This is a genomic window from Aequorivita xiaoshiensis (assembly GCF_022008395.1).
Classification (GTDB): Bacteria; Bacteroidota; Bacteroidia; order Flavobacteriales; family Flavobacteriaceae; genus Aequorivita; species Aequorivita xiaoshiensis.
Window position 1 is genome coordinate 57,672 of record NZ_JAIRBB010000008.1, and the last position, 56,422, is coordinate 114,093.

63 protein-coding genes, 1 tRNA gene and 1 pseudogene (1 of these 65 running past the window's edge) are annotated in these 56,422 nt (G+C 34.5%); 25 read left to right on the forward strand and 40 right to left on the reverse strand.

Features of this window, described 5'->3' with window-relative positions:
• The 7 genes from K8344_RS09975 to rlmN all read left to right on the forward strand — a co-directional run.
• Window positions 1-55, forward strand: the final stretch of a protein-coding gene (locus tag K8344_RS09975; RefSeq protein WP_237608547.1) for a transglutaminase domain-containing protein. The gene continues 1,964 nt to the left of window position 1, outside the view; the window shows 55 of its 2,019 coding nt (coding positions 1,965-2,019); its start codon lies beyond the left edge, outside the window; it ends in the stop codon at window positions 53-55.
• Complete coding sequence (locus tag K8344_RS09980; protein WP_185099382.1) at window positions 55-381, forward strand: nucleotide pyrophosphohydrolase; 327 nt, start codon at window positions 55-57, stop codon at window positions 379-381. The genes K8344_RS09975 and K8344_RS09980 overlap by 1 nt, the downstream gene beginning before the upstream one ends.
• Window positions 382-621 (forward strand): hypothetical protein, encoded by a 240-nt coding sequence (locus tag K8344_RS09985; RefSeq protein WP_139855973.1) that lies wholly within the window; start codon window positions 382-384, stop codon window positions 619-621. It abuts the gene before it with no gap.
• Complete coding sequence (locus K8344_RS09990; protein WP_237608548.1) at window positions 621-1,886, forward strand: 3-phosphoshikimate 1-carboxyvinyltransferase; 1,266 nt, start codon at window positions 621-623, stop codon at window positions 1,884-1,886. The genes K8344_RS09985 and K8344_RS09990 overlap by 1 nt, the downstream gene beginning before the upstream one ends.
• Window positions 1,887-2,102: 216 nt before the next feature.
• Window positions 2,103-3,152, forward strand: a complete 1,050-nt coding sequence (gene queA, locus K8344_RS09995; protein ID WP_237608549.1) for a tRNA preQ1(34) S-adenosylmethionine ribosyltransferase-isomerase QueA — start codon at window positions 2,103-2,105, stop codon at window positions 3,150-3,152.
• Window positions 3,153-3,372: 220 nt separating this feature from the next.
• Window positions 3,373-5,031, forward strand: coding sequence for a T9SS type A sorting domain-containing protein (locus tag K8344_RS10000; RefSeq protein ID WP_237608550.1), 1,659 nt, complete (start codon window positions 3,373-3,375; stop codon window positions 5,029-5,031).
• A gap of 85 nt (window positions 5,032-5,116) precedes the next feature.
• Window positions 5,117-6,157 (forward strand): dual-specificity RNA methyltransferase RlmN, encoded by a 1,041-nt coding sequence (rlmN, locus tag K8344_RS10005; RefSeq protein WP_237608551.1) that lies wholly within the window; start codon window positions 5,117-5,119, stop codon window positions 6,155-6,157.
• 51 nt (window positions 6,158-6,208) lie between these two features.
• Here the strand turns inward: rlmN and K8344_RS10010 are convergent, their stop codons facing one another.
• Window positions 6,209-6,373, reverse strand: a complete 165-nt coding sequence (locus tag K8344_RS10010) for a T9SS type A sorting domain-containing protein (RefSeq protein WP_237608552.1) — start codon at window positions 6,371-6,373, stop codon at window positions 6,209-6,211.
• Between K8344_RS10010 and K8344_RS14150 the strand changes: the two genes are divergently transcribed.
• Window positions 6,363-6,491, forward strand: coding sequence for a hypothetical protein (locus K8344_RS14150; protein WP_262913423.1), 129 nt, complete (start codon window positions 6,363-6,365; stop codon window positions 6,489-6,491). The two genes, K8344_RS10010 and K8344_RS14150, sit on opposite strands and share 11 nt — an antisense overlap.
• 38 nt (window positions 6,492-6,529) lie before the next feature.
• Here K8344_RS14150 and K8344_RS10015 read toward each other — a convergent pair.
• Window positions 6,530-7,057: pseudogene (locus K8344_RS10015) on the reverse strand (choice-of-anchor J domain-containing protein); the annotation flags it as partial.
• 280 nt (window positions 7,058-7,337) lie between these two features.
• Here K8344_RS10015 and K8344_RS10020 point away from each other — a divergent pair.
• From K8344_RS10020 to dnaG, 5 genes are all read left to right on the forward strand, one after another.
• A complete protein-coding gene (locus K8344_RS10020; RefSeq protein WP_237608553.1) occupies window positions 7,338-8,315 on the forward strand; it encodes a polyprenyl synthetase family protein in 978 nt (325 codons plus the stop codon).
• Window positions 8,316-8,569: 254 nt separating this feature from the next.
• Window positions 8,570-9,136 carry an RNA polymerase sigma factor gene (locus K8344_RS10025; protein ID WP_237608554.1) on the forward strand — a complete coding sequence of 189 codons (567 nt, stop codon included), beginning with the start codon at window positions 8,570-8,572 and terminating at the stop codon, window positions 9,134-9,136.
• Window positions 9,123-9,902: a hypothetical protein gene (locus K8344_RS10030; protein ID WP_237608555.1), complete on the forward strand. Its 780-nt coding sequence runs from the start codon at window positions 9,123-9,125 to the stop codon at window positions 9,900-9,902. Before K8344_RS10025 ends, K8344_RS10030 begins: the two co-directional genes overlap by 14 nt.
• A gap of 124 nt (window positions 9,903-10,026) precedes the next feature.
• Complete coding sequence (locus tag K8344_RS10035) at window positions 10,027-11,109, forward strand: PorT family protein (RefSeq protein ID WP_237608556.1); 1,083 nt, start codon at window positions 10,027-10,029, stop codon at window positions 11,107-11,109.
• A 182-nt stretch (window positions 11,110-11,291) separates the two neighbouring features.
• Complete coding sequence (gene dnaG, locus K8344_RS10040; protein ID WP_237608557.1) at window positions 11,292-13,250, forward strand: DNA primase; 1,959 nt, start codon at window positions 11,292-11,294, stop codon at window positions 13,248-13,250.
• Between the two features lie 133 nt (window positions 13,251-13,383).
• Here dnaG and nadE read toward each other — a convergent pair whose 3' ends face one another.
• A complete protein-coding gene (nadE, locus tag K8344_RS10045) occupies window positions 13,384-14,172 on the reverse strand; it encodes an NAD(+) synthase (protein WP_237608558.1) in 789 nt (262 codons plus the stop codon).
• A 194-nt stretch (window positions 14,173-14,366) separates the two neighbouring features.
• On the opposite strand from nadE, the gene gldB reads away from it, so the two are divergent.
• Both gldB and gldC read left to right on the forward strand, forming a co-directional pair.
• Complete coding sequence (gene gldB, locus K8344_RS10050) at window positions 14,367-15,323, forward strand: gliding motility lipoprotein GldB (protein ID WP_478236186.1); 957 nt, start codon at window positions 14,367-14,369, stop codon at window positions 15,321-15,323.
• Complete coding sequence (gene gldC / locus K8344_RS10055) at window positions 15,323-15,664, forward strand: gliding motility protein GldC (protein ID WP_237608560.1); 342 nt, start codon at window positions 15,323-15,325, stop codon at window positions 15,662-15,664. The genes gldB and gldC overlap by 1 nt, the downstream gene beginning before the upstream one ends.
• A gap of 22 nt (window positions 15,665-15,686) precedes the next feature.
• Here gldC and K8344_RS10060 read toward each other — a convergent pair whose 3' ends face one another.
• The 18 genes from K8344_RS10060 to K8344_RS10145 all read right to left on the reverse strand — a co-directional run bounded on the left by K8344_RS10060 (window position 15,687) and on the right by K8344_RS10145 (window position 31,123).
• Window positions 15,687-16,568: a sterol desaturase family protein gene (locus K8344_RS10060; protein WP_237608561.1), complete on the reverse strand. Its 882-nt coding sequence runs from the start codon at window positions 16,566-16,568 to the stop codon at window positions 15,687-15,689.
• 54 nt (window positions 16,569-16,622) lie between these two features.
• Window positions 16,623-16,949 carry a hypothetical protein gene (locus K8344_RS10065; protein ID WP_237608562.1) on the reverse strand — a complete coding sequence of 109 codons (327 nt, stop codon included), beginning with the start codon at window positions 16,947-16,949 and terminating at the stop codon, window positions 16,623-16,625.
• Window positions 16,950-17,333: 384 nt separating this feature from the next.
• Window positions 17,334-18,152, reverse strand: coding sequence for a purine-nucleoside phosphorylase (locus K8344_RS10070; RefSeq protein ID WP_237608563.1), 819 nt, complete (start codon window positions 18,150-18,152; stop codon window positions 17,334-17,336).
• Window positions 18,153-18,174: 22 nt separating this feature from the next.
• Complete coding sequence (locus K8344_RS10075) at window positions 18,175-18,867, reverse strand: TIGR04282 family arsenosugar biosynthesis glycosyltransferase (protein WP_237608564.1); 693 nt, start codon at window positions 18,865-18,867, stop codon at window positions 18,175-18,177.
• A gap of 31 nt (window positions 18,868-18,898) precedes the next feature.
• A complete protein-coding gene (locus K8344_RS10080; protein ID WP_237608565.1) occupies window positions 18,899-19,078 on the reverse strand; it encodes a hypothetical protein in 180 nt (59 codons plus the stop codon).
• 40 nt (window positions 19,079-19,118) lie between these two features.
• The gene (locus K8344_RS10085) at window positions 19,119-19,655 is read right to left on the reverse strand and encodes a rhodanese-like domain-containing protein (protein ID WP_237608566.1); all 537 of its coding nucleotides are present in this window, start codon (window positions 19,653-19,655) and stop codon (window positions 19,119-19,121) included.
• Window positions 19,656-19,658: 3 nt separating this feature from the next.
• Window positions 19,659-20,735: an arsenosugar biosynthesis radical SAM (seleno)protein ArsS gene (gene arsS, locus K8344_RS10090; RefSeq protein WP_237608567.1), complete on the reverse strand. Its 1,077-nt coding sequence runs from the start codon at window positions 20,733-20,735 to the stop codon at window positions 19,659-19,661.
• 48 nt (window positions 20,736-20,783) lie between these two features.
• Window positions 20,784-21,122, reverse strand: coding sequence for an arsenosugar biosynthesis-associated peroxidase-like protein (locus K8344_RS10095; protein WP_139855993.1), 339 nt, complete (start codon window positions 21,120-21,122; stop codon window positions 20,784-20,786).
• A gap of 105 nt (window positions 21,123-21,227) precedes the next feature.
• Window positions 21,228-21,983 (reverse strand): DUF481 domain-containing protein, encoded by a 756-nt coding sequence (locus K8344_RS10100; protein WP_237608568.1) that lies wholly within the window; start codon window positions 21,981-21,983, stop codon window positions 21,228-21,230.
• A gap of 24 nt (window positions 21,984-22,007) precedes the next feature.
• Window positions 22,008-22,364 carry a DUF488 domain-containing protein gene (locus K8344_RS10105; RefSeq protein WP_237608569.1) on the reverse strand — a complete coding sequence of 119 codons (357 nt, stop codon included), beginning with the start codon at window positions 22,362-22,364 and terminating at the stop codon, window positions 22,008-22,010.
• Window positions 22,365-22,440: 76 nt separating this feature from the next.
• Window positions 22,441-23,346 (reverse strand): tryptophan 2,3-dioxygenase family protein, encoded by a 906-nt coding sequence (locus K8344_RS10110; RefSeq protein WP_237608570.1) that lies wholly within the window; start codon window positions 23,344-23,346, stop codon window positions 22,441-22,443.
• A 139-nt stretch (window positions 23,347-23,485) separates the two neighbouring features.
• Window positions 23,486-25,600 (reverse strand): peptidylprolyl isomerase, encoded by a 2,115-nt coding sequence (locus tag K8344_RS10115; protein WP_237608571.1) that lies wholly within the window; start codon window positions 25,598-25,600, stop codon window positions 23,486-23,488.
• Between the two features lie 87 nt (window positions 25,601-25,687).
• Complete coding sequence (locus K8344_RS10120) at window positions 25,688-26,941, reverse strand: hemolysin family protein (RefSeq protein ID WP_237608572.1); 1,254 nt, start codon at window positions 26,939-26,941, stop codon at window positions 25,688-25,690.
• A gap of 67 nt (window positions 26,942-27,008) precedes the next feature.
• A complete protein-coding gene (locus tag K8344_RS10125) occupies window positions 27,009-27,203 on the reverse strand; it encodes a hypothetical protein (RefSeq protein WP_237608573.1) in 195 nt (64 codons plus the stop codon).
• Complete coding sequence (gene lptC / locus K8344_RS10130) at window positions 27,193-27,768, reverse strand: LPS export ABC transporter periplasmic protein LptC (protein WP_237608574.1); 576 nt, start codon at window positions 27,766-27,768, stop codon at window positions 27,193-27,195. Before lptC ends, K8344_RS10125 begins: the two co-directional genes overlap by 11 nt.
• A gap of 2 nt (window positions 27,769-27,770) precedes the next feature.
• Window positions 27,771-29,135, reverse strand: a complete 1,365-nt coding sequence (locus K8344_RS10135) for a tetratricopeptide repeat protein (protein WP_237608575.1) — start codon at window positions 29,133-29,135, stop codon at window positions 27,771-27,773.
• 18 nt (window positions 29,136-29,153) lie between these two features.
• Window positions 29,154-30,395 (reverse strand): BamG family beta-barrel-assembly machinery protein, encoded by a 1,242-nt coding sequence (gene bamG, locus K8344_RS10140; protein ID WP_237608576.1) that lies wholly within the window; start codon window positions 30,393-30,395, stop codon window positions 29,154-29,156.
• Window positions 30,380-31,123, reverse strand: a complete 744-nt coding sequence (locus K8344_RS10145; RefSeq protein ID WP_237608577.1) for a type III pantothenate kinase — start codon at window positions 31,121-31,123, stop codon at window positions 30,380-30,382. Before K8344_RS10145 ends, bamG begins: the two co-directional genes overlap by 16 nt.
• A 146-nt stretch (window positions 31,124-31,269) precedes the next feature.
• On the opposite strand from K8344_RS10145, the gene K8344_RS10150 reads away from it, so the two are divergent.
• Window positions 31,270-31,342: transfer RNA gene (locus K8344_RS10150), tRNA-Phe, on the forward strand.
• A gap of 57 nt (window positions 31,343-31,399) precedes the next feature.
• Here K8344_RS10150 and K8344_RS10155 read toward each other — a convergent pair.
• The 12 genes from K8344_RS10155 to K8344_RS10205 form a co-directional block, all read right to left on the reverse strand.
• Window positions 31,400-31,876 carry a hypothetical protein gene (locus tag K8344_RS10155; protein ID WP_237608578.1) on the reverse strand — a complete coding sequence of 159 codons (477 nt, stop codon included), beginning with the start codon at window positions 31,874-31,876 and terminating at the stop codon, window positions 31,400-31,402.
• A gap of 6 nt (window positions 31,877-31,882) precedes the next feature.
• Window positions 31,883-32,788: a GYDIA family GHMP kinase gene (locus K8344_RS10160; RefSeq protein ID WP_237608579.1), complete on the reverse strand. Its 906-nt coding sequence runs from the start codon at window positions 32,786-32,788 to the stop codon at window positions 31,883-31,885.
• Window positions 32,789-32,809: 21 nt separating this feature from the next.
• Window positions 32,810-34,123 carry a hydroxymethylglutaryl-CoA reductase, degradative gene (locus tag K8344_RS10165; protein WP_237608580.1) on the reverse strand — a complete coding sequence of 438 codons (1,314 nt, stop codon included), beginning with the start codon at window positions 34,121-34,123 and terminating at the stop codon, window positions 32,810-32,812.
• Between the two features lie 158 nt (window positions 34,124-34,281).
• Complete coding sequence (locus K8344_RS10170) at window positions 34,282-34,407, reverse strand: 30S ribosomal protein THX (protein WP_237608581.1); 126 nt, start codon at window positions 34,405-34,407, stop codon at window positions 34,282-34,284.
• Between the two features lie 55 nt (window positions 34,408-34,462).
• A complete protein-coding gene (locus K8344_RS14155) occupies window positions 34,463-34,591 on the reverse strand; it encodes a hypothetical protein (protein ID WP_260402650.1) in 129 nt (42 codons plus the stop codon).
• A 77-nt stretch (window positions 34,592-34,668) separates the two neighbouring features.
• Entirely contained in the window at window positions 34,669-35,457 is a 789-nt protein-coding gene (trpA, locus tag K8344_RS10175) for a tryptophan synthase subunit alpha (protein ID WP_237608582.1), read from the reverse strand.
• Window positions 35,458-35,491: 34 nt separating this feature from the next.
• Window positions 35,492-36,673: a tryptophan synthase subunit beta gene (gene trpB / locus K8344_RS10180; RefSeq protein ID WP_237608583.1), complete on the reverse strand. Its 1,182-nt coding sequence runs from the start codon at window positions 36,671-36,673 to the stop codon at window positions 35,492-35,494.
• Entirely contained in the window at window positions 36,663-37,286 is a 624-nt protein-coding gene (locus K8344_RS10185) for a phosphoribosylanthranilate isomerase (protein ID WP_237608584.1), read from the reverse strand. Before K8344_RS10185 ends, trpB begins: the two co-directional genes overlap by 11 nt.
• Before the next feature lie 35 nt (window positions 37,287-37,321).
• Window positions 37,322-38,101, reverse strand: coding sequence for an indole-3-glycerol phosphate synthase TrpC (gene trpC / locus K8344_RS10190; RefSeq protein ID WP_237608585.1), 780 nt, complete (start codon window positions 38,099-38,101; stop codon window positions 37,322-37,324).
• Between the two features lie 92 nt (window positions 38,102-38,193).
• Window positions 38,194-39,186, reverse strand: a complete 993-nt coding sequence (gene trpD / locus K8344_RS10195; protein WP_237608586.1) for an anthranilate phosphoribosyltransferase — start codon at window positions 39,184-39,186, stop codon at window positions 38,194-38,196.
• Between the two features lies 1 nt (window position 39,187).
• Window positions 39,188-39,754, reverse strand: a complete 567-nt coding sequence (locus tag K8344_RS10200) for an anthranilate synthase component II (protein WP_237608587.1) — start codon at window positions 39,752-39,754, stop codon at window positions 39,188-39,190.
• A 62-nt stretch (window positions 39,755-39,816) separates the two neighbouring features.
• Window positions 39,817-41,214 carry an anthranilate synthase component I family protein gene (locus tag K8344_RS10205; protein ID WP_237608588.1) on the reverse strand — a complete coding sequence of 466 codons (1,398 nt, stop codon included), beginning with the start codon at window positions 41,212-41,214 and terminating at the stop codon, window positions 39,817-39,819.
• A gap of 320 nt (window positions 41,215-41,534) precedes the next feature.
• On the opposite strand from K8344_RS10205, the gene K8344_RS10210 reads away from it, so the two are divergent.
• The 4 genes from K8344_RS10210 to ctlX all read left to right on the forward strand — a co-directional run bounded on the left by K8344_RS10210 (window position 41,535) and on the right by ctlX (window position 43,847).
• Window positions 41,535-41,846: a rhodanese-like domain-containing protein gene (locus K8344_RS10210; RefSeq protein ID WP_237608589.1), complete on the forward strand. Its 312-nt coding sequence runs from the start codon at window positions 41,535-41,537 to the stop codon at window positions 41,844-41,846.
• Window positions 41,847-41,856: 10 nt separating this feature from the next.
• Window positions 41,857-42,252: a rhodanese-like domain-containing protein gene (locus K8344_RS10215; RefSeq protein WP_237608590.1), complete on the forward strand. Its 396-nt coding sequence runs from the start codon at window positions 41,857-41,859 to the stop codon at window positions 42,250-42,252.
• Between the two features lie 127 nt (window positions 42,253-42,379).
• Entirely contained in the window at window positions 42,380-42,757 is a 378-nt protein-coding gene (locus K8344_RS10220) for a hypothetical protein (protein WP_237608591.1), read from the forward strand.
• A 187-nt stretch (window positions 42,758-42,944) separates the two neighbouring features.
• Window positions 42,945-43,847, forward strand: coding sequence for a citrulline utilization hydrolase CtlX (ctlX, locus tag K8344_RS10225; protein WP_237608608.1), 903 nt, complete (start codon window positions 42,945-42,947; stop codon window positions 43,845-43,847).
• A gap of 1 nt (window position 43,848) precedes the next feature.
• Here ctlX and K8344_RS10230 read toward each other — a convergent pair whose 3' ends face one another.
• Window positions 43,849-45,282 carry an SDR family oxidoreductase gene (locus K8344_RS10230; protein ID WP_237608592.1) on the reverse strand — a complete coding sequence of 478 codons (1,434 nt, stop codon included), beginning with the start codon at window positions 45,280-45,282 and terminating at the stop codon, window positions 43,849-43,851.
• Between the two features lie 123 nt (window positions 45,283-45,405).
• On the opposite strand from K8344_RS10230, the gene K8344_RS10235 reads away from it, so the two are divergent.
• Window positions 45,406-45,612, forward strand: coding sequence for a hypothetical protein (locus tag K8344_RS10235; RefSeq protein WP_237608593.1), 207 nt, complete (start codon window positions 45,406-45,408; stop codon window positions 45,610-45,612).
• 3 nt (window positions 45,613-45,615) lie between these two features.
• On the opposite strand, the gene K8344_RS10240 is transcribed toward K8344_RS10235, so the two are convergent.
• On the reverse strand, window positions 45,616-46,248 hold the full coding sequence (locus tag K8344_RS10240) for a MarC family NAAT transporter (RefSeq protein ID WP_237608594.1): 633 nt from the start codon (window positions 46,246-46,248) through the stop codon (window positions 45,616-45,618).
• 183 nt (window positions 46,249-46,431) lie between these two features.
• Between K8344_RS10240 and argS the strand changes: the two genes are divergently transcribed.
• Entirely contained in the window at window positions 46,432-48,207 is a 1,776-nt protein-coding gene (gene argS / locus K8344_RS10245; protein WP_237608595.1) for an arginine--tRNA ligase, read from the forward strand.
• 87 nt (window positions 48,208-48,294) lie between these two features.
• Here the strand turns inward: argS and K8344_RS10250 are convergent, their stop codons facing one another.
• From K8344_RS10250 to K8344_RS10265, 4 genes are all read right to left on the reverse strand, one after another.
• Window positions 48,295-48,936 carry a carbonic anhydrase gene (locus K8344_RS10250; protein WP_237608596.1) on the reverse strand — a complete coding sequence of 214 codons (642 nt, stop codon included), beginning with the start codon at window positions 48,934-48,936 and terminating at the stop codon, window positions 48,295-48,297.
• Between the two features lie 73 nt (window positions 48,937-49,009).
• On the reverse strand, window positions 49,010-49,609 hold the full coding sequence (locus K8344_RS10255) for a C40 family peptidase (RefSeq protein ID WP_237608597.1): 600 nt from the start codon (window positions 49,607-49,609) through the stop codon (window positions 49,010-49,012).
• A gap of 43 nt (window positions 49,610-49,652) precedes the next feature.
• Window positions 49,653-50,771 carry a lipid-A-disaccharide synthase gene (lpxB, locus tag K8344_RS10260; protein ID WP_237608598.1) on the reverse strand — a complete coding sequence of 373 codons (1,119 nt, stop codon included), beginning with the start codon at window positions 50,769-50,771 and terminating at the stop codon, window positions 49,653-49,655.
• Between the two features lie 73 nt (window positions 50,772-50,844).
• On the reverse strand, window positions 50,845-51,825 hold the full coding sequence (locus K8344_RS10265) for a D-alanine--D-alanine ligase (protein ID WP_237608599.1): 981 nt from the start codon (window positions 51,823-51,825) through the stop codon (window positions 50,845-50,847).
• A 219-nt stretch (window positions 51,826-52,044) separates the two neighbouring features.
• Here K8344_RS10265 and K8344_RS10270 point away from each other — a divergent pair, with 219 nt between their 5' ends.
• Window positions 52,045-52,680, forward strand: coding sequence for a PASTA domain-containing protein (locus tag K8344_RS10270; RefSeq protein WP_237608600.1), 636 nt, complete (start codon window positions 52,045-52,047; stop codon window positions 52,678-52,680).
• Complete coding sequence (locus K8344_RS10275) at window positions 52,667-53,713, forward strand: RluA family pseudouridine synthase (protein ID WP_237608601.1); 1,047 nt, start codon at window positions 52,667-52,669, stop codon at window positions 53,711-53,713. The genes K8344_RS10270 and K8344_RS10275 overlap by 14 nt, the downstream gene beginning before the upstream one ends.
• A 90-nt stretch (window positions 53,714-53,803) precedes the next feature.
• Here K8344_RS10275 and K8344_RS10280 read toward each other — a convergent pair whose 3' ends face one another.
• Window positions 53,804-55,561, reverse strand: a complete 1,758-nt coding sequence (locus tag K8344_RS10280; RefSeq protein WP_237608602.1) for a T9SS type A sorting domain-containing protein — start codon at window positions 55,559-55,561, stop codon at window positions 53,804-53,806.
• A gap of 375 nt (window positions 55,562-55,936) precedes the next feature.
• On the opposite strand from K8344_RS10280, the gene K8344_RS10285 reads away from it, so the two are divergent.
• Window positions 55,937-56,311 carry an endonuclease domain-containing protein gene (locus K8344_RS10285; protein WP_237608603.1) on the forward strand — a complete coding sequence of 125 codons (375 nt, stop codon included), beginning with the start codon at window positions 55,937-55,939 and terminating at the stop codon, window positions 56,309-56,311.
• The last annotated feature ends 111 nt before the right edge of the window (window positions 56,312-56,422 follow it).

Below are 56,422 nucleotides of genomic sequence, written 5' to 3' on the forward strand. Positions count from 1 at the left end.
CTTTGAACTTTTAATAGCAAAAGAAAACGAAAAAGTAGTACTTTCAAAAGCATAATGGATATAAAAAACGCACAAAAAGCAGTAGATGTTTGGATAAAAGAACATGGTGTTCGTTATTTTAACGAGCTTACTAATATGGCTCAACTTACTGAAGAGGTAGGGGAAGTAGCTAGAATTATTGCCCGTCGATATGGGGAGCAAAGCGAAAAGGAAAGCGATAAAAATAAAGATTTGGGCGAGGAGCTAGCAGATGTTATTTTTGTAGTGCTTTGTCTTGCAAATCAAACAGGCGTAGATCTTGAAGAAGCTTTTAATAAAAAACTAGATATTAAGACAAAGCGCGATCACGATAGGCACCACAACAACGAAAAATTAAAGTAAATGTTTAAGAAAGTAATAAACACCAAAGGTTTTTGGAAATCGGTAATATCACTAGCAGTGTCCTTTGCTATTTTGTTTGCTTTAATTAAGTGGGCAATAGAAGGTTTTGACATGGCTTATTTTACCGAAAGAAACCCGTTGGTGTTTATGCTTACACTTCTCGGTGCGGGCTTTGTGTATGGTTTCTTTGTAACCTTCGGAAAATTTAGAGCTAAGATTAAAGAGAAAGAACAAAGATAATGAAGGCTGTCCTAGAATCAGGAAGTTTTCACACTCGCGGCATACAGACGAGTAATAATTCTGTTGAAATTAATATTAGTGGCTCTAAAAGCGAATCGAATAGATTGTTGATTCTTCAAGCGCAGTTTCCTAATATTTCAATTGAAAATCTCTCAGATAGTGACGATACTGAGGTGCTTAAAAAAGGACTTCAAGTTGCTAATGGAGAAGTAGATGTACATCATGCAGGTACGGCAATGAGATTTCTTACAGCTTATTTTGCTGTAAAAGAAGCTGCCGAAATCACACTCACCGGAAGTAAGCGAATGCAAGAACGCCCTATAGCAATTCTTGTAGATGCGCTTAGAAGCATAGGGGCTGAGATAGAATATCTTAAAAATGATGGTTTTCCTCCTTTAAAGATAAAGGGAAGAAATCTTCAGAAAACCAATGTGTCAATTCAATCTAACGTTAGCAGTCAGTATATATCGGCATTAATGCTGGTGGCGCCCATGCTTCAAAATGGATTGAATGTTACATTAGAAGGAAAAACCACTTCACTTCCTTATATAGAAATGACACTTTCATTGTTGACGAGAATAGGTGTAAAGGCCCAATTCAACAAAAATGAAATAACTATTTCTTCAACAAAAAACATTCAAGATATATCTCTAGTTGTAGAATCTGATTGGAGCTCTGCTTCATATTTTTATAGCTTAGTTGCACTTTCGGGGGTAAATGCTACAAATAAGATAGTTTTAAAGAGTTATATACAAGGTAGTATACAAGGCGATGCAGCTTTGGATGAAATTTATCGCGCATTGGGCGTTAAAACCGTATTTAATGATGTAGAGAAATCTATAACAATTTCGAAAATTGAAACTCGATTACAAGATTGTTTAAGCCTCGATTTATCAAACACCCCAGATTTAGCTCAAACAATTTCGGTAAGCTGTTTTGGATTGGGAATTGCTTGTAAACTAACAGGACTACACACCTTAAAAATCAAAGAAACAGATAGACTTTTTGCCTTAAAAACTGAGCTAGAAAAGTTAGGTGCAACAGTAGAAGTAGATGAAAACTCATTAACTCTAAAGCGTGCTACTTCAATAAAAACGAATGCTGTAATAGAAACCTATCAAGACCATAGAATGGCGATGGCATTTGCACCATTATTTTTGAAGACTAATCTCACAATTAATAATGCAGAGGTTGTATCAAAATCTTACCCAAATTTTTGGAATGACTTACAAAAATTTGGAATTGATTTAGCTTTAATTCCATAAATGGCATTTGAAGTTTTCTTGCTAAATAAAAATTTTAGATTTTTTGGCACCCATAATATTGGCAATCATTTAACAAATAAACCTTTTTACGGCTCTCTGCAAGCCTAGCAAACATAGGGTGTAATCAAAATAAAGTGCTAATTACTTGACAACGCCTATCTTGAGGTTGTATATTTGCAACCTTTTAAAAACCTTAAGACAAGACGCATTATGGGAATGAAACTATCACATTACAATTTTGAACTTCCACCAGAATTATTAGCAGAATATCCTGCAGAAAACCGTGACGAATCTAGATTGATGGTACTCGACAGAAAAGCGAGAACTATTGAGCATAAATTATTTAAAGATTTAATCGATTATTTTGAGGAAGACGATGTGTTAGTAACAAATAACACTAAAGTATTCCCAGCGAGATTATTCGGGAATAAAGAAAAAACAGGAGCGCGTATTGAAGTTTTTCTTCTTAGAGAATTAAATTCAGAAACGCGTCTTTGGGATGTTTTAGTAGATCCAGCTAGAAAGATTAGAATTGGAAATAAACTTTATTTCGGTGATGATGAAACTCTTGTAGCTGAAGTTATTGATAATACTACAAGTCGCGGAAGAACACTTCGTTTTCTTTTTGACGGATCTTATGAAGAATTCAGAAATAAATTAACTGAATTAGGGGAAACACCACTTCCAAAATACATAAAGAGAGACGTTGAGCCAGAAGATGCTGAGCGTTACCAAACGATATTCGCAAAAGTTGAGGGTGCTGTTGCTGCTCCAACTGCAGGATTACACTTTTCAAAACACCTTTTAAAGCGTTTAGAAATTAAGGGTGTGAATATGGCTGAAGTTACTTTACACGTTGGTTTAGGTACTTTTAGCTCTGTTGAAGTTGAAGACCTTTCTAAGCACAAAATGGACTCAGAAGAAATGAGTATCAGTCAAGAAACAGCAGATATAGTTAATGCAGGTCTAGAGCGTAAAAAGCGTGTTTGTGCTGTAGGTACTACTGCTATGCGAGCTTTAGAAAGTTCTGTTTCATCAAACTTCCGCTTAAATCCATATAGTGGATGGACAAATAAGTTTATTTTCCCTCCTTATGATTTCAGTATAGCAAATGCGATGATTACGAATTTCCACACTCCAAAATCTACTTTAATGATGATGGCTGCAGCTTTTGCTGGTCACGATTTCCTTAAAGAAGCTTATGCGGAAGCAATTAAAGAAAAATATAACTTCTACTCTTATGGTGATGCAATGTTAATCATCTAATAACTGTTTAAGATATCAGAAAAATCCCGACCTAAAATCGGGATTTTTTTATTCCTAATTTTTAAATAATATCCTAATCCTATCACCATGATTGTGGGATATCTTGAATATTTTGCAAATAATTAAAGTTAGTATAGCGTATTTGTAAGTCTTTGGTTTTCAAATGTGGAAATAAAAAATTACCTTAGTCTCTTCTATTTAAGACTAACCGGATATTTGAATGAAAAAAACTACTCTTTTCTTCATTTTATGCTTCTCCTTTCTTTACGCCTTTTCACAAGGTGATGGAGAACCGCTACCTGTTAGTTGGGGATTGAATATGGAATCCACACCCAGTATAGTCGAGTTACCTGCTATAGATTTAGAAACTATAATTAGAGAAGACAAGTTAAACGATCAAGATAAAAGCATGCCTTGGCGATATGGTATTGAAATTCCTGTTAGATTAGATATGCAAAATAACGGTCTTTGGACTGTATTACCCAATGGAGGTAAAATATGGCAGGCAACGATTCAGTCTTCAGAAGCGGTAAATTTGAGCGTGAATTTCGATAAGTTTTATTTACCTGCAGGTTCTAGATTGCAACTTTTTAATAATGAACATACCGATATAACTTCAACGTTTACTAGTCATCAAAATCGTGATGATGGCCGGATAGGTACTTGGTTTGTTGAAGGAGATATTCTTTGGATAGAATATTACCAACCTCCAAACGTAGAAGGAGAACCAGAACTTCAATTAAGGAGTGTGATTCACGGATACAGAATGACTGCAATAAATACTATGCTCAATAATTCTAGAGGAATAAATGAGTCTGGCGATTGTAATTACGATGTTAATTGTTCAGTTGGTAATGACTTCGATCAGAAAAAAGATTTATTAAAAAAATCTGTTGCCTTACTAAATCTTGGAAATGGATTGTTATGTTCGTCTGCATTAATCAATAACACCCGAAACGATAAAACACCTTATTTGCTTACTGCTAACCATTGTCTTGATAATAGCGACCCTTCCTTTTGGACTGTGCGTTTTAATTGGGTAAGCCCAAACCCTGTTTGTGGAACTGGAGGAGACAGTAGTGATATACAAACAAACTTTACCATAAGTGGTGCAGAATTAAAAGCCAACAATAGCTTAAGCGACTTTGCTCTTGTGAAATTATATGATGATATTCCAAATTCTTGGGACGTTGCTTTTGCAGGTTGGGATAATTTAGATACCGACCCATTATTTGAAGTAGGGATACACCATCCTCAAGGAGATATTATGAAAGTTTGTAGAGACGATTCTGGGGCTCAAAAAATTGATGCCAACGGAACTAAAGCATGGATTATTGGAGGTGGGTCTCAAGGTTCTGGAAATGGTTGGGAAATAGGAACCACGGAAAGCGGCTCTTCAGGTTCACCATTATTTAATGAGAACGGTAAAATTATAGGTCAGCTATACGCTGGGGAATCGGCTTGTTTAGGATTAGAAACAAATAACGGCTACGATTTATATGGTAGATTTGGTGTGTCTTGGAATTCCGGCACAACTCCTGAAACTAGATTGGTTGATTGGTTAGACCCAATTGAATCTGGACAAACAAGTATAGAAACTCTACAAAACAATCTTAATGTACCTGATTTTGAAGATTTGGGGAAACTATTAATCTACCCAAATCCTGCCAGTACTACGTTAACAGTTTTAAACAATCGCTATCCTAATTTAAGATATCAGTTGTTTAATGTAATAGGGCAAGAAATAAACTCAGGATCATTATCGAATACGATGAATACAATAATAGTAGATAATATATCGGAAGGTATTTATTTTCTTTACCTTGTAAACCAGGACAACAACGATTCAATGACAAAAAAGATTGTAGTTAAACACTAACCTCCTCTAATTTCTATATAATCAAAAGCCTCTAATCCAATTTGGAAAAGAGGCTTTTTTGTTTTAAAAACCCTAATTTTGCAGCATGACAGGACAGAAGAAAGATATACGAGCCTTATCAAAAGAAGAACTTAGAGATTTCTTTGTTAGCATTGGCGACAAAGCCTTCCGTGGGACGCAGGTTTATGAATGGTTATGGAGTAAAGGAAGTCATAGTTTTGACGATATGACTAATCTTTCAAAAGAACTGCGAGCACATCTTAACGAGAATTTCGTTATAAATCACATTAAAGTCGATCACTTTCAAAAAAGTAGTGATGGAACTATAAAAAATGCCGTAAAGTTGTTTGACGACTTTGTGGTAGAATCTGTGTTGATACCCACTAAAAACAGAACTACTGCTTGTGTTTCTTCGCAAGTTGGGTGCAGTTTAGATTGTTCGTTTTGTGCAACCGCTAGGTTAAAGCGAATGAGAAATCTAAACCCAGATGAAATTTACGATCAAGTGGTTACTATAGATAGAGAAAGTAGGTTGTATCATAACAAACCGCTTTCCAACATTGTTTTTATGGGAATGGGCGAACCGTTGATGAACTATAAAAACGTGCTAGAATCAATTGAAAAGATCACTAGTGACGAAGGTTTAGGGATGTCGCCTAAGCGTATCACCGTTTCCACCTCTGGAGTACCTAAAATGATTAAAAAGCTCGCTGATGATGAAGTGAAATTCAACCTTGCTGTTTCTTTGCATTCTGCAGTTCAAGAAACTAGAGAGCAAATTATGCCATTTGCTAAAAGCTTTACCTTAGAAGACCTTAGAGAGTCGCTAGAGTATTGGTACAGTAAAACCAATCGTAAAATTACATACGAATACATTGTTTGGAAGGATATAAATGATAAATGGGAAGATATACAGGCGCTTGTGGCTTTCTGTAAATATGTGCCGTGTAAAGTAAATATTATTGAATACAACCCGATTGACGATGGGAATTTCCAACAAGCTTCATCAACCGTTATCGACGATTATATAGAGGCTTTAGAACACAACTATATCCCTGTTACGGTAAGACGAAGTAGAGGAAAAGATATTGATGCTGCCTGCGGACAATTGGCGAACAAACAGTAAATAAAAAGAGCGGCTATAGGCCGCTCTTTTCCATTTATGCTAAAATGTAAATTAGTTCTTTACAATTTTAAATGACTTGCTAGCTCCATCGATAGAAACAGTAGCGATGTAAACACCTGATTGTAATTCAGAAATGTTTACAGATTCATTAGTGTTGTTTAATTTTTGAGAAACAACTTGCTGTCCTAACATATTGTAAAGAGCAATGTTATTCATTTTAGTGCTAGATGAAAGATTTAATGCGTTATTAGCAACTCAATATTGGAATCCTTTAAATTCGTTAGTTCCTACAGCTAAAACTCCAGATACCATTACATCGTCAATAGAGATGTAATCCATATCAGTAACATCGTGATGTCTAAAAGTAACGTAGATAGTTTCACCAGTAAATTCTGAAACATCTAAAGTACGAGTGTATTGAGTTCCAGCATCATTTGGATCATCATAAACTTCAGTAAAAGTAACGTTAGAAGCTCCTAGGTCAGTGATATCACCACTTGTACCAACTTAAACACTGTATTTTTCATTATCCCATGTTGCAGCAGCAGCTGAAACCTTCCAGCTCAATTCAACACTTCCAGAAGCAGTTGATAAGTCGATTGCTGGAGAAACGATCCAGTTGTCTGGAGTTAATGGGTTAGATTGCCAAGATCTTGAAATTAAAGAAATAGGAGTAACAGGGTTTCCATCTGAATCTGTAACTACAAAGATATCCCCCCAATTGTTTCCGTCACCATCTTCATCATAAACTTCCCAATCGGAAACATCTTCATCGTTAAAGTCGTCTTCAAAGAAAACAGTTTGAGCATTCATTGCAAAACCTGCAAATAATTCAGCTAAAAAAGTAATTTTTTTCATTGTAAATATTATTAGTAATAAAATTAATTTCTCCAAATGCATAGATTGATAACAGATTTTACAGGGCTTTTGGAGGTTTTAACACCACGGCTCACATCCTTATTTTTTTATTAATATTGATGTGAAATTGATTTTCTTCACATATGTTTTTTGATGTAAAACTCATTTTTTTATCAATTTAATTAAGATTTGTGTGAAATGTTAGGAGAATGAGATTTAAAAAAGCAGTGTTAAATATTGGATATATGTTTATTTATTTAAATCATTCTCGGCTGATTTCACTTGAAAATCATCATTCATTTTTAACTATCTTTGAAGCTTTATGAAGATAGTCTCGCGCATTAAACTACCGATTGATAAGGAAATGGAGCTTTTTGAAAAAAAGTTCTCACAATCTATGTCTTCAAAAGTTTCTCTGCTAAATCGAATTACACATTATGTAGTAAATCGCAAAGGGAAACAAATGCGACCCATGTTTGTATTCCTTATCGCGAAAATGACCGGGCAAGGTAATGTTAATGAACGCACTTATCGTGGAGCTTCTGTTATCGAACTTATACATACAGCAACCTTAGTGCACGACGATGTAGTAGACGACAGTAATCGCCGCCGTGGATTTTTCTCCATAAATGCGCTTTGGAAAAATAAAATTGCCGTACTAGTTGGGGATTACCTCCTTTCCAAAGGTTTGTTACTTTCTATTGATAACAATGATTTCGATTTACTTAAAATTATCTCTGTCGCTGTTCGTGAAATGAGTGAAGGCGAATTACTTCAAATTGAAAAAGCACGTAAACTCGATATCACAGAAGAAGTTTACTTTGAAATTATCCGTCAGAAAACAGCGACTTTAATCGCCGCCTGTTGTGCAATGGGTGCTCGCTCGGTTATGGCTCCGGATGATGAGGTAGAGAAAATGCGAAAATTTGGGGAACTTATAGGAACCGCGTTTCAGATAAAAGATGATTTATTCGATTACGGAAATGAACATATCGGCAAACCTACAGGGATAGATATTAAGGAACAGAAAATGACACTACCTTTAATTTACGCTCTAAATAATGCTTCACCTAAGGATAAGAAATGGCTTATCAATTCAGTAAAGAATCACAATAAAGACAAAAAGCGCGTAAATGAAGTGATCGCTTTCGTGAAAAACAACGGTGGACTTGAATATGCGGTTACTAGAATGAAAGACTATCAGCAAGAGGCGTTGCAACTTTTAGATTCTTATCCAAACTCTCCTTATAAAGAATCCCTAGAGTTGATGGTTAATTACGTTATTGATAGAAAGAAATAGTATTCCGTATTCAGAAAACAGTAGCCTAACGATTAAACTTTCATATTTATTTTTAAATAAAATCTTTAGTCAAATTAAAGATGATTTTTTAATAATCAAGCTTCAGGCTCGACCAAATTTTTATACTAAGCTCTTTTTTTGCGCTTCTTACAGTTCGCTATTGCTGAAGTTAGAAAACTTTTTCATTCCTCAGACAACCATTTCTCAAAAACTTGCGTCTATATAAATAGAAGCCCTAGTCAGCGAAGCGTATTTTGAAAATTATCTCATTACATAAAAATTATTCAAAGTTAATAGCCAAAGCAGGTAATGGCGATCGCCGAGCTCAAAAAGAGCTGTATGATATGTTTGCCCTTAAAATGTTAGGCGTTTGTAGACAGTATTTAAAAAATATCGAGTTAGCAGAGGAGGTAATGCTTTCAGGTTTTTTTAAAGTCTTTACCCATTTATGTAACTATAATAATGAAGGAAGTTTTGAAGGTTGGATTCGTAGAATTATGGTAAACGAAAGTATTTCTCAACTGCGGAAAGACAAAAAATTACACTTTGTTTCTGAACAGGAAATTGATAATACAACCCAGCATTCAACTTATATCAAAACGGAGTTGGAAACTAATGAAATTCAGAAAATTATAGATAATCTTCCTGATGGCTATAAAACTGTTTTTGTGCTTTATGCAGTTGAAGGATACAAACACGGGGAAATTGCAGAGTTATTGCAAATAAGTGAGAATACATCTAAGTCACAGCTTTTTAAAGCTCGAAAAATGCTTCAAGATTTAGTGAAACAACAAAACAACTTAAGTTATGGCGCCTTATAAATTAGAAGATAATATTCGTGAAAAGTTAGAATCGAGGGAGTTAAAACCTTCTGAAAAGGCTTGGGATAAGCTACAAGTAAAGCTGGATGCAGAACAACCTCAAAAGAAAACTGTATTGTGGTATTACGTTGCGGCAAGCGTTATTGGTATCCTCATTTTAAGTTCAGTTTTCTATACTAATACAATTGAAGTTAAAGATGAAATTGTAACAGAAAGTGTAGATGAAAAAACAATTGATAACGATTTAAAAATCATTCCGCATAGTGAAGATGCTCAAAAATATGTTTCTACACAATATATTTCTGTTGTAAACAAACTTGAAGAAAATAAGGGTAAAGAAAAATTGCAATCAAATTCAAATTCAAATTTAAAGACGTCAAGCCCAGAATCACCTCTGTCAACGGGTACTAAAAAATCTGAAATTGATAAAAAAATTGATAAAACTAAAGTTCTTGCAAATACCGAAAAGGAGAAGTCGTTGGAAGAAGAACTTATTAACGCCAAGGTAGATGAGGTAATTGCATCTGTAAAGGAATTACAGCATAACCATAACGAGGTAAGTATAATTGAAGTTGAAAATCTGCTAAATAAAGCGCGCCGTGAAATTCAAGCCCAAAAAATTCTCAACACATCTAAAGTAGATGCCACCGCCTTGCTACAGGAAGTGGAATGGGAACTAGAAAAGAGTTTCCGCGATAAAGTATTCGATGCTCTAGGCGAAGGTTTTATAAAAATTAGAACTGCGGTAATAGAAAGGAACGACTAGAAAAAATTCAATATTTATTATTCAAATTTTAAAAATTTAGCAAGCTAGATTAGAAAAATAGTGCTCAAAAACTACAAACTTCCGACTAAAAAATCATTCATCAATAATCAAAAATCGAACAATTATGAAATCACTAATTACACTATCAACAGCACTTGCAATTTGGATCTGCTCCACAGGTTTCATTCAAGCACAAAAAAACACTGATTGGACCAAAAATGAAATTGAAAAACTGAACATATTGAAAGAAAACGCTGTGAAAATAGAAAAAGAGGCACTTAAAAGTAAAATCGAAAATATTAATAAGAAAGTTTCAGAAGGCTCTGTTTCAGAAACTGAAGCAGAAAATTTAAAAAAAGCAGCTGCCGAGAAACACGCGCTAAATATTGATAATAGAATTGCAATTTTTGATAACCAATTAGCACTAATAGATAGAAATGGGATGGATTCTACCAAGATTACAGGCACTGCAATTGTCTTCGGTTGGGGTCAAGAAGATGTGGATAACGATTTAATATTTGGGGTAAAAGTTAGAAAAGGATCTCGTGGAACTGTTAAAAAATATGACAGGCGTACTACTTCAGACGGTTATATAGCGGTTGGATTTAACAATGTCGCAACATCAGGAGAGTCCTTAGAAGATTCAGATTTTAAAGTTGCTGGTAGTCGATTTGCCGAATTAGGGTGGACTTGGAAAACTCGTGTTTTCGACAATTCTAATTGGTTGCGAGTTAGGTATGGTCTTGCATTTCAATTTAACGGACTTAAACCAACCGATAACAGACTTTTTGTAGATACTGGGGAACAAACGGAACTTCAAACCTATCCGCTAGATTTAAAAAAGTCAAAATTTAGAATGGACAACCTAGTAATTCCAATACATTTTGAATTTGGACCTTCAAAAAAGATTGAACACGAAAATTATTTTCGATATGCAACTCGTAATCAATTTAAGTTTGGGATTGGAGGTTATGGAGGAATTAATTTAGGCGCTCGTCAAAAACTTAAATTTGAAGAAGATGGTGAAAATCAGAAACAAAAATTGAAAGCTGATTACAACACTAATAATTTTATTTATGGATTAAGTACTTACATAGGTTGGGGAGCCACCTCAATTTATGCTAAATACGACCTTAATACCATCTTTAAAAATAATGCTGTGGACCAACGAAATGTTTCATTGGGCCTAAGGCTTGATTTGGAGTAGCCAGAATCTCTTTATTATTCGTTTGTTTATTAACCTGCAAGGTCTTTCCCATTTTTTAGGGACTTCTTGTAGGTTTCTCTTTATTTTAATTGAAATAGTAAAGGCTTAGGTTTTTCGTTCTTAATATCCCTATTTTTACAAATCCAAAAATAGGTAACAACAAACTATTAATTCAGCATAAATTGATAAGTAGAACTACTATAGATAATGTTTTTGAAGCTGCTCGAGTAGAGGAGGTAATAGGCGATTTTGTACAGCTAAAAAAATCTGGTAGCAACTACAAAGGGCTCAGTCCGTTTACCGATGAGCGTTCACCAAGTTTTATGGTTAGTCCTGTAAAGCAAATATGGAAAGATTTTAGTAGTGGAAAAGGTGGAAACGTGGTGTCATTTTTAATGGAACACGAACACTTTACCTATCCTGAGGCAATTAAATTTCTAGCTAAGAAATACGGAATTGAAATTGAAGAAACCGAGCAATCTAACGAAGAGAAAGAACAAGCCAACGAACGTGAAAGTCTTTACTTGGTTAGTGAATTTGCTAAAAACTATTTCCATAACACCTTATTAAAAACCGAAGAAGGAAAAGCCATCGGACTTTCATACTTTAAAGAAAGAGGATTTACCGATGAAACGATTAAGAAATTTGAATTGGGTTACTCACCAGATTCCTGGGAAGCATTTACCAGTCACGCAATTAAAAAAGGATATAAACTTGAATTTCTTGAGAAAACCGGTTTGTCTATTGTAAAAGGTGAAAAGCAATTCGATCGCTTCAAGGGAAGAGTGATGTTCCCGATTTTAAGCATGAGTGGGCGTACGCTTGGTTTTGGTGGGCGTATTTTAACTTCAGATAAAAAAGCAGCGAAGTATCTCAACTCTCCTGAAAGTGACATTTACCATAAGAGCAAAGTTCTTTATGGAATTTTCAATGCAAAACAAAGCATTTCAAAAGAAGATAATTGCTACTTAGTAGAAGGGTATACCGATGTAATTCAGTTTCATCAAACAGGTATCCACAACGTAGTTTCTTCCTCTGGAACCGCTTTAACGCCAGAGCAAATTAGATTAATTAATAGGCTTACTAAAAATATTACGGTACTATTTGATGGTGATGCAGCGGGACTTCGAGCGTCTTTACGAGGGATAGATTTAATTTTAGAGCAAGGAATGAATGTGAAAATCTGTACCTTTCCAGAAGGGGAAGATCCAGATAGCTTTTCACGAAAAAATTCTCTTGAAGACTTAAGCCTGTACCTAGAAGAAAACTCTAAGGATTTTATCACTTTTAAAGCTTCATTATTAGCAAAAGAAGCTAAAAACGACCCAATTAAAAAATCTGAAACCATACACGATATGGTTAACAGCATTGCTAAAATTCCAGATGTAATTAAACGCGAAATTTACATTAAGGAGTGTTCCCGTATTATGGATATTTCGGAAGAGGTGCTGTTTAATACCTTAGCCCAATTACTTCGAAAAGATAAAAAGGCCTCCTCTAAAAAGGATGAAGTAAAACAGGAGGCACTACAAGTGGTTTCCTCTGAAAAAAAAGCTAAAAAAATAGATGTTCAATTTGAATTGGAGCAAAAAATCATCCAACTTCTTCTACTGTATGGCAATGTTGAAGAAGATTTTGAAGATTTAATTCTTGAAGCCGATGAAAAAGGAGAAATTTCGTTAAAACCTGAAATACATAAAGCTCGAGTGTACGAAAAAATTTATCTTGACTTACAGGATGACGAAATTGAATTCACAAATCCTGAGTTTAAAAAGATATATTATGAAGTAGTAAATCGTTTTAATCAAAACCCTGAAGCCAAAGCAGAAACTTTTATTAACGATTTGGATCCAGAACTTGCAACCGCTGTCACGCATGTATTAATGGAAGAGGAACGCTATGAGCTTCACAATTGGGAACGAATGGAGATCTATGTGAAAGGAAAAGATAAAACCATTGCCCAAATTGTAAGTGAGACCATCTTAAATTTGCGACGTCATTTAGTTTCTCAAAAAATAAATGACTTATCAGAAATGATCAAAGATAATGATAACTCTGAAAAAGAGTCAAGTTTACAAGAAATCGTGGATTACCTTACCCTTAAAAAAGTGCTTTCAAATAAATTGAATAGGGTAGTGTAAGCACATTCAATTTACTGCTTTCATTTCCGAATACAATTCAATTTCTGAGAATTAATAATTTGATATAATGAAGTTGAATATATAGTGTCTTCTGATTATTTCTAAGAATATCGAATGCTATGATAAAGAAACTTTAGAGTAATTCTTTTGGAATTTCACAAACTGGAATCGGAACCATTTTATGTTTATTGGCACGATTTAATCGCGTGTAAATTTCGAATACGGTTTTTTCTCTCCCTTTAAAATCGGAACTAGATTTTCCTGCCTCTGTCATTTTCATTGCCCATTCCAATTCGTCATAACTTGCACCTAGTTGGTCTTCATCGGATCTGCTATCGCCAAACAAACCATCGGTAGGAGCCGCTTTCATTATAGAATCTGGAATATTTAAAGTTTCGCCAAGCTTGTAAACTTCGCTCTTCATCAAATCTGCAATCGGACTTAAATCTACACCACCATCACCGTATTTAGTGTAAAACCCTACGCCAAAATCTTCAATTTTATTTCCCGTGCCGGCAACTAAATAACGATGTAAGCCTGCAAAGTAATATAGGGTAGTCATTCTTAACCTCGCTCTAGTGTTTGCTAAGGAAAGATCGAGAAAACTATCGTCTTCAGTTTGTGGAACTTCTTTTTTGAATTCTTCAAATACTGAAGTTAGATTTACCTCGGTATTCCTAACATTTGAAAAATTATCTTTTAGAAACTGGATGTGCTCTCTCCCACGACTCACTTGATTTGGAGCCTGATGAATAGGTAATTCTACACAAAGTGTCGGCAAACCAGTCTTTGCACATAAAGTTGAAACAACAGCTGAATCAATTCCGCCGCTTATACCTAACACAAAACCATCAGTTTTTGAATTTATGGCATAGTCTTTCAGCCAACTTACGATATATTCGATTACTTTCTCGGTTTGCATTTTTCTGATGTTTATTAAATTTATATTGATTTGGGCTTATTTATTTCCTTAGCAGACGTGTAGCTGAATAAAACTTTTAAACCGTAAACTTTTAAACTCATTCAACAATAAGGTACCTTTGCACGTCAAAAAGTTGATAAAGATAAAATTAAATAAAATCAATGGCGTTAACCAATAGAAACATTTTTAATTCTATGCGAAATATTTTTCTACTTCTTTTTGGAGTTCTTTTGTTTTCGTGTAATAGCGATAGTAAGTTAGAAAAGGAAATTCAACAAATCCCAATAGATGTGCAAATTGTGCGTTTTGACAAGGAGTTTGCCGATGCCTCGCCTGCCGATTTACCAGCATTAAAGCAGCGTTTTCCTGAGTTTTTCCCGGTGCAATATCACGATAGCATTTGGGTGCAAAAATTAGCAGATACCCTTCAAAATCAATTGGAAGATGAGGTTTTTAAGGTTTTTCCAGAAGCTCAAGTTATAGAAGACGATATTATTCCACTATTTCAGCATATAAAATATTATTTCCCACAGTTTTCGACTCCCCTAGTTGTTACAGTAACTTCTGATGTAGACTACAGAAATAAAGTTATTCTTGCCGATAGTATGTTGGTTCTTGCATTAGACAATTATTTAGGTAGTGAGCATGAGTTTTATGGAGGGATTGATAAATATATTAAAAAGGAAATGAAACCTTCACAACTCATTCAAGACGTAGCTGAAGTTTATTCAAGAGAATATATTAAACCACCTTCAAATTCCACATTTTTAGGACAAATTATTTACTATGGAAAAATGCAGTATCTAAAGGATGTATGGCTTCCAAATACTTCAGATGCGGATAAAATGGGGTATTCTGAAGAGGAAATACAATGGTCTGAGGAAAATGAACTCTATATGTGGCGTTATTTTGTAGAAAATGAATTGCTGTATAGTACCGATCAAAAACTAGGTGCACGATTTATTAATCCAGCACCCTTTTCTAAGTTTTATTTAGAAATAGATAATGATTCTCCAGGAATGTTGGGACGATATATCGGCTGGCAAATAGTGCGCGCCTATATGGATAATAATGATACAACTGTTCAGCAATTAATGATTACCGATGCTGACGAAATATTTAATAATTCAAAATACAAACCAAAGAAATAATGGCTGTAAAACACAAATCTGAAATAAGACTAAACGTTGGTTTAGACGAAAATAAAATTCCTGAAACTATACATTGGACCGCTGAGGATGGTGGAATTACAAATGAAGAATCGAAAGCTGTAATGCTGTCGGTTTGGGATCATAAAAACAAAGAGTCTTTGCGTATCGACCTTTGGACAAAAGAGATGCCAATGGATGAGATGAAAATTTTCTTTCATCAAACCTTAACCGCTATGGCTGATACTTTTCAACGTGCTACAAACGATGATAAAATGAGCGATACAATGCGTGACTTTTGCGATTATTTTGCAGAAAAATTAGAGCTTAAGAAAACAAAATAAGATTTGGTTTATAAGGCAAACCTTACTTTGTTTTTGCAGGGTATATGGTTTGCTTTATAAAATCTTTTGGGAATTCTTCATCTCCTTCAAAACCTAATTCAATATCTCTGCCATCGTGAGGTACGTGACTGGTTTTAAATAGGTAGTCCCATAAACTTAAACTGATTCCAAAATTTACTCCGTATTGGTGATTCTTAGGCAGTTCTTTTGCGTGATGCCAAATGTGCATTTTTGGATTGTTGAAAATATACTTTAATACACCGTAATCCCAGCCTAGGTTTGCGTGGTTTAAATGTCCAATAGTAAGGGCAGAAAAGTGTACAATGGCTACAGATTGTACATCAAAACCACCAATTATTGCTAGAGGAATATACAGTAAAGATTTATACACTATGGGTTCCATCCAATGATATCGCAGGTGTCCTGCAAACCCCATTTCTTTTATTGAATGGTGTACTTTATGAAAATTCCAAAGAAAAGGAGAGTAATGAAGTAAACGATGCGTGTTCCACTGAACAAAATCTGTAATTAAAAAGAATATAAGTAGGCCGAGTCCGAATGGGAGTGCATTTAAATCTAGAAGTTGAAAATCTGAAATCTTTAACTCTATTAAACTCAGTAAATCATTAAAAAGCTCAGCGGTTGCATTTGAAAGGAAAATAAGAACAATCAAATTTAATAAGAAAAAGTTGAAGAACATATAAAATGTATCCATCCAAAAATCTTTTCTAAAAATTTTTTGGTCTTTTCTCCAAGGGAAAAGCAGCTCTAAAGCCCAAACTAATAGGGAGACAAGGATAAGTCCGTAGAAATAGTTTTCCCAATGAAAATGAGTGATTTCGTTCCACAAATAGTTAAAGTATCCGTAGTAAGAATTCTTAAATATTTCTAAGTATTTTTCCATTGTTTTTATACGAAAGCTGACAGTTTTCTAAAGCGAAAAAGGTTTGAAATTGGCTTATTCTATTATAAAATCTAAATTTTCGTTTATTGGTTTTCTTTGTCTGTGTATAAGTATGAAATTTTCAATATCATTGAAAAAATCAATTACCTCTGTTCTTTTTATAGCTGTTGGTTTTGGAGAGATTATTGAATTATATGAGCTGAATTTATAATTCTCAAAATTATCAATAATTCTGTGGTTTTCAGGATTTAAATGGATGTATATTATTAATTGCTTTAAATATTTTTCTTCAGAAATTTTTATTCTTTTAAATGGTCGTTGAAATAAACTCCCAACTCTTCCATTTTTTTTATTGAATACTTTTGAATATGCATTAAACATATTTGAAAAAGCTTGAAATGGTTTTTCTGCGTTTTCTTTAATTTGAATTGGTAAGTGAAAATGATTTTTGAGAAGGCAATAGCAATAGATATCTGCAATAGGAAGAATGTATTTTCTAACTAATTTTAAAAAATAATACTAGTTTTCATCTTCTTTAAAAATACCTTGTTTATTATTCAAGCGATTGAAGATGTGATAGAAATATGTTTCTTCTAAAAAATCCATGTTTTACGTGTTGAAACCTGACAGGTCTAGATTGTGATATACAATATTTTGTTGAACTCACTAAATTCATTAATTATATTGGTTCCTGTATTGGGTGTGAATTCAACATGTTTTGCGTGATTGAAACTAACAAGTCTCGAATAGGTATCGCAATTCAACTTACAACTGCTTAATTAATTCAGTGAATAATGTTATCATATCGGGTTCTGCTTTGTTGGCAGCAGCAATAATATCAGGAATGTTAACTGGTTTTAAATTGTCTGGATCACATTCGTCTGTTAAGACTGAAATTGCCGAAACTGGAAGTTGTAAATGGTTTGCAACAATTATTTCTGGCACAGTACTCATTCCAACGGCATCTGCGCCAATAATTTTTAAATAGCGATATTCTGCGCGGGTTTCAAGTTGTGGGCCTACAACGCTTGCGTAAATGCCCTTGTGAAGCGTTATGTTAGAGTCTGTAGCAACTTGTTCAATCATTTTATTCATTTCTACATCGTAAGGTGCGCTCATATCCACAAAACGTTCGCCCATTTTCTCTACACCTCTAAAGGCTAGGGGAGAATCACCTTGTAAATTAATATGATCGTCTATAAGCATTATCTCTCCTTTCTTAAAATTGAGATTAATTGCTCCCGCTGCATTGCTAACTAAAAGGCGCTTAATTCCTAAAAGATGCATAACTCTTACCGGAAATGTTACATCGCGAAGTGTATAGCCTTCATAAACATGAAACCTACCTTGCATCACCACGACTTTTTTCCCTTCTAGTGTGCCGTAAATTAATTTTCCTTTGTGAAACTCCACAGTTGCAGTGGGGAAGTTAGGAATGTGATTGTAGCTTACTTCGGCAATTATATCTATTTTCTCAACTATTTTCCCGAGACCAGTACCTAGTATAATTCCTATTTCTGGTTTTTCAAATCCGCGATTTTGAAGGTATTCTGCCGCTTCTTTTATAAATTTTGATACGCTCATATCGTTGTTTTTTATTGACTGTTTAAATAAAATTACTATCTAAATGAGGTGGTAAAAATTGCTGAAAAGCTTTTACATCTTTTATATCCTCGTAGTAATCAATATCGTTTTTTTCATCTAATAAGGTGTACTTAAATTGTCTCAAGTCGTTTAACGTCGATTTCAAAACACTATCAGTACCCCAAACTTTATTTTCAAAAACTTTGGTGTTGAGTTGTTTCATTCCTAGTAGGTAATAGCCACCATCAGAGGCAGGGCCAATAACATAGGGTGATGTTTGCAGTGATACAAAAGCTGTTTTTAAATCTTGAGTATCCATGTCAAACATATCGCTTCCAATAATAATTACACTTTCATAACCCATTGAAAACACATCTGAGAAAGCATTTTTCATCCGCTCTCCTAATTCATTTCCAAATTGCAGTTTTTTTCTAAAGATATCTGGATTCCATAAATCGTTACGATTAATGTTTTCTGAATAAAAAACGAATTTATCTACATTTAAGTTTTTAGTAATTTCAGCAGTGTGCTTTAAAAGAAACTTATAGATTTCCAAAGCATTTTCATCGCCAATTGTTTTAGCTAAGCGTGTTTTTACCTTTCCCAATTCTGGATTTCGGGTGAAAATAATCAATGCACTTTTAGAAGTGGGGAAGTGAAAATCGGAAGCCGTACTGTGGGCATCGTCTGAAGTATTTGGGTTAATAATCGCCATTTGTCAGTAGTCAAAATTATTTTCTATTAGCTTAGTTCTGATTTTTTATTTTTTTAAACTGAAGGGAAATAATAAGCAAACTTATGATAATTCCAAAGCCAGCCGCAAGATTTTGTTCCGAAGCAAAACTTTTCCAATTCACCATTCCTAAATTGATGCCTAATAGGATGAAAGCTCCAATTAGTAATAAAACGTTTTTATTTGATTTCATCTTTCTTCAATTATAATATAAATCCTGTGATGTTTATGATTTAGTAAACAGGATTGCCAGCTTTTAAATAGTGACTCCAACGTCTAGAAAATGTGTGGATATTTTCGGTTTCCTTCCCATTAGAATCAAGAACCATATAGCCTTTATTTTTCCATTCAAAGATTCCACCATAAAGGTTTTTTACATTTGAAAAGCCTACAACTTTTAATTTTTCACCAATTCTTTCAGAACGTATTCCAACCGAACAATATACTACTATAGGTGTTTCTCTATCTAAATTTTGAAGAAACTTATCTTCCGAGGAAAACTTGTCAAAACCGATGTTTTTTGCTGAAGCAATATGACTTACATTAAATTCATTTGCTTCTCGCGTATCTAAAACAACTACTGAATTTTCTATTAATAAAATCTGTAGTTCCGCAACAGAAATATAAGGGATGCTACCTGAGTTGTTTTGTTGCAATAGTATATCTAAACTTTTTTGAGTTTGGCCGCTTGCAACACTAAATCCGAAGAGGAAAATTACGATAATGTAACTTTTTATACATAGACTAGCACTTGTACTTAACTGTTTCATTATTTATTCTGTAACTGTCCCTTGGCAACTACTTCCTGCACCAGCTGTACATCCATAGCAATGCTGAGAAATCACAATGTTTCTGTTGTTTAATATTTCCTCATTGTATTCAGAGATGTGTTGGATTTTGCTAGATACCTTTAATTCTAACATTTGATTGAAATCACAATCATATAAATATCCGTCCCAACTTATAGAAATGGTATTCCTACACATTACGTTTTTAACAGCAGCTGGATTGTATGCGTCCACTAATGAATACATATAATCTTCATAGTTATCCGAAGCTATTAAATAATCGAGAAACCTTGAAATGGGCAAGTTTGTAATCGCAAATAGGTTGTGAAATTGAATATTAAAATCTTCAAGTAGTGCTTTTTTAAAATCTTTTTCCATGCTAGCTTGATTGCTAGGAAGAAATGCTCCGCTAGGATTATAAACTAAATCTAACCGTAATTCGCTATTTGGCATCCCATAGCCCACAGCATTGAGATCTCGTAGCGCTTTTATAGATTGGTCGAATACGCCTTCTCCACGTTGTTTGTCGGTTTTGCCACGCGTCCAATGAGGCATACTGCTTATAATGTGAACATTGTGTTTTTTAAAAAATTCAGGTAAATCGTGATACTTTTTATTAGCTCGGATAATAGTAAGATTACTTCTTACTATAAAATCTTTTATGCCAACCTTGCTAGCCTCTTCTACAAACCAGCGAAAATTGGGGTTCATTTCTGGCGCTCCACCGGTGAGGTCTAAGGTATGTGCTCCCGTGTTTTTTATTACATTCAAACACTGCTCCATAGTTTCCCGCGTCATTATTTCTTTTCTGTCCGGCCCTGCATCTACATGACAATGTTCGCAAACCTGATTACACATATAACCAACATTGATTTGTAGAATTTCTAAACCTTTTGGTCGTAGCGGAAATTGATTTGTTTCGTTTATTTTTTCAGAAAAAGTAGGAAGTTCTCCGTTAGCAAAAATACCATTGGAGAGTTTTTCGAGTTGTTTATTCGCTACAGCAAGCTCACTATTGCGCCTGTGGAGTGATTGTTGTTTTTTCTTTTTCTCTTTCAGCATAGAATGTTTTAATTGAATTCCTATAAAAGAATCAGTAGTCGTTGAAATTTATCCGTCTAACTTATTTACTTTATTCATCATCATTACGCCGTGGACAAGTGTGGCACCGCTTTTTATAGCTGCGCCAACGTGTACGGCTTCCATCATTTCTTCTTTAGTAACACCTCGTTGAAGGCTGTCTTTAGTATAGGCATCTATGCAGTAAGGGCACTGTTCTGTATGTGCAACTGCAAGCGCTATTAAAGCCTTTTCACGAGCGGTAAGTGCGCCTTCTTCAAAAACTTTTCCGTAGTATTCAAAAAATTTCTCTCCAAGCTCTTCACTCCATTCAGTGATTTTACCAAATTTTCTTAAATCCTTAGGGTCGTAATAATTATCTGAAGCCATTTTATTATAAATTTATGTATTTGAAGATAATCGTATCGTCATTTTATGTAAATATAGATAAGTAGTTTTTGAAAACGATAGGTGTTAACTAAAGTTTCAAACTTTTTAATCGAAAGAATAAACTACCCCTGTTGTTAGTTCGTATTGGGAATTAGGAATTCCTTCGGCAGGGATTTCATCGTAATTAAAAGTGTAGGTGGTTTTAAAACTAAAATTTTTGAAGAGATGAACCAATAATGATGTTTGAGAGGAAACTCTATAATCGTCTGTTATACTTTTTAGCATAGGTTGGTAATAGGTAGTGCTAATTACTGTTAGGTAGTCTTGAGGATAAAGACTAAATGAAAAGTAAATAGATCCTCTTATTCCTTTTTTAATTGGATTGAGAATGTCATCTCGTTTTTCGTGTTCATACATCAGTAAAGTTCCTAAATAGAATTTATAGTCTTCTAGCTGTGTTAGTTTGAAACGCGGTCCCGTTCCTACAAGGCCACGAAAATCGATTTTGGAAACTTTATTGTATTGCCCTTGACCAAAAACTTCCCAGGTTATGTTTGGGAAAAGATTGTAGTTATAGCGAAGATGTTGAATACCTCTGTTTTCAAATTTATCACCTTCAATTCTTTGAAATTCTATTTCATTTTTAAGAAGGACTAAATGTCGATTCATTTTGTATTGTACGTGAATGTTATTCTTTATACTCAGCTTGTCATTAACATCACGTTTTAAGGCAAAGTCTAAACTAGTTGACCCTGAAAATCCAGATGTGTCTGTAACTCTTCTAAAAGATTCGGCATTTATAACTTGGGCGCTTATATTGAAAGATAATAGAAGGAATAAGGGTAATAAAATATACTTCATGGTCAAGAAAGTAATAGGTTACGATTATTTGTCTACTTTATTTTCAAGGTGCTTCTTTAATACAATTGCTTGATTGTGTTTTGTGTCCTTAGCGGCAAACAAAAGAGTAAGTTTGTTTTTTTTACTTTTTTGAATAAGCTCAGTTACCAAATCCGAATGCTTTTCAAGTTCACTATTGTATTTTTTTGAAAAGTCATTAAAGCGTCCTTCTTTATGATTGAACCATTTTCGAAGATCTGAGGATGGAGCAATTTCCTTCATCCATTTGTCAAGCTTTGCTTCTTTTTTACTTACGCCTCTAGGCCATATACGGTCTACTAAAACCCTATAGCCATCATCCTTAGATGCTTCTTCATAAATTCTTTTAATTTGAATATCCACAACTACAAGTTTTTGTATCCCAATTTCAAACCTCACTATTATCCTTTACCAACTTATTGTTGGTTAACAATCCAAGTTATTCCCCCCAAGAAGCGAGTTCTTCTTTAGACCAAAGGTTAGGAAAAAACTTACGCTGCTGGTATTTTGGATGCAGGTATTTTTTCCATTCCGAACCACCAGTAGCGGTCTTATTTTCACCTTTACTGTCAAGATAATGTTGTGCAGTATCCAAATGAACTAATGGCCAAGCTACATTGTAAAAATGGTCGAACTGTTTTAGTTTTTCCTTTAGCTCATCAGAAGGGTTGTCCATTTGCATCACTCTTTCTTCAAGAGTTTTACCTTTAAGTTTCTTGGCTAAAGATTTAAAATCGTCTTCGTATTTTTCTATAAATTGGATAAGGGTTAATGTTTTTTTGCCTGTTTTCCTGTTATATCCAGCATCTTTCCAATATAGATTTTCAAAATAATCGTCTAAAGTAGGATTTTCAGGTAATCTTTCTTGCCCCTTGCTATTCACCAAGTTTTCAAGTTTAGTGCTATATAATTCTAAATAGCGGAAGGAAGCACTTTGGAATCCGCTAGCAGGTGTAAGTGTAGATCTGAAGATGTTATAGTCTTCATAGCTCATTCCTTCTTTCATAATATCGAAAGAGGTGATAAGCATTCTTGTATACCTTTTTAGTCTATCTAGTTTTGTAATCCAAATCTCTTCTGAAAGGTTTTCACCTTCTGAAAGTTGTTTGATTTCGTGTATCATCATTTTTAAAGTAAGCTCTGTTACTTGATGATACATAACAAAAATCTCTTCGTCTTTATAATCAGTTCGAGTTTTTTGCAGCGATAGTAGCGTATCTACTTGTATATAATCCCAATAATTAATTGGTTTTGCTTGTAGCAATCCTTTTAGGTATGTTTCAGGATTTTCACCAAGATTGGTGTATTTTTCTACAAGGGCTTCAATAAGTTCTTTATTATCCATGATGATTAGATGTGTCTTTTTCTTTGTTTTTAAAAATAAAGAATTTTTATAGTATGGTTTGTTAAAAAATGCTTTTTAAAGAAAAGCCCCGTTACAAAAAAATGCAACAGGGCTTTTAAAATTTATATGAAATTAGCGACTAGTAAAAGTTAGCGCGATTATCTTCAATTTCTGCTTTCTTTTTAAGTGCGTTATAAACTGCATTCTGTGCTCCAGGTACAGTTTGATTACTCATTTGGTTTGCATAATTTGCATACGATTCCATTTTTGGAGCAGGGTTGAAGGCAGTTACTTTTATTTTGTATACACCTTTATTTCCATCTATCAATTCAGTAGTTTCGCCAGGTTTAGTACCAAAAGCAATTCCTACAGCCTTAGGTTCTCTGCTTGCACCAATTGTTGGAGCAGCCATATTTACACCTGTTGCAGTTTGAACAATTACTCCTTGACTTTTAGCAATTTCGTCTAAGGTAGTACCAGTAATTGACTCACGTATCATTTTCGCTTTTTTCTCGTTGCGTAAAATTGGAATAACTCTACTAGAAGCATCTGCAACACTCATTAATCCTTTTTCGTTTTTACGTGTAACCTGAGCGATTACATATCCGTTTGGTACACTGAAACGTTTTGTGTCACCAACCTTAGTGTCTTTTTCAAAAGCCCAGTTGATAATTGACCTGTTATCTCCGATACCAGGGATATTAGAATCCATTTTACCTAATTTATTTACTGGTTTTACTTCAAGATTGCTAGCTTTAGCTAATTCGTTAAAGTCTCCGTCTTTTGCAGCAAGCTCAAATTTAGACGCGTCAGAAAATACGTTGTTTATTGTTTTATCTGAAGGCTCTACAGCTTTCACAACTGTCGCAAGTTTAAGAGCTTTTTTAGCAGCTGATTGCTTTCCTACTTCAACAATATGGAAACCGAAATCTGTTTCTACTAAACCTACCGTTCCTGTTGGATTGTTGAAGATAAACTCGTCAAATGGAGGAACCATTCTACCTGGAGTAGAGTTTCCTAAATCTCCTCCGTTAGTTGCAGATCCATCATCAGAAAATTCTTCAGCAAGTTCAGCGAATTTAGATTTGTCTCTTTTAACAACACTTAAAAGGCTGTCTGCTAATTTTCTAGCTTCTTCTTTAGTTTTAGTGATTGTTTCTGGAGCACGCATTGTACCAACATATCTAATTAAGATGTGCTTAGACTCGGTAGAATCTGGCATTTGCTTAGTGTCTAATACTTTTGTAAGGTAAAGAGAGTGATCTACTTTAAATGGTCCGTAAACATCACCTTTATTAAGGTTAATTAAGTTTTCTGCCTCCGATGCAGGAAGATCTTTTTTGAATAACCATTGGTCAAAGAAAGGAACGTCTGAATTTGCATTTACAAATTCTTCGTAATCGTTGGTGTTTCTAAACCCAGGAATGGTATCGTTAGATTTTGTGTCTTGGTTAAACTCAACTTTGTCGTTTAATAAAGCAGTGATTTCAGCCTTAGCTTCTTCAGAATCAGATTCTGATGGAGTTTCTTCGTAAAATACATATTGGATATCTGCTTGCGCCTCTACCTTATAGTCGTTAGCGTGAGCCGACACATATTTTTTAATCTCATCTTCAGACACTTTAACTTCTTCATCTGCAATTTTAGTGTAAGGCACTAAAACATACTGAAGATTTAAATTGTCGTTTTTATAATGGTATTCTTGTTCACCTTCAGCAATAGTTGCGCGTAATCCGCCCATGATCATATTGTTATAGGTTGTTTGAACTACATTGTTGGCTATGTTTTCTTCAAAAGTTAGCCATTGTGCATACATTTGAGGTGATGAAGCTTTAATGCTGGCAATGTATTCTTGAATTTTAGCGTCATCAACCTGTCCTGCCTCATTTAAAAATGTAGGGTTATTTGCTAAAGCAGTTTTTAATGCATTATCAATTTGAGCTTTTTCTGCAGTTATACCTACTTTCTCAATTTGCTCTTCCATGATTACACGGCGTAATTCACGATCCCAAACCATATTCATAGCTTGTGTAGCGTTTGCATTAGGACCCATATTACGTTGGGTTGCCTCTACTTGCTCCATGAAGCTTTGTCTTGGAATTTCATTACCATTTACCGTTGCAATGGTATCTTGACCTTTAGGTCCTGTGCTTCCTTTTGATATTATATCGCTTAAAATAAAGGCGAAAAGTGCTAATGCGATAATAAGGATAAGAAATATCCCTCTTTTTCTAATGCTGTTTAAGATTGCCATTTGATGTTCAAATTTATAGGTGGCGAAAATAGCATTTTCAACTCATTAATAAAAACTAAATTGAAAAAAGTGGTGATTATTTAATTTCTAATCTTCGCCTATGTTTCTAACTTCTACTAGTTCTATCTTGGTACTAGATACTTCTAGTATAGTGAAAAGGTGATTATCTATCTCTACGGTTTCGCCTTTATCGGGAATCTCTTCGGTGAAATTAACTATCAATCCGCCTAACGTTTCGTAGTTTTCACTTTCGTTTAGATTTAAATCGTAATTTTCATTTATGTAATCTACTTCTAATCGTGCAGAGAATTTGTAGTGGTCTTCTCCGAGTTTTTCTTCGATTAAAGCGATACTATCGTGTTCATCTTCAATGTCGCCAAAAAGTTCTTCAATAATATCTTCTACTGTAATTATTCCGCTTGTTCCACCATATTCGTCAATAACTACTGCTATACTTTTTCTTTTTTTACTAAGAACGGCAAGCACGTCTTTAATGAGCATAGTTTCAGGAACAAAAATCACAGGCATCAAAACCTTTTTAATGGTTGATGGTTTTTTGAAAAGTTCGAAGGAGTGAACATAGCCCAAAATGTCGTCTATGTTTTCTTTGTAAATTAAAATCTTAGAAAACCCAGTTTCAGTAAATATTTTAGCTAGTTCTTTTGGGGAAGTATCAATATCTACGGCTACAATTTCAGTTCTTGGAATCATTGCTTCTCTAGATTTAACTTCAGAAAAGTCTAGTGCGTTTTGAAAGATTTGAATTTCCGAATCCATTTCTTCTTTGGTTTCGGCTATATCCATTTGCTCAGAAATATAATTTCCTAGCTCTAGCTTACTAAAGCTTAATTGAACAGTATCTCCTTCAGTTTTAAAAACGAATTTTAAAACTAGGTCTGAAATCCAGATTATAAATTCTGAAATCAATGAAAAAAGAACATAGAAAAAATAGGCGGGAACCGCGAATATTTTCACTAAGTTGTTGGCGTAGATTTGAAAAAACACCTTCGGAAGAAACTCCGCAGTCATTAAAATTACTAATGTTGATATAATGGTTTGAATTAATAAACCGCTAAATCCAGCGAGCGGAATATAATTCATGAGTAAATCACCCATATAGAAACCATATATAACTAGCGCAATATTGTTTCCGACGAGCATTGTAGCAATAAACTTTGAAGGGCGTTTTGTTATTTTTTTTAAAACTCCAGCTAAAAAGTTGTTTTGCTTTTTTTCAATTTCGATATGGATTTTATTGGAAGAAACGTAGGCTATTTCCATCCCCGAAAAAAATGCGGAGAGAATTAACATTGTAAATATTATTATAATGCTATAATCCATAGGTTGCTCAAAGGTCAGAATTTAGAATCCAATATTCAAAATTACAAGTTTGTAATTTTAAAATGACTTATTTGTCTTGGTTATTCATCTTTTTTCTAAAGTTTCTTTTAAAGAAAAACATCCCAATTGCAACTACAGCAAAAAACAAATATAAATAGGCACGGCTTCTATCGTCACTCCAATTGTTTACGGTTTCGTATATAAAAAACACTGCAACGGCAAGGTATGCGTATTCAAAAAACAAGTAAGCTTTACTTAACATCTTCGGTTTTATTTTTATCGATTAATTGGACGCCTTCATTTTTTCGTGAAGAAAAAATTGTGAAGTCTTGATTTCCATCAAATCTTCCTCCGTTATTATAGGAGCCATCCTTAAATTTTATTTGGTAGGGTTGGTCTGTAAATACCCATTGATTTTTTTGATCCCAATAAAGCTGTTGAGCCTTAAGTATAACACTATCTGCTGTTACAATAACAACATTTTCACGCAAATCTACCAATCCTGTACCGTCATATTGAATAGCGTAATCAGAATTTACAGTACTTTTTTTACCTTCCTTATCCCAAAATTTAACTTCAATTCCATTTGGAAATTCTTTGTATGGAAATTTTTGGTTGGAAAAATCAAGTAATTTTTCAGCTAAAAGGTTGGTAATAAGTTTGCCCGAATCTGTGTATTTAAAATTTATGCCTTCACCTTCTGCGATAGGTGCACCATCAGATAGTGTGAGTTTTTTAACGTTTTTGTAATTGCTTTCACATGCAAAAAGCGTGATGACCATAATTATGGCCATCACGCTTTTAACAATATTTAATGCTGTGTTCATTCTTATAAGTTAGGAACTCTTACGCTACCGCCAACCCAACAGTTAAATTTAACTGTTTTTCCGGCCATTCCTTCGCTAAAGATATCACTTTTTTGTGGAGCACGCCCTCTATAACTACTTGCAGCAGCTCTGGCATTTCCAGCTATAGTTCCATCAACACGTGCAGCCTTATCCATCATATCTGCCGCTAACCAATACATAGCTCTCTTTTCAAAAACTGTATTTCCGCATCCGTTTGCACTGTCTGCGTACATAGCACCAATTTTGTAATAAGCAATACCAGCAGATGGTTTAACTGCTAACATTTTGTTGTAATAGTTTCTAGCAGTACCAAAGCTTCCTTTCTTACGGTAGTTTTCAGCGATACTGTAGTAAATACGTGCTTTTTTAGAGTTGTCATTTTCAAGATCTGCAGCTTGGTTGAAGTATTCTAGTGCTTTAGATGACTTACCTTCAGCCTCAGCTTGCTTTCCTAATAGGTATGCAGACGTAGAGCTTGGCTCTAATTCGTGAAGACGAACAGCTAACTTGTTTGAAAGTGGGCTATCACAATCTTTTGCATCCAATCTGTTACTTGCAGATTTAATCCAATCGATATCGTTTTTCTTCGCTTCGTAATCTTTTTCGTAAAGAGGAATTAAGTTAGGGCAATCAGCTAACTGACCTAATTTACCATTTACACTTCCTTCTACAGTTGTATAAACACTCAAGTTGTTTTCGTAAACAGCTTTAGCGCGTTCTTCCTTGCTAGTAAGTGTTGTTCCGCTTTCAGCTTTGTTTAATAACACAGTAAGCTTTTCAGCTAGTGAGTTTTTTTGAGAATCAATTTTAGCAGTTACTTTGTCATAAAGATCAAATATTTCTTGAAGCTCTTTTTCTCCTGAATTATGTAAATCTACAGCTAAAGAGAAGTAAGTATACAAGCTCTTTCCGCTAGTAAAATCTTCTGGGTGCTTGTTAAAAGCAGTGTCAAAAGCGTTAAATTGTTCCTTTTTAGTTCCAATGTTGTTGTCGAACTTTAACTGTGCAATAGTTGAAAGAACATCTCCCTCCTTAGTTTTAGCAGGAAAGTTTTCAAGCCTCAATTCCCAAGCTTGAATAAGGTCTTTTACTTTACTTTTATCACCTTTTTCTTCAATAAAGTATTCAAACATTTTTACACCATATTGGTAAGTAGCGATATGGTAGTTTGGACATTCTTTAATTAATTGCTCGTAATAAGGAAGTGCGGCTTCGTAATTCTTAATTCTAGCCGGCTCGGTAAAGTATGATAAGGTAATTGCACAATCATCAGGAGCTTGAGCAAATGTTTTTGCTGAAGTTGCTAATAAGACAATGGTAAATAGTAAAATGAATTTAGTTTTCATGGAATTGCTGTTATTGTATTAATCGTATAATCTTTTTTCGAACCAACGGTCATTTAATGAGAAACTCAAATATGTATTAAAAAAGTTTTCTTGTATCAATCCAAAGTCGGTGGTTCCGCGTTTGCCGATTTCAAACCCTAAGTTCATATTAGAGAATAATCGACCTACAGGTAGTCCTAACCCAAAAGATATGCCAAACTCGTTTATGTCCTGACCATTTACAGCTAAACCTGTCTGTTCAAAACGTGCTCCGGCTCTGTAAACCACTCTGTCAAAGTAGTTTCCAAATGAATTGTAATTAGGAATGTAATATCCGCCTAATTTTATTTTAGATGCATTTTTGTAAGTTACTTGATCTATAGTAAAAGTGCGATTTGAGAAATTGCTAGTTTGTTGGTTGGTATATTCAACCCCAATTCCCCAGTATTTAGGCTTGCTCAATCCCGCTCCTAAAGTTAGTTGTGAGGGGAAAGTAAAGTCGGTATCCGCTACAGTAACTTCTCTTTCATCAACAGGAATTATCCCAACAGGGGAGATATTTACAGTTCCTATTCTTCTAAAGTTTTCTGAATTAAAACTTGTACCAGGAGAATACGTTACAGAACCAGTTAATTCAAGTTTGTCTGTAATCATCTTCTTGTACAGGGCACCAAAACTAAAACTAAAACCTAATAAGTCCGAGCTATTGTAAATTTGGGTTCCATATTGTAAATCAGATTTCTGAGTTGTTGCAGTGTTTTCTATCTTTCCGAAATTGTAGTTGGTATCAACACCTAAGCTAAATTCAGGAGTAACTTGATATGCTAAGGATAGGAATACTTTATTTAAACCACCGCTTCCAGAGTATTCTGTAAGTCCGTCTGATACTTCCGAATAAAAGTCATAGCCAACAGCAGTGTAGGGTAGAAGTCCAAATCCCATTCCGAATTTACCCATAGGAATTCCCATAGCTAAATAGTCTAATGATGTAGACGAAGTGTTTTGGCTACCAGTGTCACTTTTTTGCTTTTGAGCTTTATGGCTCGCACCTACTGAAAAGTTCACTAAGCGTAGTCCTGCATATCCCGCAGGATTCTGTAAGTTTATATGAATGCTATCTGTGAAGACGCCGATTCCTCCCATTGATCTATTTTCGGCAGTTCCGCGAAATTTCAACGATCCTATTCCATAAAAAGAATATGGCGAGGTGGTTCCTTCTTGAGCTAGCATTGTAGAGCCGGCTATTAGCAAAAATAAACCAATTATTATTTTTCTAAACATGAATGTTTGTTATATTCTAAAATATGGTTCAATCCCTCCAATAAAAAATTTGAGTTGGCAAAGATGTCATTTTTTATACTATCTCGCAAAAAATGTGTGTCTCCTCCTGTTAAAATAACTGTTAAATTCTCGTTTTCTTTTTTGTACTCAGCTATATAACCATCAATTTCGAACAAAACAGCTTTCACTATACCCGAATGTATTGCGTTAGCAGTGTTGTTTCCTATATACGAATTTGGATGAGCCTTTTCTAATAACGGAAGTTTATCTGTAAACGTATGTAGCGATTTATAGCGCATTGCAATCCCCGGTGATATGGCGCCACCTAAATATTCATTTTCCGAATTAATAAAATCATAAGTGATGCAAGTGCCAGCATCAATCACCAATACGTTTTTATTTTTATGTTGAAAAGATGCTGCGCTCATTAATGCTATACGATCTATACCCAAAGTTTGAGGTGTAGCATATCTATTTATGAATGGAACTTTTGTTTGATGATTTAAACGTAAAACATTAAAACGCTCTTCTAATTTAGATAAGTGTTCCTTTGAAAGATTAGCGACAGACGAAATTATACAATTTTCAATAGAAGGAAATGTTTTTGAAATTTCATCCAAGGTTTGAAGAAAACCATGCTTATTACTAGTCGTTTTCCACTTAATCACCTCCAAATCAAACACTCCGAACTTTATTGAAGTGTTTCCTACATCAATTACAAGATTCATAATTATTATTAAGTGCGTAAAAGTACACACATGCTAATTAACTTATTGTTAAGGACATATTAAATAGAGCGAAAAAAAATCAATATTTTTTTCAAATAAAGTTTTGTGAAATCGAAATATGCTTTATATTTGCCGTCTCAAACAATGGTGCCTTAGCTCAGTTGGTAGAGCAACGGACTGAAAATCCGTGTGTCCCTAGTTCGATTCTTGGAGGCACCACTTAAAAACCCGAAACTATCGTTTCGGGTTTTTTGCTTTAAGTAATAATTTTAATTTTTAATAAACGTAACTGTATACATAGTATATAGCTACAAATTCCTCAATAGTTACAAAGTCATTCATTGTAATAAGTATGTCGCCACTATAATTTGAATTTCCTTTGTAAACCTTTACATCCTTAAAATTCATTAAAATGTCTCCAGAGTATGTTGAGAAATTTTCATACACTTTTCCATCTTTGATGTTTAATACAATATCTCCAGAATAATTTGAATCATCTTTATAAACCTTTCCTTCAGAGACTGTATAAAGAATGTCTCCAGAATAGCTTGAATTTTTATTGTAAATTTTATTATTAGAAATGTTACAAATTATGTCTCCTGAATAATTTGAGTTTTTCTTATAAACCTTACCATCCTTGATATTACAAATAATATCGCCGCTGTAATTGGAATTTCCTGAATAAACTTTTGTTTGTGAATTTGATGTACCGACAGAAAACAGTGTAAAAACGGCAATTATTATATGCTTCATAGAGATTTAGGATTTAATCATATCTGCAAAAGATACGATTTTTTTAAATCCTTTTTCTCTAAAATACTCCATTTCTGTTTTGTTCCCAGTAGCTAAAACAAAATCTCCACCCCACGCGCCTAAGCTTTTTACGATACCTGAAAAATCACTGAATAACTTCGACTTCACTGTAGGTAGGTTTATTATTTCTGAAATAATTTGCTCGTGTTCCTTCATCAAATTTTCAAATTCCTCAAGTGAACTGCAAACTAAAAGTGAATTTGTAATCTCCGAAATTCTCTTAAGAGTTTCTTTCTTGACAGTCGTTTTTTTAAATCTTGAAATCCCTTGCTTACTGTCTTGTTTCTGATTCAGATAAACAAAAAAGATCGAATCGGTGAAATCCCAAGGAAGATGTACTTTATTTATTTCGGGAACTCCATTGGTTATCCTATATACTATTGGAGTGTCGTTTTGAGCCGCTGCAATATCGTATCCGCTACCTCCAAAACTATTGTTAAGTAATTGAAATGCGTCAACATTTGCCCATTGGGCAATATTATTTATTAAAGTAGAAGAGGTGCCTAACCCCCAATTACGAGGGAAATTGAGTGTTGTAGTAACGTGAAGTCCTTTTTCTTTTAAAAAAAATTCTGGATTTAAACGTCTAGCTTCAAGCAGAATATTTGATAAAGTTTTAGAAATGGGGCTTTCCGAATTTTTGCTCTTTAAGCTATCTAAGTCGAAAAAGTCTGAAAACCAAATAGCACCATTCTCATCATAGCTTTCCCAATGAACCCCCTTGATTTCTGAAAATTCAACTTTTAAACTTTGTCCATAAGCTGTTGGAATCGCTAAGGCAGAAGCCCCACTAAGAACGACATATTCTCCTGTGAGTAGTAATTTACCGTTGCTATGAAAGTTTTTATTCAATTTTCTATTTTATTAAAGTCCTCAGCTTCTCAATTCCTTCAAAAATGCTTCTACCGAACTATGAGAAATAGCATTTTCTTTAAAATACACTAAAGCTTTATTTTTTTCATCCTTAGTAGCCTGCATTTGATTCATAATATTCATCAGGTGCATTTTCATATGTCCTTTTTGAATTCCTGTAGTAACTAGTGACCGAACTGCAGCAAAATTTTGCGCTAAGCCAGCAACTGCAATTATCTTCATCAATTCTTTAGCATTTGGCTTTTGTAATATTTCAAAAGCAAGCTTAGTTAAAGGGTGAAGGGAGGTTAAACCTCCAATAGTTCCAATTGCTAAAGGTAATTCGATCCAAAAAGTGAATGTATCGCCTTCAATTTTTGCGTGAGTTAAGCTTCCGTAGTAGTTGTTTTTTGCGGCATAGGCGTGAACTCCAGCTTCAACAGCACGGAAATCGTTTCCAGTAGCCAACACCACTGCATCTATGCCATTCATTATTCCCTTGTTATGTGTAACTGCGCGTCTTGTTTCGGTTTTTGCTATTTCAATAGCTCTTACAAACTTTTCAGCAAACTGTTTCCCATCGTGGTGTTTTGTTGTAAGTTCATCAATCTTACAACTTACTTCAGCTCGAACTAAACATTCAGGTACATAGTTGGAGAGTATACTCATTACAACTTCTGGGAAGGTGTTTTCTTTTTGAAATACTTCAGAATTTCTAGCTTCATTTTCAAAAACCTGAGCCATTTTCTCTAAACAACTATTAATAAAGTTGGCTCCCATAGCATCCAAGGTTTCAAAAGTAGCGTGGATGTAAAAATAGCCTTCCAAAATATGTGATTTATCAACTAAGGATAGTTCTAAAAGTCCACCCCCCCGAGCTTTCATATTTTTCTCGATAGACTGAATGCTCTCGCGTAGTTTAGGTTTTATTTCTTCAAAAAATGTTTCAAGACTCTTTTCCTTTCCGTAGAAATTCAAGTGAATTTGTCCATTTTTGTCTGTTGAAATCACTTCAGCTTTAAAACCCCCACGTTCAAACCAGAATTTTGCAGCATTACTAGCTGCAGCCACTACGGAGCTTTCTTCTATTACCATAGGTAAAGCGTAAAGCTTTTTATTTATTAAAAAATTAGGCGCTATACCAAATGGGAGGTAATAGTTTGAAAGTGTATTTTCAATAAAATCGTCGTGAAGTTGCTGTAAAGAAGCATCTTCATTCCAGTAATCTTTTAAAATTTGAATGGAATTTGGATTGTTCTGCAGATAATTTTCTGCCAACCATTCAATTTTTTCGGCTTTGGTTTTTTTAGAAAATCCAGAAACGGGCTGATTCATTTACTTAAATATGATTTGGCTGCAAAGATAGTATTTCGACTTAGTTTCTTAGGAATCATTTAAAAAAGAAAAGGTATTTAGAACAAACATGTTAATCTAAATACCTTAAAAATTTACAAAAGGTCGCAATCATAGTTTACGAGATGAAATTTTTACTCTTATTTTACTTGTGATCCCTTAGTGGGCATACTCCTAACCTTGAACTTTTTGCGCTTTGGCCTCAATTTTCCAAAGGAACCAATATTAATTTTTCCGCGTTTGGTTTTCTTATCTCCTTTCCCCATAATCTAAATAATCTTTATAACTGAATAAACGTTGCAAGCCTGATATGACAATACTTTAGTTTTTATTTTGTTGTTTTTTGATTGTCTTTTTGTCAATATCAAACTCATTGTTTTCGCGTTTTGTCTTCCCAGTTGGGTTAGTTGGATTTTTTTGCTCTTTTTTTCTTTCAAATTTCTTTTCCATAATCTCTTCTTTTTTGATTTACCACCAAATTACAGAAATCTTAGTACAAATTATATTAAACTCTTGCTAAATAATGGTTAAACCTCACGGATAGAGGCTATAAAGTTCGAAATTCCACTTTTGCCATTCCTAGCAAGTGTTTTTATAAAAGCACTACCAATTATGGCGCCTTCAGTTTTTGAAGTTGCCTGTTTAAAAGTAGTAGCATCCTTAATTCCGAATCCTACAATTAGAGGGTTTTTTAGCTGCATGGACGCCACACGATTGAAGTAATTTTCTTGATTCTCATCAAATCCATCCAAATTCCCCGTAACACTTGAACTGCTCACTAAGTATATAAATCCATCGGAAGCTGTATCAATTTGCCTAATGCGATCATCAGAAGTTTGGGGTGTAATTAAAAATACATTTATCAAATTGTACTTTTTAAAAGTTTCGTGGTAATGCTCTTTGTATTCCGACAAGGGAAGATCGGGTAGGATAAGGCCGTCGATGCCTACTTCTGCACATTTTTCACAAAAATCTTCTACTCCATATTGTAGAATAGGATTAAAATACCCCATAATTATAAGTGGAATTGAAACAGTTTTACGCACATCTTTCAGTTGCTGAAAAAGAATTTCGGTAGTCATCCCATTCTTTAAGGCTAGTTGTGAACTATCTTGAATAGTGGGGCCGTCTGCCAAAGGATCGCTAAAAGGCAAACCGATTTCAACCATATCGACACCGCTTTCCTCCAATTGCTGAAGAATTTCAACAGTATCATCCAATTTAGGATATCCAGCAGTAAAATAGATTGACAGCAATTTTTCCGCCTTGTTGTGATACAGTTTTTTTTCTGATAGTTTATTTTGAATTCTATTCATAGCTAACAATTAAATCAAATAAGTATAGATTTATTTAGAGGTCGAAATATCTTATAAAAGTGTCAAGATCCTTATCACCTCGGCCACTTAAATTCACAACAATTACATCATCTCTTTTAAATTTTCTCGTTTCAAAAATTGCAAGAGCGTGACTGCTTTCTATTGCGGGAATAATGCCTTCTAGTTTGCACAATTCAAGACCTGCTTTCATTGCTTTATCATCGGTAATTGAGATAAATTCTCCTCGGCCCGAAGTAAATAAATTGGCGTGCATTGGGCCGACGCCAGGATAATCTAAACCAGCAGAAATGGAGTAGGGCTCTGTTATTTGTCCGTCTGCTGTTTGCATCAATAGCGTTTTACTACCGTGAATAATTCCCACTTTCCCTAATGCTGAGGTTGCAGCACTTTCACCACTATCAATGCCTTTTCCAGCAGCTTCTACAGCAATAAGTCCTACCTCTAAATTGTCTAAATAATGATAAAATGCGCCTGCAGCGTTACTTCCTCCGCCAACGCAAGCCACAACAAAGTCTGGGTTTTTGCGATTTTCTTTTTCACGTAGCTGTGTTTTTATTTCTTCAGAAATTACACTTTGAAATCTCGCAACCATATCTGGATATGGATGTGGCCCTACTACACTTCCTATAATATAATGTGTATCAACAGGGTTGTTAATCCAATCGCGAATGGCTTCGTTGGTAGCATCTTTTAAGGTTTTACTTCCACTTGTTGCTGGAACCACTTTTGCGCCAAGCATTTTCATTCTAGCAACGTTTGGGGCTTGACGTTTAATGTCAACTTCTCCCATAAAAATAATGCATTCTAACCCCATTAAAGCGCAAACGGTAGCTGTTGCAACTCCGTGCTGACCTGCACCTGTTTCAGCAATTATACGAGTTTTTCCCAATCGCTTTGCCATTAAAATCTGCCCGATGGTGTTGTTTACTTTATGAGCTCCTGTATGACAAAGATCTTCTCGTTTTAAATAAATTTTGGTCTTGTATTTTTCTGAAAGACGTTTTGCAAAATAGAGTGGAGTAGGGCGTCCAACATATTCTTTAAGTAATTGGCGGAATTCCTTTTGAAAAGATTCTTCCCTCATAACTTTCAAATAATTCTGCCTTAGCTCTTCCACATTTGGATAAAGCATTTCAGGAATGTATGCACCGCCAAAATCGCCGTAATAACCTTTTTCGTTTATGTTATAATTCATTTTTGAACCTTTTTAAATCTTCCGTATTTTTCAAGCCTGGTTTAGTTTCAAATCTACTGTTTACATCAATTGCGTAAATTGGGAGGTCGGTTTGTAGAAGCTCTTTTAGCGATTCCATTTCTTCTAAACCAATGCCACCACTTAAAATGAAAGGTTTATTTAATGTATAGTCTTTTAAAATTTCCCAATTGAAAGTGTAGCCGTTTCCTCCTTTTTCCTTTCCTTTTGTGTCGAAAAGAAATTTATCTACTGTATTTTCATAAGGTGATAATTCACTAAAGTCGAATTTATCATGAAGACTAAAAGCTTTCCAAACAAGCGTACCCGAAAACTCAAGATTAGATTGCAAATCCCGTATATACTCATTGCTTTCATTACCGTGAAGCTGGATTATATCTAAAGCATATTTACTAGTCAATTCAATAACTTTTGAAATCTTTTCATCTACAAAAACACCAACTTTCTTAACGCCTGCAGGTAGTTGTGGGATTTCTTCCGCATTGAAATATCGCGGACTTTCATCATAAAAGATAAATCCCATATAATCTGGCTGAAGTTTTGCTACTTCAGCGATGTTTTGTTTTATGCCGCAGATTTTCAGCTTAATATTCATATGTATATTTTAATTTACCTTGCAAGTTGTACAATCTACATGGAGCTTATAAAAAGTTTTGCACTTTCTCCAGGGTTCTCAGTTTTCATAAAGTTTTCACCTATTAAAAATCCTTGAAATCCATAGGTTTTTAGATCTGAAATGGTTTTAATTTCGCTAATACCGCTTTCAGAAACTTTTACAAAATCATCGGGTATATGTTCCGATAATTTTTTACTGGTGTCTATATTTACTTTAAAATCTTTTAGATTTCTGTTGTTTACACCAATCATATCTACATTGGGTAATAATGATTTTTCGAGTTCTTCCAATTTGTGAATTTCCAACAACACATCTAGATTTAAAGATTTTGCTAGATGGGAATACTGTTTCAACTCTTCAGAAGAAAGACAAGCAGCAATCAATAATATCGCATCTGCTCCGTAAGCTTTCGATTCGTATATTTGATAAGGATCAATTATAAATTCTTTTCTTAAAATTGGAATTGAAGTATGCTTTTCAGTAACCAATAAATCTTCTAACGAACCTCCAAAAAAATTAGCATCCGTCAATATTGAAATTCCTGTAGCTCCAGCTTCTTCATAACCAGTTACTACTTCGTGGCTTAGAACCCTATCATTAATAACCGATTTGCTAGGGGAGCGACGCTTGTGTTCGGCAATAACTCCCGTAGTTGAACTCTGTAAAATCTCAGCTAATGACTTCGTTTCTTTTTTAAACAACGGAAATCTCTCCAGTAAACGAGTTGGAATTGCGTCCTTCTTGGCAGCAACTTCTTTTAGTTTGTAAGCTATTATTTTATCTAGGATTGTCATTTTTATTTATGTGTAAGATTTCCGTTTGACTTCAGTTTTTGGAAATTTGTTCAGGTTTCAGCAGCGCTTAAGCAAGTGTTTATTTAATTTTTTTATTTAGAAAGTTCTTGTAATTTTTTTAATGAATTTAAAGCTTTTCCAGATTGCAATGATTCTTTGGCTTTTTCAAAACCTTGCAGAATCGTACGATTCTCAACAACTGAAATTGCCATTCCTGCATTTGCACAAACTACATTGTTTTGAGCCTCGGTGCCTTTGCCGTTTAAAATATTCTGAAAGATTTCGGCCGATTCTCTTACTGTGTTGCCGCCGTAGATTTCTGATTCCTGAATTTTATTCATTCCAAAATTTTCAACATTTATGAAGCCTTCAGAATTTTTTGAAATTATCTTAGTGGGTCCTGTTAACGAAATTTCATCGTAACCATCAATTGCGTGTAAAACAGCATAATTCTTTTCACTTTTTTGATAGAGATAACCATAGATTCTTGCCATCTCTAAATCGAAAACTCCTACTAACTGATTTTTTGGATTCACGGGATTTACCATAGGTCCGAGCATATTAAAGAAAGTCTTTACGCCTAATTCTCTGCGAATGGGAGCAACATTTTTCATTGCAGGATGAAATAATGGTGCGTGTAAAACGCAAATTCCCGCTTTGTCTAGACAGCGCTTTAGGTTGTCTTCATTATTTGTGAAATTAATTCCAAGCGCTTCCATTACATTACTGCTACCGCTAACCGAAGATACTCCGTAATTACCGTGTTTTGTGACTTTTATTCCAGCCCCAGCAGTAACAAACGACGCTAAGGTTGAAATGTTAAACGTGTTTTTTCCGTCACCCCCGGTGCCACATAAATCTATAGTGTTGTAATCGCTAAAATCTATCGATAAACAAAGATCTAGCAAAGCATCACGAAACCCTTCCAACTCTTCAAGGCATACATTTCGCATCATATAAACCGTTAAGAAAGCAGCTATCTGACTGTGATTGTATTTGCCTTCCGAAATATTTACTAAGACCGCTCTAGCCTCTTCTTTTTCAAGATGCTCGTGATTAATCAATCTGTTTAAAATCTGTTTCATATTAGCTTTCGATCCAATTTTTTATAATCTGTTTTCCCATTGGGGTAAGTACGCTTTCAGGGTGAAACTGAACGCCACAAACATCATATACTTTATGGCGTAGCGACATTATTTGTCCGTTTTCATCCAAAGAAGTAACCTCTAAAACTTCCGGAAAGCCTTCTTTAGAAACAACCCAACTGTGATATCGTCCTATTTCAAATTCTTTTTCCATTCCTTTAAAAAGAGGTTCGTCGGCTTTTACAATGGTAGCGGTGGTGGCAACTCCGTGAAAAACTTTGCTTAAGTTTTCTAATGTCCCGCCAAACACTTCGCCAATTGCTTGTTGCCCCAAACAAACGCCTAATATCGGCTTTAAAGAGGCGTACTTCTGAATTACTTCTTTCAGCAATCCAGCTTCGTCGGGAATCCCAGGACCCGGTGAAAGCAAAATTTTATCGTAATCTTCGACTTCTTCTAAGTAAAACTTATCGTTGCGTTTAATAGTTACTTCGCAATCTAATTCCTCTAAATAGTGGACTAAATTGTAAACGAAACTGTCGTAATTATCTATTACTAGTATCTTCATTTTAAACTTGATCTATTCATTTAAATTATTTTTATACCTAATAGGTTAGAACCATTTTTCGGTTAGATAGATTCTGCTAATTCCAATGCTTTTGTTAGTGCGCCTAATTTATTATAAACCTCTTGTAGTTCATTTTCTTCATTACTTTCAGAAACAACTCCAGCTCCAGCTTGATAATGTAAGGTGTGATTTTTACTCACGAAAGAGCGGATGATAATAGCGTGATTAAAGTTACCGTTAAAATCCATGAACCCTATGGCGCCTCCGTAAAATTCACGGCTTCTGTTTTCATATTTTTCTAGTAACTGCAAGGCTTTGTGTTTTGGAGCCCCACTTAAAGTTCCTGCAGGAAATGTGTCTGCTACAATCTGCATAGTGGGTGTGTTTGTATTTTTTGTTGCAGTAACTTTACTTACTAAATGTATAACGTGTGAGAAAAACTGAACTTCGCGATAGGTATCGATTTTTACGTTAGAGCCGTGACGACTTAAATCGTTACGCGCTAAATCAACAAGCATAACGTGTTCGCTATTTTCTTTTTTGTCTTCGGAAAGCTTTCTTGCCAATTCAGCATCTTGTTCGTCGTTTCCAGTACGTTTAAATGTTCCTGCTATTGGATGGATTTCGGCTGTATTTTCCTTTACAATCAACTGAGCTTCTGGAGAACTTCCAAAGATTTTGAAGTTCCCATAATCAAAATAAAAAAGATATGGTGATGGATTTACACTGCGTAAAGCTCTATATACATTAAAATCATCTCCGGTAAATTTTTGCGAAAATCGTTTACTCGGTACAATTTGAAAAACATCTCCGCGTTGGCAATGGTCTTTACACTTTTGCACCAGTGCTTTAAAATCTTCATCACCGATATTAGTGGTTCGCGCGCCACTTGTTTTAAATGAATATTCGGCAAAACTCTTCGATTTTAAAATTTGCTCAATCTCGGCAATGTTGTTTTCAGTATTATAAGTGTGCGCGAAAATATAAGCTTCATTATTAAAATGATTGATGGCTATAATGTTTTGATACACCGCGTAATAAATATCGGGGATACCAAGATTCTCTTCTTTTTTTGTGAGCCTTATGTCTTCAAAATAACGAACTGCATCAAAAGCCATATACCCAAAAAGCCCATTATTAATGAATTTATAGTCGTTAGATTCTGACGTAAAAGAAGAAGCAAATTCATCGATGATTAAAGGTAGTGAGGTGTTTTGATTAATCGTAATACTAATCTTTTCTCCATCTGGAAATTGCTGAAAAATAGTTTCGTTTTCAACTTTTATTGAAGCAATAGGGTTGAAACATATATACGAAAAACTATTGTCGTTGGCGTGATAATCACTGCTTTCAAGTAAAAGACTATTTGGGAATTTATCACGTAGACGCAGGTAAATAGACACTGGGGTTAGCGTGTCTGAAAGTAACTTTTTTGAATATGTTTTTAACTTGTATTTCATCAGTCTTCGTTTCAATTCTGTTTAACGACCATTTGTTTTTTATTTATTGTAATTTTTTACCGACTTAGCTGAGCCAAGGCCAAAAAAAAAGGCTTGTCGTGAATGACAAGCCTTTTGTATATAATTTATACCATAGGTGTTTCGCTCACGACGTTTTCCGTAAGTTTTTCCACCACCAAATATTTATTGTAATTGTGTTCATAATTTGAAAGTTTAAAGATAGAAAGATTTTTAGAAAAATTGCCTTTCAACTTATTAATATTTGAAATTTTGTTTTCCTTAGAACATATTGCTTAATTTTACCAAAAAAATATTTTACTATGGCAGATCTTACACAAGAAGAATGGGCTGAACAGCTCAAAAATGACGATAATGGAGTGATAATTGACGTTCGTACGGACGCAGAATTTGAAGAAGGTCATATTCCTGATGCAAAACAAATAGATATATACAACGGAGCAGAATTCCTTAAACAAGCTAAGGAATTAGATCCTGAAAAAAATTATTACGTATACTGCCGTTCTGGAGGTAGAAGCGCCCAAGCTTGTATGTTGTTAAATTCTGTAGGTGTAACAAACGCATATAATCTTAAAGGTGGTATCACAGAGTGGGAAGGTGAAATAGTTGAATAAAAACATTCTTATGAAAAATATAATAACCCTATTCGGGCTTACAATGCTATTGCTTTTTACTGCATGTAAAGACAAAAATGTAGCTCACGAGGTAAGTGTAATTCCGCCACAGGAATTTGAAATGGCTATTTCAAAAAATAAAGTACAATTATTAGACGTACGTACTTCTGAAGAGTTTGAAGCTGGACACATTGAAAATGCTGTGAATATTGATGTTTTACAAGATGATTTTACGAGCAAAATAAAAGACTTAGACCCCGAAGAGCCAGTTTATCTTTATTGCCGAAGCGGAAGAAGAAGCGAAAAAGCATCAACTATTCTTAAAGGATTAGGTTTTGAAGAAATTTATGATTTAAAAGGAGGGTTCCTTAATTGGGAAAGTGAAGGACTTGAAGTTGAAAAATAATTACACTTATAATTTTTTTAACTAACTGAATGTCTTGGTGTTAAATTGACGCCAAATTGCTATTTAAGCATATATCTTTTTGCGAAACCTTCGTATCTTCATTGTATTGATTAAAAATACAGTATTTATGGAGAGAGATGAGGAGCTAATTTTGAATGAAATAAAAGCTTTAATTGGGAAGAGTTGTAAGTTTGAAATTATGCCAAATGAGAGATTTCAAAACTTCCACAAAGAATTTTTAAAATTTTCATTTGAGGCGGTAAATATAAAAATAGATTACGAAGCGAAACAGATTTTTACGTCTAACGCTAAGCCACTTACCACCGATCCGGTTCGGCTTTTTGATATGAATACTGCCTTAGCAGATAAGTTTTCATATACCGATTTAGAAGAAACATTATTAGGATGTCTTAAAAAGGGCCATCTACAGAACCATAGGTATGAACTTTTTCTTCAAGAATATGACAGTGATCCTTTTAATGATTCAGAGTTTTTATATGCTTAAATATTTGTTTACCATCCATTTACAAAGGCTTATTGCTTCAGCTTAATTTACTATATAAAGTAAATTTATTTCTCAGTTTTATTAATTAATTTACATACTTAAAACCGTTTTTTATCTGTTTAATTTCATTTAAATTTGCAGCCTAAAATTTATTAAATTGGCAAAACAAATTACAGATACAATCTTAATGATTCGCCCAGTAGCGTTTAGGATGAACGAAGAAACGGCGGTTAATAATTTTTTTCAGGAGGATCTAGCACTAAAAAATGCTGAAATTAATGCAAATGCTCAATTGGAATTTGATGCATTTGTAGAGAAATTACGTGCAGTAGGTGTTCGGGTAATTGTGGAAAATGATATTAAAGAAATGGATACTCCAGATTCTATCTTTCCAAACAATTGGATAAGTTTTCACCAAAATGGAGATATAGGTTTGTACCCTATGTTTGCTGAAAATAGACGTCGTGAAAGACGAGAAGAGATTTTGGAGCGCCTAGAAAAAGAAGGATTTGTAATTAATAATATCTACGATTATACCTCTGCAGAAGATGAAGGTGTTTTTCTTGAGGGAACAGGTAATTTATTGCTTGATCGTGTAAATAAGAAAGCATATTGTGCTCTTTCTCCACGTGCTCACGAGGAGTTGTTGATTGAGTTTTGTGAAGATTTTGAATACACACCAGTAATTTTTACAGCAAATCAAACTGTGGATGCTAAACGACTACCTATTTATCACACAAATGTAATGATGTGTTTAGCCGAGGATTTTTGTGTTATTTGTCTTGATACAATAGACGATGCGAAAGAAAAGAAAAATGTGCTTTTTCACTTAAAACAGGATGGTAAAAAAGTAATTGCTATTACTGAAGAACAGATGCATCATTTCGCAGGAAATATGCTGCAGGTTCAAGGAAAGGATAAAAAATACTTAGTAATGAGTACTGCGGCGCATGAAAGCTTGACCAACGAACAAATTTCAGAAATTGAAAAGCACTGTGAGATTTTAAGTAGCGACCTTACAACCATTGAAACTTGTGGAGGTGGAAGTGCCCGCTGTATGATGGCTGAAGTTTTTCTTCCAAAAGAATAAGCTAGGCTTTTGGCTGAGTTTTACTGATATTGCGAATCATTCCATCAAAAATAAAATAGTGGAACGGAAGCATTGCATACCAATATAACCTTCCCCAAATACCTTTGGATCTAAAGGTTGCTGTTTGTATAAGCTCATTTTTTTCGTTGATGCAAAACTCTAACCAAGCTTCACCAGGTAGTTTCATTTCAGCAAATAGAAGTAATCTTTTGTTTTCTTTATCGGCATATAGTACACGCCAAAAATCTAAAGCATCTCCCGTGTTAATCTTTTTTGGATCGGTACGACCTCGGCGTAACCCTACACCACCAAGTAATCGATCTGCGAAACCGCGTATTTTCCAAAGGTAATTTCCGTAATACCAGCCATTTTCTCCGCCGATGGCCCAAATGTTTTCCAAAACCATTTCGGGGTTTTCTACTTCCACCACTTTTTCATCTTTTAAACACCCGTATTTTGGAACCTGAATATATTGTTTCAAATTTGTGATTCTTCCAGCGACTAAAGAGTCTTTCCAGCTCGATACAACAAGATTCTGTTCGATTTTTTCAAAAGCTTTTTTAATTGCTTCTTCATAAGTTATCGGCTGAATGTTTAAAATTTCTTGTAAATTATTGTTTTTAGCAACAACTTCCATCTTCATGCTATCTACTAAGTTTACGGCCAACTTATATGAAGTTGAGGTTACAAAATACAACCAATAAGAAGAGAGTCTTGGAGACATTATGGGAACTGGAATAATCCAAAGTTTTAAACCTCGAATCTTGGAATATTTCATCAGCATTTCTTTGTACGTTAAAATGTCTGGTCCTCCAATATCAAAAGATTGATTGAAACATCTATCATTATCTAAAACCCCGTATAAAAAATTGATCACATCGCGAATTGCAATAGGTTGTATTCTTGTTTTTAACCATTTTGGTGCGATCATTATAGGTAGCTTTTCGCATAAATCTCTTATAATTTCAAAAGAAGAGCTGCCGCTACCAACCACTATTCCTGCACGTAATACCGTTAAATTATAATTTCCCTTGTAAAGTATTTCTTCTACTTTTTTTCTTGAAGAGAGATGTTTAGATAATTCTTCTTGATTTACAATTCCACTTAAATATATCACCTGCTTTACAGAAGTAGTAGCCATATATTTATTAAAGTTAATTGCCGACCGCGCTTCCATCTCGTCAAAATCGGTAGTAGAGCTACTCATTGAATGAATTAAATAGTACGCAGCATCAATATCTTTTGGAAAATTGTCTGTGTTTACCTCTTTAGCAAAATCTACTTCAACAACTGATACTTTTTTCGTGGTTTCAGGATCTAAAGGAAGTCTGTTTTTATCTCGGACGGCGCAAATTACTTCGTGACCGTTTTGTAGAAGTTCGGGTAGTAATCGCATCCCAATATATCCATTGGCTCCAGTTAGTAGTATTTTCAAAGGTTCTAGTTTTATATAAAAGTAATTGAAAATAATTAAAGCTATGCTAATTTGTAGTTAACATATTAGCCATTTATAAGTAATATCCTATCTTTAAAAATTCAACCAAACAAATATCTTTCTATGAAAATTTTAAAAGTTGCCCTTCTTGTTATTGGAGTAGCTCTAATAATTATTGGTCTTTACAATGCATTTGTTCCTCAATCTGTTCTAGAACTAGGTCCTTTGGAAGTTAATGCAAAAGAGGGTTTGTCTAATCAAACTTTAGGGATGATAGGTATAGGTGTATTAGCACTTGTAGGCGGAGCACTGTTGAAGAATAGAAATTAGATTTTAGTTGTATATAGTTTTCAAAGTTGAAATAACTGCAGAACTGATATATTCTACACCAATTGAAATTACAATAAATCCTACTATTCTAGAGATAGCATTAATTCCTGATGCTCCTAATACTTTACTTATATAGTGCGAGCTTCTTAAAATTAGAAGCGTGGCGATTCCAACGGCTATTACTGCGAGCATAACAAATGCTATTTCACTCCAATTTTGGTATTCTTGATTGAAAGAAATTAATAAGGAAATTGATCCAGGACCTGCAAGCATTGGTATTGCTAGAGGTGTAAGTGAGAATTTTTCACGCTTGTCTAAATCTTTTTTAACGCGCTTGTTTTTCATTCCTTTGTGTTTTGAAAAACTCCCTGTTAATAAGGCAAATCCAGAGGTAACTATTATCATGCCGCCAGCAATTCGCAAAGCGTTTAAACTTATTCCGAAAAAGTCTAGTAAATAGGTGCCTGCAAAAAATGATATTATTAAAATTACAACTACATTAAGGGAAGTTAAAAATGCGGTTTGATTGCGTTCTCGATTTGTCTCTTCGGTAGTTAAGCCAACAAATATGGGAACAGTGCCCAATGGATTTGTAACCGAGAAAAGTGCTGCAAATACGTATAAAAAAATGTCCATAGTTTTTTCTGCAAAGGACGCACGGCTTCTCGATTTAAACTTTACCAGAAGTTTAAATAAAGGTTAAGTGATAGGTTTAAAAATTTCAGAAATATCAATTCGGATTTAAGGTTTCAAAAAAGTATCTTTGCCGATTAACTCTAAGGCATTAGCGAAAGAGTTTTCCACTTTATATTCGATGTTATGACACTCCAAGAAACCCTTGAAATTAAAATTAAAGAAGCAGTTAAAAGCATTTATGATGCTGAACTTCCATCGGTAGAATTACAGCCAACACGTAAAGACTTTGAAGGCGATATTACCGCAGTTGTATTTCCTATGCTTCGGGTGGTTAAAGGTAATCCTGTACAAATTGGTGAATCTATCGGTAAATATTTGGTTGAAAATGTTGAAGAAATTGAAAAGTTCAATGTTGTTCAAGGATTCTTGAATATTGTTTTAAGTGATTCGTATTATCTAAATTTCTTTAATTCAGTAACCGATTTTTCAACCTACGGGAAAGTGCCGCAAGGAAGTGAAGCTTTGATGGTTGAATATTCTTCACCAAACACAAACAAGCCTTTGCACTTAGGGCATGTTCGAAATGTTCTTCTTGGATATTCAGTTTCTGAAATTGAAAAGGCTGCAGGAAAAAAAGTATATAAAACTCAAATTATCAACGATCGTGGGATTCATATTTGTAAAAGTATGCTCGCTTGGGAGAAGTTTGGAAACGGTGAAACTCCAGAGTCTACCAATCTAAAAGGCGATAAGTTAGTTGGTAACTACTATGTAAAATTCGATCAAGAATACAAGAAGGAAATTGAAGCTTTAAAAGCAGAAGGTAAAACCGAAGATGAAGCTAAAGCACAAGCCCCACTTATGCTAGAAGCACAAAATATGCTTAGAAAATGGGAAGCAGGTGATAAGGAGACCGTGGATTTATGGAGCAAAATGAATGGTTGGGTTTACGATGGTTTTGAGGAAACTTATAAATCTATTGGTGTAGATTTCGATTTTTATTACTACGAAAGTGATACGTATTTATTAGGGAAAGATATTATAGATGAAGGTCTTAAAAAGGGCGTTTTCTTTAAGAAAGATGACGGCTCTGTTTGGTGTGATTTAACAGAAGATGGCCTTGACGAAAAGCTTGTTTTAAGAAGTGACGGTACTGCCGTGTATATGACGCAGGATTTAGGAACAGCAGTACAACGTGTAAAAGATCATCAAGATGTTGGTGGGATGATTTACACCGTAGGAAATGAGCAAGACTATCATTTTAAAGTCTTGTTTTTAATCCTTAAAAAACTTGGTTATAAATGGGCTGAAAACCTATTTCACCTAAGTTACGGTATGGTGGATCTTCCATCGGGTAAAATGAAAAGTAGAGAAGGAACCGTGGTTGATGCGGATGATTTAATTGCTCAAATGACGGCCACGGCTCGTGAGATTTCAGAAGAATTAGGGAAAATCGACGAGTTTTCTGATGAAGAAAAAGAGGCGTTATACAGAACTATTGGTCTGGGAGCTTTAAAATATTACATTCTAAAAGTTGACCCGAAAAAAAGAATTTTATTCAATCCAGAGGAAAGTGTAGACTTTCAAGGAAATACAGGTCCATTTATTCAATATACTTACGCTAGAATTCAGTCTATTTTACGCAAGGCGGCCTCTATGTCACAAAATGTAGACTCTACCGAGGTGACAATGCATCCAAAAGAAAAAGAGCTGATAAAAATTATTAAGCAATATCCTGAAGCAATTCAGTTGGCAGCACAAAACTATAGCCCAGCACTAATTGCAAACTACACCTACGACTTAGTGAAGGAGTTTAATAGTTTTTACCAAAATGTGCCAATTTTAGCAACAGACAATGAAGTTGAAAAAGCTTTCCGTGTAAAGATTTCTGCAGCAGTTGGAGAAGTTATAAAAAGTGCGTTTGCACTCTTAGGAATTCAAGTGCCGGAAAGAATGTAATGTTGAAATAATTAATAAATACTTCTATCTATATAATAGAGAAGGTGTAAAAAAAACCGCTTCATTCTGTTGAAGCGGCTTTCTTTTTTATTTTATATCGTCCTTATCTAGATGGTAAATTTCCATAATTCCTTCTAGAACTTTTTCGAAATCTATATTCAGATCTATAAGTTTTCCTGTTCCAATATCCATTACCCATCCGTGAACAGATAATCTTCCTTGACGAACAGCAATTTGCACATCGGCTGTTTTAATAACGTTTACGCATTGTTCTTGAACATTTAGTTCTACAAGGCGTCTGTATTTTTCTTCTTCACAACTAATAGCATTAAGCTCGTCGCGATGGATGCGGTAAACATCTCTAATGTTTCTAAGCCAAGGGTTTAATATTCCTAAGTCCTTAGACTCCATTGCAGCTTTTACACCTCCACAGCCATAATGACCACAAATAACAATGTTTTTTACTTCTAAAACACTTACAGCGTAATCAATTACACTCATTGCGCTTAAGTCTAGGTTAGATACCATGTTGGAAATGTTTCGCATAACAAAAACATCTCCGGGTTTCACACCCATAACCTCTTCGGCAGTAACCCTACTATCGCTACAACCTATATAAAGAATATCAGGATTTTGGCCATTGGCTAAGTTCTTGAAATAATCTGGATCTACTCCCAGTTTTTTGTTAACCCAATTTTGGTTATTTTTAAATATTTGCTCAATGTCCATTTATTTCTGTGATTTTTTTTGGGTAAAAATAATTTTTAATTGTTTTTACCTAAAAGTAAAGGCGATGATTTTTTTAAATTTCTAACACTCTCCTAAACGAAACAAATGCCTTTTTCCAATAAGCTTCATTTAATGAGGATATTATAACTCCTGCGCTTGTTGAAGAATGGATGAATTTTATTTCTCCATCTATTGCTTCAACTATTATTCCTACGTGATTAATTGTGTTTCTACGGCTGGTTTTAAAAAATACTAAATCTCCTTCTTCAACTTCATCCTTTGTAACAGGAATGCCTTTGGTAGCCATATCTCGTGAAATCCTTGGCAAGCTGATATTTTCTTTTTCAAAAGCTACACATACCAATCCTGAGCAATCCATTCCAGCTTCGGTAGTACCTCCAAACTTATAGCGCGTTCCTTCAAAAGTTTTGGCGTAGCTAATAATTTTATGCTTAATGGCTTCTAATTTATCATCAGCACTATCAGGAAACGTTTCTTCTTCTGGTTCCTCAATACTTAATGTGTTGTTTTTTTGAACTGTTGTGTTTTTTATGGACTTCTTGTTCAACTTAATATTACTTTTTTCAGTAACCGGGTAGTTAGAAGTATTTCGTGTAGTACCACATGACACTAAAAACATTGTAAAAAATGATAGCAATAGTATTTTTTTCATTTCAAGAATATAGTGGGTTAGCCCTTAAAATTAGTAAAAAATTCTACTTAACCTTTATAGAAGAGGTAATTAGTTTGGCAGTGTTTTCACTAGCACCTCTCCCACCAAGAGTTTTTTCAAGTTCATAATAGTCCAGGAACATCGCATTTCGATTTTTTGGCTCTAATATTTTAGTGAGTTCTTCTTTTAAACGTTTTGTGTTAAAATCAGTTTGAATTAATTCTGTAACCACTTCTCGGTCTAGAATTAGGTTTACTAGCGAAATGTATTTAAGGTTTATAACACGCTTTGCAATTTCGTAGGAAATTCTTCCACCTTTATAGCACACTACCTGAGGTACTTTAAATAGTGCTGTCTCTAATGTTGCTGTTCCAGAGGTTACTAAGGCTGCATTTGCAATACTTAAAAGTTCGTAGGTTTTGTTGGTGATAAAATGAACATTCTTAGTGGTTAAGAACGATTCATAAAACGATTTTTCCTGACTTGGAGCTCCTGCAATAACAAATTGATACTCTTTAAATTCTTTAGCCACAGAAATCATTATTTCCAGCATCTTGGTGATTTCTTGCTTTCTGCTTCCCGGTAATAGCGCAATTATAGGACGTTCATCAAGTTTATTTTCTTTTTTAAAAACTTGTGGGTCAATTTGTTTTTGATTGTAAATTGCATCAATAAGAGGATGACCTACAAAATGAACTGGAAAATTGTGTTTGTTTTCGTAGAAATCTTTTTCAAAAGGAAGAATTACATACATTTCATCAACATCGCGTTTAATGTCTTTAATTCGCCCTTCTTTCCAAGCCCAAATTTGTGGTGAAATGTAGTAATGTGTATTGTAGCCTTTTTGCCTGGCCCATTTTGCTATGCGCAGATTAAAACCAGGATAATCAATAAAAATTATAACATCAGGATTAAAACTTTCAATATCCTGTTTGCAGAATTTTATATTCTTCAGAATAGTTCGCAAATTCATTAACACTTCAGTAAACCCCATAAAAGCAAGGTCGCGATAGTGTTTTACTTCGGTCCCCCCAGTAGCCTTCATTAAATCCCCACCCCAAAAACGGAAATTCGCATCGGAATCCTCCTTTTGAATGGCTTTCATTAAGTTAGCACCGTGTAAATCTCCTGATGCTTCGCCTGCTATGAGGTAGTATTTCATTGTTTATAGGTTTGGCTGAATTCTTATACTGTAAAAGAAAAGTCGGTTATCCAATTACATTAGTTAAAATCCATCAATTTATTACATTCTGAATTAATATATCGAAAAATTGTGTTAATGTCATTCCTGCCTCACGTACTTGTTTAGGAACAATACTTTCGGTGGATAGCCCTGGATTGGTATTGGTTTCTATAAAATAGGGTTTCTCTTTTTCTATAATAAACTCACTACGCGCAATACCTTTCATTTTAAGCAATTTGTAAATGCGAACAGCTTCTTTTTTTACTAAATCAGTTTCCTTATCTGAAATTCTAGCTGGGGTGATTTCTTGCGATTGGCCGAGATACTTGGCTTCAAAGTCGAAAAACTCATTTTCACTTACAATTTCAGTGACTGGGAGCGCAATTATTTCATTACCATCATTATAAACCCCAACCGAAACTTCAACGCCAACTAAGGCGGTTTCGATGATTACCTCAGTGTCTTCTGAAAATGCCTTTTCAATAGCAGGTAAAATTCCGGACATTTCGTTTACTTTACTAATTCCGAAGCTAGAGCCAGAACGGTTCGGTTTTACGAAACAAGGTAGGCCGGTAATTCTAACAATTTCTTCTACGTTAATTTCTGTTCCTTTATTAACGTAGTATGAGTTAGCACAAAGTACTCCAAAATTTTTTAAAACAGAAAGACAGTCACGCTTGTTGAAACTAAGAGCGGCTTGATAATAATCTGCACTCGTATGTGGAATTCCAAGTAAGTCCCAATATGCTTGTAAATACCCATCTTCTCCAGGGGTGCCGTGTATGGTGTTAAAAACAACATCAGGAATAACTGGAGTTTCTGAACCATTTTCAAAGCTGAAATCAGCTTTATTTACAGGATATTTTGTGCCATTTTTAGCAACATAATACCATCCTGATTCCAAAATATGGATTGGATAAATGTTGTATTTACTTTTATCGAGTGACTCGCAAACCACCCCGCCACTTTTAATGGATATTTCAAATTCGCTTGAATATCCGCCCATGGCAACCGCAATATTATTTTTGCCCATAAAGAAAGATTACTATTCCACTAAAACCACTATCATAAAGGGTGGAAATCTACGTTTACAAAAGTATTAAAAAGTTAGGCTTGTATGTTATGCGAATCAAGTTATATCTATAAAAAGCTATTATAAATTGATTTTGATTTCATTTTCCAATTAAATTTAATTTTAACCAAAAGATACTACCTTTGATTTTTATATTTTTGTGTCCTAACTAAGAAGCATATGAACTTTTTTCAGTTTTTGTTTACCAAAGCATTTGTCAAGCAGTTACTACTAGCAGTAGTGGTTTTAATAGCCTTGATATTCTTAACTTTATGGTGGTTGAAATTCACCACTAACCACAACGAAACTACCGAAGTTCCAAATCTTGCTAAAATGTCTTTAGATAAGGTTGAGGAAAAGTTAGACGAAATGAGTTTGCGTTACGAAATTCTAGACTCTGCAAATTACAACCCCGATTTTCCGAGGTATTCTGTAATTGAGCAAATTCCTAAGCCTGGTAAATTTGTAAAAGAAAACAGGAAATTATATTTAACACTTAATCCCTCAGGATATAGACAAATTGAAGTTCCAAACATCTTAGGAAGAACCCGTCGTCAAGCGGAACCTACACTCTTAGCAATGGGTTTTGAAATTGGTAAGATAAGCTATCGTCCACATATTAGTGATAACGTATTGGAAATGCGTTTTAACGGTGAGCAATTAGAGCCCGGTACTAAAATTCAAAAAACATCTGTGATAGATTTAATAGTCGGAGATCAATCATTAAATAAAATCCAGATTGAAGGCGAAGAATCTTCTGAAGAAAATCAAGATACGCCAATAGAAAATATAGAAGAAAACAATGGCGAATTTTAACGAAGAAGGAATACAAGAAAATGCAGGTAATGATGATCTTTATGAACATTACCGATTTAAAGCAGATAAAGGACAAAATCCATTAAGGGTAGATAAATACTTGATGAACCTTATTGAAAAGGCGACTCGAAACAAAATACAAAAAGCTGCAACTGCAGGAAACATTTATGTTAACGATGTTCCTGTGAAATCTAATTACAAAGTAAAAGGAGGCGATATAGTTACTGTATTATTTGAACATCCTCCTTACGAGTTTTTATTAGTCCCCGAAGATATTCCCATCGATATAGTTTATGAAGATGATGCTGTACTTGTAGTTAACAAAGAAGCAGGAATGGTAGTACATCCGGGACATGGGAATTACAGCGGAACGCTAATAAATGCGCTTACTTATCATTTTGAAAACCTGCCAAACAACAGTAGTAATCGCCCTGGTTTAGTACACAGAATAGATAAGGATACTAGCGGGCTTTTAGTTGTTGCGAAAACTGAGGAAGCTATGACGCATCTTGCAAAGCAGTTTTTTGATAAAACCACAGAGCGGGAATATGTTGCTCTGGTTTGGGGTAATGTTGAAGAAAACGAAGGAACTATAGAGGGAAATATAGGACGTCACCCTAAAAACCGTTTGCAAAATACAGTGTACGAAAATGACGACGAAGAAAAAGGAAAACCAGCTGTTACTCATTATAAAGTATTAGAACGTTTAGGTTATGTTACTTTGGTCTCTTGTAGATTAGAAACGGGACGTACACACCAAATAAGAGTGCATATGAAGTACATTGGGCACACACTTTTTAATGATGAACGTTATGGAGGTGAGAAAATCTTAAAGGGTACTACATTTTCTAAATACAAGCAATTTGTAGATAACTGTTTTAAAATTCTACCACGTCAAGCCTTACATGCACGAACACTAGGATTTGTACACCCAGTTACTGAAGAATTTATGCGTTTTGAGACTCCTATTCCTGAAGATATGAATTTGTGTCTAGAGAAATGGCGTGGCTATTCTAAGAACGTTATAGAGTAATTTTGAAACATTAAATTATTTATACAAATAGAACAAGTCCCTTTTCATTAGCTGAAAAGGGACTTGTTTTTATAAGTGTAATTTAATTGATTATTTCTTCATCCACTTAGCAGTAGAAGTGCTTTTACCATCAGAAATTTTAACGAAGTACAAGCCGTTATTAAGGTGTTTCAAATTGTATGTTGAAGTTTTTTCTAAACTTCCTTTTTTAGAGAAAACCATTTTTCCGTCCATGCTGTAAACATTTACTTCAGCATTCTGAATTGCAGTGGGAATTGTAAAACTTAAAGTCCCATCCGAAGGATTAGGAAAAACTGAAATTTGTGAAACAGAATTAAAAGTAGAGATTCCAGCAGTGTTATCTAACTTTACTAATCCATCACGAGTATTACTTCCCTTGTAACCATTCCTTTTTATACTTTCAGGATTGTACGGTACATTTAAATTATAAACACTCACAAAAGTTGAATCTACCCCACTTCCAAAAGTTTGTGTATAACTGTTCGCAGTTAAATCTAGTTGTCCATCATTGTCAACATCTCCTAGAACAACTCCGTTTAGAAAAGTAAATCCTCTTGGTCTTATTGGGAAGCCATCAACTTCACCACTTCCATCTAGAGCGTAGGCGTGTATGTAACCAATACCATCTGCATCAGTCATGGTGCTTGGGAAAACAATGTCTAATATACCGTCGTTATTTACATCTGCAATAGAAAGTACGCCTTCAGTACCTCCATATTTCTCAAATGGGAAATTAGGCAGGTTGCCGCCGTCTGGGTCTAAGCCATAAATTACTGGTAATTCCTCTCCTGGGGTGCCACTTGAAATTCTATCGGATAAAAATATCTCAAATGTGCCATCGTTGTCTACGTCAAGAACTGTTGCTGGTGAATATGTCCATCCGCTAAGTGTAATTGGCCAACCCGCTTTATAGGTCCCGTCGTGCTCCATAACGTAAAAGCCGGGTGAGTCTCCGTGATTACTACCAATTATTTCTAAATCATCATCCTCATCTAAATCGGCTAGAATAGGAGATTGGTAAGAGTATTTTACATTTGGATCTACTACGGGGAAACCTAGAAATATCTGACCTTGATTATCAAAAATGTACATCCCACCCGAGGAAGCAGAAATTACTACATCAAGATTTCCATCATTGTCTACGTCTCCAATTGAAGGTGTAAAACCAGGAGTAGCTCCAACTTCAACTGGCCAGTTTGCGTTAATTGGCGTTCCGTCCATTTTAAGTGCGTGAATTTTCCCCAAAGTGCTACTTACACGTTCACACGTAATAATATCTAGAGTACCATCATCATCTAGATCTGCAACGGCAGGTGCGTTTATCATCCAATTATTATCAAAATTCAATGGCCAACCAGGAAGATCGTTTCCTTCATTATCTAACAAATAAACTCGACCAGCATATGGAATACCTCCTGTGTTTACAATAATCTCAACGATGCCATCATTATCTAAATCTACTACCGTAGGAGGTAGTAAAATGCTACCGCTTATAGGTTTTTCCCACAAAATCGATCCGTCACCTTTTAGGACATATAATGTGTCCCAAAATCCGTATATTATTTCTTCTACCCCGTCGTTGTCAACGTCTGCAAGAGTAACACCTCTTGAGTTTTTAAATGTTGGATTAGCTGCTCGGCCAAATCGCCATAGTAAATCAAATTCTTGAGTTTGTTCAGTATTGTTGTGTTTTTCTGGAAGTATAACTGTTTCTACCGAAATCGTCCCATCTTCATTTAAAGATGCTTTTTTCCCTTGCTGTTGCGCAATAGATGTTGAAACCAACCCTAAAAATAGCGTTGATAATAGTACTAGTCTTTTTTTCATATGGTATTTTATGTTGATTAGAATTTAAAGTTATTGATAATTGTTGGGTTTGCAAAAAAGCATAAATTAATTAGAGAACTTATCTATGAACTTTTTACAGATCCTTCCTCGCCCGTCGTGGCAAATCCCGAAACAAATTTAGAATAAGCTTTTCCTTGCAGGTGATGAGTTTTTCTCAAACATCCGTACATGTATAATTATTTTTATACACACAGCTCCTTCCCCTTCTAAGAATTTTTAATGAAATGTTCTAGTTTTCTATTAGGGGAAGGTGTCTTTTTACTTTTGTGTAAAAAGACGGAAGGGGTAAAGGCTGGATAGTTTATAGATTTTACACGTTATTTTACTAATTTTAAAGTATTGAAAAAGAGGGTTATGAGAAAAAAGAAGATTCATGATAAACCTGAGTTGAAAACTTTTAGGCGTAAGTTGCGTAGTAATGCTACGCCTGCAGAAGGTTTTTTGTGGAAGCATTTACAAAGAAGTCAGCTAGGAGGTAGAAAATTCAGAAGACAACATAGTATTTATAATTATATCGTTGATTTTTATTGTGCTTCGGAAGGTTTGGTTATTGAACTCGATGGTCAGGTACATATGAACCCCAAAGCTGAAGAATATGATAGGAATCGAGACGCTTTTTTAGAGGACATGGGATTTATTGTACTTCGATATGAGAATAAGATGGTGTTTGATTTTTTGCCATCAGTTTTAAAGGATATTCGGGATCATTTTAAAGAAAATAGGAAGTAAACCCACCTCACCCTCCGGGCACCCCTCCCTTTCAGGGTGGGGGGCTTTTCTCAAACATCCGCACATGTTTAATTATTTTTATACACACAGCCCCTTCCCCTTCTAAGAATT

Excerpts from the sequence above, each read along its gene's own strand:
- K8344_RS10250 (WP_237608596.1), bottom strand. The coding sequence starts at position 48,936 with ATGGACATTGAGCAAATATTTAAAAATAACCAAAATTGGGTTAACAAA.
- K8344_RS10000 (WP_237608550.1), top strand. The coding sequence starts at position 3,373 with ATGAAAAAAACTACTCTTTTCTTCATTTTATGCTTCTCCTTTCTTTAC.
- K8344_RS10220 (WP_237608591.1), top strand. The coding sequence starts at position 42,380 with ATGGAGAGAGATGAGGAGCTAATTTTGAATGAAATAAAAGCTTTAATT.
- trpA (WP_237608582.1), bottom strand. The coding sequence starts at position 35,457 with ATGAATAGAATTCAAAATAAACTATCAGAAAAAAAACTGTATCACAAC.
- K8344_RS10200 (WP_237608587.1), bottom strand. The coding sequence starts at position 39,754 with ATGAAGATACTAGTAATAGATAATTACGACAGTTTCGTTTACAATTTA.
- K8344_RS10240 (WP_237608594.1), bottom strand. The coding sequence starts at position 46,248 with ATGGACATTTTTTTATACGTATTTGCAGCACTTTTCTCGGTTACAAAT.
- K8344_RS14155 (WP_260402650.1), bottom strand. The coding sequence starts at position 34,591 with ATGGAAAAGAAATTTGAAAGAAAAAAAGAGCAAAAAAATCCAACTAAC.
- K8344_RS10010 (WP_237608552.1), bottom strand. The coding sequence starts at position 6,373 with ATGAATAACATTGCTCTTTACAATATGTTAGGACAGCAAGTTGTTTCT.
- K8344_RS10100 (WP_237608568.1), bottom strand. The coding sequence starts at position 21,983 with ATGAAGTATATTTTATTACCCTTATTCCTTCTATTATCTTTCAATATA.
- arsS (WP_237608567.1), bottom strand. The coding sequence starts at position 20,735 with ATGCTGAAAGAGAAAAAGAAAAAACAACAATCACTCCACAGGCGCAAT.
- trpB (WP_237608583.1), bottom strand. The coding sequence starts at position 36,673 with ATGAATTATAACATAAACGAAAAAGGTTATTACGGCGATTTTGGCGGT.
- rlmN (WP_237608551.1), top strand. The coding sequence starts at position 5,117 with ATGACAGGACAGAAGAAAGATATACGAGCCTTATCAAAAGAAGAACTT.
- K8344_RS10265 (WP_237608599.1), bottom strand. The coding sequence starts at position 51,825 with ATGGGCAAAAATAATATTGCGGTTGCCATGGGCGGATATTCAAGCGAA.
- K8344_RS10125 (WP_237608573.1), bottom strand. The coding sequence starts at position 27,203 with ATGTTAAGTAAAGCTTACTTGTTTTTTGAATACGCATACCTTGCCGTT.
- trpC (WP_237608585.1), bottom strand. The coding sequence starts at position 38,101 with ATGACAATCCTAGATAAAATAATAGCTTACAAACTAAAAGAAGTTGCT.
- K8344_RS10065 (WP_237608562.1), bottom strand. The coding sequence starts at position 16,949 with ATGTTTAATGCATATTCAAAAGTATTCAATAAAAAAAATGGAAGAGTT.
- K8344_RS10165 (WP_237608580.1), bottom strand. The coding sequence starts at position 34,123 with ATGAATCAGCCCGTTTCTGGATTTTCTAAAAAAACCAAAGCCGAAAAA.
- K8344_RS10135 (WP_237608575.1), bottom strand. The coding sequence starts at position 29,135 with ATGAAAACTAAATTCATTTTACTATTTACCATTGTCTTATTAGCAACT.
- K8344_RS09985 (WP_139855973.1), top strand. The coding sequence starts at position 382 with ATGTTTAAGAAAGTAATAAACACCAAAGGTTTTTGGAAATCGGTAATA.
- K8344_RS10145 (WP_237608577.1), bottom strand. The coding sequence starts at position 31,123 with ATGAATCTTGTAATTGATGTAGGAAACACTTCAATAAAGTTCGGAGTG.
- K8344_RS10120 (WP_237608572.1), bottom strand. The coding sequence starts at position 26,941 with ATGGATTATAGCATTATAATAATATTTACAATGTTAATTCTCTCCGCA.
- K8344_RS10075 (WP_237608564.1), bottom strand. The coding sequence starts at position 18,867 with ATGGCGATTATTAACCCAAATACTTCAGACGATGCCCACAGTACGGCT.
- K8344_RS10110 (WP_237608570.1), bottom strand. The coding sequence starts at position 23,346 with ATGGATAATAAAGAACTTATTGAAGCCCTTGTAGAAAAATACACCAAT.
- K8344_RS10115 (WP_237608571.1), bottom strand. The coding sequence starts at position 25,600 with ATGGCAATCTTAAACAGCATTAGAAAAAGAGGGATATTTCTTATCCTT.
- gldB (WP_478236186.1), top strand. The coding sequence starts at position 14,367 with ATGCGAAATATTTTTCTACTTCTTTTTGGAGTTCTTTTGTTTTCGTGT.
- K8344_RS10060 (WP_237608561.1), bottom strand. The coding sequence starts at position 16,568 with ATGGAAAAATACTTAGAAATATTTAAGAATTCTTACTACGGATACTTT.
- bamG (WP_237608576.1), bottom strand. The coding sequence starts at position 30,395 with ATGTTTAGAAAAATAATAATTGGTTTATTTTTGCTAATAGCCGGCTCT.
- argS (WP_237608595.1), top strand. The coding sequence starts at position 46,432 with ATGACACTCCAAGAAACCCTTGAAATTAAAATTAAAGAAGCAGTTAAA.
- lptC (WP_237608574.1), bottom strand. The coding sequence starts at position 27,768 with ATGAACACAGCATTAAATATTGTTAAAAGCGTGATGGCCATAATTATG.
- K8344_RS10155 (WP_237608578.1), bottom strand. The coding sequence starts at position 31,876 with ATGAAGCATATAATAATTGCCGTTTTTACACTGTTTTCTGTCGGTACA.
- K8344_RS10215 (WP_237608590.1), top strand. The coding sequence starts at position 41,857 with ATGAAAAATATAATAACCCTATTCGGGCTTACAATGCTATTGCTTTTT.
- ctlX (WP_237608608.1), top strand. The coding sequence starts at position 42,945 with ATGATTCGCCCAGTAGCGTTTAGGATGAACGAAGAAACGGCGGTTAAT.
- K8344_RS10235 (WP_237608593.1), top strand. The coding sequence starts at position 45,406 with ATGAAAATTTTAAAAGTTGCCCTTCTTGTTATTGGAGTAGCTCTAATA.
- trpD (WP_237608586.1), bottom strand. The coding sequence starts at position 39,186 with ATGAAACAGATTTTAAACAGATTGATTAATCACGAGCATCTTGAAAAA.
- K8344_RS10210 (WP_237608589.1), top strand. The coding sequence starts at position 41,535 with ATGGCAGATCTTACACAAGAAGAATGGGCTGAACAGCTCAAAAATGAC.
- K8344_RS09990 (WP_237608548.1), top strand. The coding sequence starts at position 621 with ATGAAGGCTGTCCTAGAATCAGGAAGTTTTCACACTCGCGGCATACAG.
- K8344_RS10255 (WP_237608597.1), bottom strand. The coding sequence starts at position 49,609 with ATGAAAAAAATACTATTGCTATCATTTTTTACAATGTTTTTAGTGTCA.
- K8344_RS10285 (WP_237608603.1), top strand. The coding sequence starts at position 55,937 with ATGAGAAAAAAGAAGATTCATGATAAACCTGAGTTGAAAACTTTTAGG.
- K8344_RS10280 (WP_237608602.1), bottom strand. The coding sequence starts at position 55,561 with ATGAAAAAAAGACTAGTACTATTATCAACGCTATTTTTAGGGTTGGTT.
- K8344_RS10080 (WP_237608565.1), bottom strand. The coding sequence starts at position 19,078 with ATGAAATCAAATAAAAACGTTTTATTACTAATTGGAGCTTTCATCCTA.
- K8344_RS10170 (WP_237608581.1), bottom strand. The coding sequence starts at position 34,407 with ATGGGGAAAGGAGATAAGAAAACCAAACGCGGAAAAATTAATATTGGT.
- K8344_RS10185 (WP_237608584.1), bottom strand. The coding sequence starts at position 37,286 with ATGAATATTAAGCTGAAAATCTGCGGCATAAAACAAAACATCGCTGAA.
- K8344_RS10030 (WP_237608555.1), top strand. The coding sequence starts at position 9,123 with ATGGCGCCTTATAAATTAGAAGATAATATTCGTGAAAAGTTAGAATCG.
- nadE (WP_237608558.1), bottom strand. The coding sequence starts at position 14,172 with ATGCAAACCGAGAAAGTAATCGAATATATCGTAAGTTGGCTGAAAGAC.
- K8344_RS10095 (WP_139855993.1), bottom strand. The coding sequence starts at position 21,122 with ATGGCTTCAGATAATTATTACGACCCTAAGGATTTAAGAAAATTTGGT.
- K8344_RS10035 (WP_237608556.1), top strand. The coding sequence starts at position 10,027 with ATGAAATCACTAATTACACTATCAACAGCACTTGCAATTTGGATCTGC.
- K8344_RS09980 (WP_185099382.1), top strand. The coding sequence starts at position 55 with ATGGATATAAAAAACGCACAAAAAGCAGTAGATGTTTGGATAAAAGAA.
- queA (WP_237608549.1), top strand. The coding sequence starts at position 2,103 with ATGAAACTATCACATTACAATTTTGAACTTCCACCAGAATTATTAGCA.
- K8344_RS10270 (WP_237608600.1), top strand. The coding sequence starts at position 52,045 with ATGAACTTTTTTCAGTTTTTGTTTACCAAAGCATTTGTCAAGCAGTTA.
- K8344_RS10020 (WP_237608553.1), top strand. The coding sequence starts at position 7,338 with ATGAAGATAGTCTCGCGCATTAAACTACCGATTGATAAGGAAATGGAG.
- lpxB (WP_237608598.1), bottom strand. The coding sequence starts at position 50,771 with ATGAAATACTACCTCATAGCAGGCGAAGCATCAGGAGATTTACACGGT.
- gldC (WP_237608560.1), top strand. The coding sequence starts at position 15,323 with ATGGCTGTAAAACACAAATCTGAAATAAGACTAAACGTTGGTTTAGAC.
- K8344_RS10070 (WP_237608563.1), bottom strand. The coding sequence starts at position 18,152 with ATGAGCGTATCAAAATTTATAAAAGAAGCGGCAGAATACCTTCAAAAT.
- K8344_RS10085 (WP_237608566.1), bottom strand. The coding sequence starts at position 19,655 with ATGAAACAGTTAAGTACAAGTGCTAGTCTATGTATAAAAAGTTACATT.
- K8344_RS10205 (WP_237608588.1), bottom strand. The coding sequence starts at position 41,214 with ATGAAATACAAGTTAAAAACATATTCAAAAAAGTTACTTTCAGACACG.
- K8344_RS10275 (WP_237608601.1), top strand. The coding sequence starts at position 52,667 with ATGGCGAATTTTAACGAAGAAGGAATACAAGAAAATGCAGGTAATGAT.
- K8344_RS14150 (WP_262913423.1), top strand. The coding sequence starts at position 6,363 with ATGTTATTCATTTTAGTGCTAGATGAAAGATTTAATGCGTTATTAGCA.